The sequence below is a fragment of the Micromonospora sp. NPDC005979 genome, assembly GCF_040614415.1.
Taxonomy (GTDB): domain Bacteria; phylum Actinomycetota; class Actinomycetes; order Mycobacteriales; family Micromonosporaceae; genus Micromonospora.
The window spans coordinates 55752-112428 of record NZ_JBEXUR010000014.1 but is presented as its reverse complement, the minus strand read 5'-3'; the positions used below and the strand labels follow the sequence as shown (position 1 = coordinate 112428).

At 70.3% G+C, this 56677-nt stretch carries 51 protein-coding genes and 2 pseudogenes (2 of these 53 only partly in view); 31 read left to right on the top strand and 22 right to left on the bottom strand.

The window, feature by feature from the left end; genetic code table 11:
• The 5 genes in view from ABZ272_RS23085 to ABZ272_RS23065 are tightly spaced (at most 1 nt apart) and all read right to left on the bottom strand, a layout consistent with a single transcriptional unit that may run on beyond the window.
• Positions 1 to 961, bottom strand: the 5' portion of a protein-coding gene (locus ABZ272_RS23085; protein WP_355051993.1) for a cation:proton antiporter. Its footprint begins 299 nt before the window's first position; the window shows 961 of its 1260 coding nt (coding positions 1–961); the start codon lies at positions 959 to 961; its stop codon lies beyond the left edge, outside the window.
• The gene (locus tag ABZ272_RS23080) at positions 958 to 2211 is read right to left on the bottom strand and encodes a cytochrome P450 (RefSeq protein ID WP_355051992.1); all 1254 of its coding nucleotides are present in this window, start codon (positions 2209 to 2211) and stop codon (positions 958 to 960) included. The genes ABZ272_RS23085 and ABZ272_RS23080 overlap by 4 nt, the downstream gene beginning before the upstream one ends.
• On the bottom strand, positions 2208 to 3197 hold the full coding sequence (locus ABZ272_RS23075) for an alpha-hydroxy acid oxidase (RefSeq protein ID WP_355051991.1): 990 nt from the start codon (positions 3195 to 3197) through the stop codon (positions 2208 to 2210). The genes ABZ272_RS23080 and ABZ272_RS23075 overlap by 4 nt, the downstream gene beginning before the upstream one ends.
• Position 3198: 1 nt before the next feature.
• Positions 3199 to 4761, bottom strand: coding sequence for an FAD-dependent oxidoreductase (locus ABZ272_RS23070; RefSeq protein WP_355052040.1), 1563 nt, complete (start codon positions 4759 to 4761; stop codon positions 3199 to 3201).
• The gene (locus tag ABZ272_RS23065; protein ID WP_355051990.1) at positions 4754 to 6271 is read right to left on the bottom strand and encodes an aromatic amino acid ammonia-lyase; all 1518 of its coding nucleotides are present in this window, start codon (positions 6269 to 6271) and stop codon (positions 4754 to 4756) included. The genes ABZ272_RS23070 and ABZ272_RS23065 overlap by 8 nt, the downstream gene beginning before the upstream one ends.
• Before the next feature lie 63 nt (positions 6272 to 6334).
• Here ABZ272_RS23065 and ABZ272_RS23060 point away from each other — a divergent pair, with 63 nt between their 5' ends.
• Positions 6335 to 7873 carry an NAD(P)-binding domain-containing protein gene (locus ABZ272_RS23060; RefSeq protein WP_355051989.1) on the top strand — a complete coding sequence of 513 codons (1539 nt, stop codon included), beginning with the start codon at positions 6335 to 6337 and terminating at the stop codon, positions 7871 to 7873.
• Positions 7863 to 9245 carry a fatty acid--CoA ligase family protein gene (locus tag ABZ272_RS23055; protein WP_355051988.1) on the top strand — a complete coding sequence of 461 codons (1383 nt, stop codon included), beginning with the start codon at positions 7863 to 7865 and terminating at the stop codon, positions 9243 to 9245. Before ABZ272_RS23060 ends, ABZ272_RS23055 begins: the two co-directional genes overlap by 11 nt.
• A 56-nt stretch (positions 9246 to 9301) precedes the next feature.
• Here the strand turns inward: ABZ272_RS23055 and ABZ272_RS23050 are convergent, their stop codons facing one another.
• Entirely contained in the window at positions 9302 to 10468 is a 1167-nt protein-coding gene (locus ABZ272_RS23050) for a hypothetical protein (protein ID WP_355051987.1), read from the bottom strand.
• Between the two features lie 282 nt (positions 10469 to 10750).
• Positions 10751 to 10873 carry a 50S ribosomal protein L36 gene (locus ABZ272_RS23045; protein ID WP_030490864.1) on the bottom strand — a complete coding sequence of 41 codons (123 nt, stop codon included), beginning with the start codon at positions 10871 to 10873 and terminating at the stop codon, positions 10751 to 10753.
• 138 nt (positions 10874 to 11011) lie between these two features.
• Between ABZ272_RS23045 and ABZ272_RS23040 the strand changes: the two genes are divergently transcribed.
• The gene (locus tag ABZ272_RS23040) at positions 11012 to 11917 is read left to right on the top strand and encodes a lytic polysaccharide monooxygenase (RefSeq protein WP_355051986.1); all 906 of its coding nucleotides are present in this window, start codon (positions 11012 to 11014) and stop codon (positions 11915 to 11917) included.
• A 24-nt stretch (positions 11918 to 11941) separates the two neighbouring features.
• Here the strand turns inward: ABZ272_RS23040 and mgrA are convergent, their stop codons facing one another.
• A complete protein-coding gene (mgrA, locus tag ABZ272_RS23035) occupies positions 11942 to 12937 on the bottom strand; it encodes an L-glyceraldehyde 3-phosphate reductase (protein WP_355051985.1) in 996 nt (331 codons plus the stop codon).
• A gap of 104 nt (positions 12938 to 13041) precedes the next feature.
• Between mgrA and ABZ272_RS23030 the strand changes: the two genes are divergently transcribed.
• The 9 genes and pseudogenes from ABZ272_RS23030 to ABZ272_RS22990 all read left to right on the top strand — a co-directional run bounded on the left by ABZ272_RS23030 (position 13042) and on the right by ABZ272_RS22990 (position 22810).
• On the top strand, positions 13042 to 13539 hold the full coding sequence (locus ABZ272_RS23030) for a hemerythrin domain-containing protein (protein ID WP_355051984.1): 498 nt from the start codon (positions 13042 to 13044) through the stop codon (positions 13537 to 13539).
• Positions 13540 to 13594: 55 nt separating this feature from the next.
• Entirely contained in the window at positions 13595 to 14839 is a 1245-nt protein-coding gene (locus ABZ272_RS23025) for a histidine kinase (protein ID WP_355051983.1), read from the top strand.
• Positions 14836 to 15486, top strand: coding sequence for a response regulator transcription factor (locus ABZ272_RS23020; RefSeq protein WP_355051982.1), 651 nt, complete (start codon positions 14836 to 14838; stop codon positions 15484 to 15486). Before ABZ272_RS23025 ends, ABZ272_RS23020 begins: the two co-directional genes overlap by 4 nt.
• A 124-nt stretch (positions 15487 to 15610) precedes the next feature.
• On the top strand, positions 15611 to 16687 hold the full coding sequence (locus ABZ272_RS23015; RefSeq protein WP_355051981.1) for a hypothetical protein: 1077 nt from the start codon (positions 15611 to 15613) through the stop codon (positions 16685 to 16687).
• Positions 16688 to 16762: 75 nt separating this feature from the next.
• A pseudogene (locus ABZ272_RS23010) lies at positions 16763 to 17340 on the top strand (IS607 family transposase).
• On the top strand, positions 17337 to 18716 hold the full coding sequence (gene tnpB / locus ABZ272_RS23005) for an IS607 family element RNA-guided endonuclease TnpB (protein ID WP_355051980.1): 1380 nt from the start codon (positions 17337 to 17339) through the stop codon (positions 18714 to 18716). The pseudogene ABZ272_RS23010 and the gene tnpB overlap by 4 nt, the downstream one beginning before the upstream one ends.
• Before the next feature lie 61 nt (positions 18717 to 18777).
• A complete protein-coding gene (locus ABZ272_RS23000) occupies positions 18778 to 20271 on the top strand; it encodes a sigma 54-interacting transcriptional regulator (RefSeq protein ID WP_355051979.1) in 1494 nt (497 codons plus the stop codon).
• Positions 20272 to 20273: 2 nt separating this feature from the next.
• Positions 20274 to 22226 (top strand): VWA domain-containing protein, encoded by a 1953-nt coding sequence (locus ABZ272_RS22995; RefSeq protein ID WP_355051978.1) that lies wholly within the window; start codon positions 20274 to 20276, stop codon positions 22224 to 22226.
• A gap of 80 nt (positions 22227 to 22306) precedes the next feature.
• Positions 22307 to 22810, top strand: coding sequence for a hypothetical protein (locus ABZ272_RS22990; RefSeq protein ID WP_355051977.1), 504 nt, complete (start codon positions 22307 to 22309; stop codon positions 22808 to 22810).
• A 98-nt stretch (positions 22811 to 22908) separates the two neighbouring features.
• Here ABZ272_RS22990 and ABZ272_RS22985 read toward each other — a convergent pair whose 3' ends face one another.
• Positions 22909 to 23898: a DJ-1/PfpI family protein gene (locus ABZ272_RS22985; protein ID WP_355051976.1), complete on the bottom strand. Its 990-nt coding sequence runs from the start codon at positions 23896 to 23898 to the stop codon at positions 22909 to 22911.
• A 19-nt stretch (positions 23899 to 23917) separates the two neighbouring features.
• Here ABZ272_RS22985 and ABZ272_RS22980 point away from each other — a divergent pair, with 19 nt between their 5' ends.
• Positions 23918 to 25273, top strand: coding sequence for an MFS transporter (locus ABZ272_RS22980; protein ID WP_355051975.1), 1356 nt, complete (start codon positions 23918 to 23920; stop codon positions 25271 to 25273).
• Here ABZ272_RS22980 and ABZ272_RS22975 read toward each other — a convergent pair.
• Both ABZ272_RS22975 and ABZ272_RS22970 read right to left on the bottom strand, forming a co-directional pair.
• The gene (locus ABZ272_RS22975) at positions 25270 to 25980 is read right to left on the bottom strand and encodes an RICIN domain-containing protein (RefSeq protein ID WP_355051974.1); all 711 of its coding nucleotides are present in this window, start codon (positions 25978 to 25980) and stop codon (positions 25270 to 25272) included. The two genes, ABZ272_RS22980 and ABZ272_RS22975, sit on opposite strands and share 4 nt — an antisense overlap.
• A 61-nt stretch (positions 25981 to 26041) precedes the next feature.
• Positions 26042 to 26512, bottom strand: coding sequence for a YbaK/EbsC family protein (locus tag ABZ272_RS22970; protein ID WP_355051973.1), 471 nt, complete (start codon positions 26510 to 26512; stop codon positions 26042 to 26044).
• A gap of 93 nt (positions 26513 to 26605) precedes the next feature.
• Here ABZ272_RS22970 and ABZ272_RS22965 point away from each other — a divergent pair, with 93 nt between their 5' ends.
• The 4 genes from ABZ272_RS22965 to ABZ272_RS22950 all read left to right on the top strand — a co-directional run bounded on the left by ABZ272_RS22965 (position 26606) and on the right by ABZ272_RS22950 (position 30897).
• A complete protein-coding gene (locus ABZ272_RS22965) occupies positions 26606 to 28003 on the top strand; it encodes an FAD-binding oxidoreductase (RefSeq protein ID WP_355051972.1) in 1398 nt (465 codons plus the stop codon).
• The gene (locus ABZ272_RS22960; RefSeq protein ID WP_355051971.1) at positions 28000 to 29343 is read left to right on the top strand and encodes a class I SAM-dependent methyltransferase; all 1344 of its coding nucleotides are present in this window, start codon (positions 28000 to 28002) and stop codon (positions 29341 to 29343) included. Before ABZ272_RS22965 ends, ABZ272_RS22960 begins: the two co-directional genes overlap by 4 nt.
• A 134-nt stretch (positions 29344 to 29477) precedes the next feature.
• Positions 29478 to 30035, top strand: a complete 558-nt coding sequence (locus ABZ272_RS22955) for a helix-turn-helix domain-containing protein (RefSeq protein ID WP_355051970.1) — start codon at positions 29478 to 29480, stop codon at positions 30033 to 30035.
• Positions 30028 to 30897, top strand: a complete 870-nt coding sequence (locus ABZ272_RS22950; RefSeq protein ID WP_355051969.1) for an SRPBCC domain-containing protein — start codon at positions 30028 to 30030, stop codon at positions 30895 to 30897. Before ABZ272_RS22955 ends, ABZ272_RS22950 begins: the two co-directional genes overlap by 8 nt.
• A 119-nt stretch (positions 30898 to 31016) precedes the next feature.
• On the opposite strand, the gene ABZ272_RS22945 is transcribed toward ABZ272_RS22950, so the two are convergent.
• Complete coding sequence (locus tag ABZ272_RS22945; RefSeq protein WP_355051968.1) at positions 31017 to 31334, bottom strand: helix-turn-helix transcriptional regulator; 318 nt, start codon at positions 31332 to 31334, stop codon at positions 31017 to 31019.
• A gap of 10 nt (positions 31335 to 31344) precedes the next feature.
• Positions 31345 to 31695 (bottom strand): annotated as a pseudogene (locus tag ABZ272_RS22940) (type II toxin-antitoxin system RelE/ParE family toxin); the annotation flags it as partial.
• Between the two features lie 102 nt (positions 31696 to 31797).
• Here ABZ272_RS22940 and ABZ272_RS22935 point away from each other — a divergent pair.
• The 3 genes from ABZ272_RS22935 to ABZ272_RS22925 all read left to right on the top strand — a co-directional run bounded on the left by ABZ272_RS22935 (position 31798) and on the right by ABZ272_RS22925 (position 35520).
• Entirely contained in the window at positions 31798 to 32031 is a 234-nt protein-coding gene (locus ABZ272_RS22935) for a zinc-ribbon domain-containing protein (protein ID WP_355051967.1), read from the top strand.
• A gap of 424 nt (positions 32032 to 32455) precedes the next feature.
• A complete protein-coding gene (locus tag ABZ272_RS22930; RefSeq protein WP_355051966.1) occupies positions 32456 to 34711 on the top strand; it encodes an EAL domain-containing protein in 2256 nt (751 codons plus the stop codon).
• Positions 34712 to 34761: 50 nt separating this feature from the next.
• Positions 34762 to 35520: a MerR family transcriptional regulator gene (locus ABZ272_RS22925; RefSeq protein WP_355051965.1), complete on the top strand. Its 759-nt coding sequence runs from the start codon at positions 34762 to 34764 to the stop codon at positions 35518 to 35520.
• Positions 35521 to 35527: 7 nt separating this feature from the next.
• Here ABZ272_RS22925 and ABZ272_RS22920 read toward each other — a convergent pair whose 3' ends face one another.
• Together ABZ272_RS22920 and ABZ272_RS22915 are read right to left on the bottom strand one after the other, a co-directional pair.
• Positions 35528 to 36997, bottom strand: coding sequence for a serine hydrolase (locus tag ABZ272_RS22920; RefSeq protein WP_355051964.1), 1470 nt, complete (start codon positions 36995 to 36997; stop codon positions 35528 to 35530).
• Positions 36998 to 37302: 305 nt separating this feature from the next.
• A complete protein-coding gene (locus ABZ272_RS22915) occupies positions 37303 to 38853 on the bottom strand; it encodes a gluconokinase (RefSeq protein WP_355051963.1) in 1551 nt (516 codons plus the stop codon).
• Between the two features lie 138 nt (positions 38854 to 38991).
• Here ABZ272_RS22915 and ABZ272_RS22910 point away from each other — a divergent pair, with 138 nt between their 5' ends.
• From ABZ272_RS22910 to ABZ272_RS22895, 4 genes are all read left to right on the top strand, one after another.
• Positions 38992 to 40128: a hypothetical protein gene (locus ABZ272_RS22910; protein ID WP_355051962.1), complete on the top strand. Its 1137-nt coding sequence runs from the start codon at positions 38992 to 38994 to the stop codon at positions 40126 to 40128.
• Between the two features lie 45 nt (positions 40129 to 40173).
• Positions 40174 to 40719, top strand: coding sequence for a hypothetical protein (locus ABZ272_RS22905; RefSeq protein WP_355051961.1), 546 nt, complete (start codon positions 40174 to 40176; stop codon positions 40717 to 40719).
• A 252-nt stretch (positions 40720 to 40971) separates the two neighbouring features.
• Positions 40972 to 42108, top strand: coding sequence for an epoxide hydrolase family protein (locus ABZ272_RS22900; RefSeq protein ID WP_355051960.1), 1137 nt, complete (start codon positions 40972 to 40974; stop codon positions 42106 to 42108).
• A gap of 156 nt (positions 42109 to 42264) precedes the next feature.
• Positions 42265 to 43479 (top strand): hypothetical protein, encoded by a 1215-nt coding sequence (locus tag ABZ272_RS22895; RefSeq protein WP_355051959.1) that lies wholly within the window; start codon positions 42265 to 42267, stop codon positions 43477 to 43479.
• A 30-nt stretch (positions 43480 to 43509) separates the two neighbouring features.
• Here ABZ272_RS22895 and ABZ272_RS22890 read toward each other — a convergent pair whose 3' ends face one another.
• A complete protein-coding gene (locus ABZ272_RS22890) occupies positions 43510 to 43947 on the bottom strand; it encodes a VOC family protein (RefSeq protein ID WP_355051958.1) in 438 nt (145 codons plus the stop codon).
• 241 nt (positions 43948 to 44188) lie between these two features.
• Between ABZ272_RS22890 and ABZ272_RS22885 the strand changes: the two genes are divergently transcribed.
• The 4 genes from ABZ272_RS22885 to ABZ272_RS22870 all read left to right on the top strand — a co-directional run bounded on the left by ABZ272_RS22885 (position 44189) and on the right by ABZ272_RS22870 (position 47226).
• Positions 44189 to 44533 carry a helix-turn-helix transcriptional regulator gene (locus ABZ272_RS22885; protein WP_355051957.1) on the top strand — a complete coding sequence of 115 codons (345 nt, stop codon included), beginning with the start codon at positions 44189 to 44191 and terminating at the stop codon, positions 44531 to 44533.
• Between the two features lie 64 nt (positions 44534 to 44597).
• The gene (dcm, locus tag ABZ272_RS22880) at positions 44598 to 45752 is read left to right on the top strand and encodes a DNA (cytosine-5-)-methyltransferase (RefSeq protein ID WP_355051956.1); all 1155 of its coding nucleotides are present in this window, start codon (positions 44598 to 44600) and stop codon (positions 45750 to 45752) included.
• A gap of 11 nt (positions 45753 to 45763) precedes the next feature.
• Entirely contained in the window at positions 45764 to 46243 is a 480-nt protein-coding gene (locus tag ABZ272_RS22875; RefSeq protein ID WP_355051955.1) for a very short patch repair endonuclease, read from the top strand.
• Positions 46244 to 46449: 206 nt separating this feature from the next.
• Positions 46450 to 47226: a GIY-YIG nuclease family protein gene (locus ABZ272_RS22870; RefSeq protein WP_355051954.1), complete on the top strand. Its 777-nt coding sequence runs from the start codon at positions 46450 to 46452 to the stop codon at positions 47224 to 47226.
• Between the two features lie 42 nt (positions 47227 to 47268).
• Here the strand turns inward: ABZ272_RS22870 and ABZ272_RS22865 are convergent, their stop codons facing one another.
• The 3 genes from ABZ272_RS22865 to ABZ272_RS22855 form a co-directional block, all read right to left on the bottom strand.
• Positions 47269 to 47844 (bottom strand): GNAT family N-acetyltransferase, encoded by a 576-nt coding sequence (locus tag ABZ272_RS22865; protein ID WP_355051953.1) that lies wholly within the window; start codon positions 47842 to 47844, stop codon positions 47269 to 47271.
• Positions 47844 to 49400 carry a helix-turn-helix transcriptional regulator gene (locus tag ABZ272_RS22860; protein WP_355051952.1) on the bottom strand — a complete coding sequence of 519 codons (1557 nt, stop codon included), beginning with the start codon at positions 49398 to 49400 and terminating at the stop codon, positions 47844 to 47846. Before ABZ272_RS22860 ends, ABZ272_RS22865 begins: the two co-directional genes overlap by 1 nt.
• A gap of 62 nt (positions 49401 to 49462) precedes the next feature.
• A complete protein-coding gene (locus ABZ272_RS22855) occupies positions 49463 to 49981 on the bottom strand; it encodes a flavoprotein (protein ID WP_355051951.1) in 519 nt (172 codons plus the stop codon).
• Between the two features lie 215 nt (positions 49982 to 50196).
• Between ABZ272_RS22855 and ABZ272_RS22850 the strand changes: the two genes are divergently transcribed.
• Complete coding sequence (locus ABZ272_RS22850) at positions 50197 to 51303, top strand: FAD-binding oxidoreductase (protein ID WP_355051950.1); 1107 nt, start codon at positions 50197 to 50199, stop codon at positions 51301 to 51303.
• Between the two features lie 85 nt (positions 51304 to 51388).
• Here ABZ272_RS22850 and ABZ272_RS22845 read toward each other — a convergent pair whose 3' ends face one another.
• Positions 51389 to 53749, bottom strand: coding sequence for a UvrD-helicase domain-containing protein (locus ABZ272_RS22845; protein ID WP_355051949.1), 2361 nt, complete (start codon positions 53747 to 53749; stop codon positions 51389 to 51391).
• Positions 53750 to 54078: 329 nt separating this feature from the next.
• Entirely contained in the window at positions 54079 to 54705 is a 627-nt protein-coding gene (locus tag ABZ272_RS22840) for a hypothetical protein (protein WP_355051948.1), read from the bottom strand.
• A gap of 186 nt (positions 54706 to 54891) precedes the next feature.
• Here ABZ272_RS22840 and ABZ272_RS22835 point away from each other — a divergent pair, with 186 nt between their 5' ends.
• Positions 54892 to 55284 carry a hypothetical protein gene (locus ABZ272_RS22835; protein WP_355051947.1) on the top strand — a complete coding sequence of 131 codons (393 nt, stop codon included), beginning with the start codon at positions 54892 to 54894 and terminating at the stop codon, positions 55282 to 55284.
• A 152-nt stretch (positions 55285 to 55436) separates the two neighbouring features.
• Here the strand turns inward: ABZ272_RS22835 and ABZ272_RS22830 are convergent, their stop codons facing one another.
• On the bottom strand, positions 55437 to 56315 hold the full coding sequence (locus tag ABZ272_RS22830; RefSeq protein ID WP_355051946.1) for a cellulose binding domain-containing protein: 879 nt from the start codon (positions 56313 to 56315) through the stop codon (positions 55437 to 55439).
• Positions 56316 to 56445: 130 nt separating this feature from the next.
• Between ABZ272_RS22830 and ABZ272_RS22825 the strand changes: the two genes are divergently transcribed.
• A protein-coding gene (locus ABZ272_RS22825) for a beta/gamma crystallin domain-containing protein (RefSeq protein ID WP_355051945.1) crosses the window boundary here: on the top strand, positions 56446 to 56677 show its 5' portion. The gene runs 116 nt beyond the window's last position; the window shows 232 of its 348 coding nt (coding positions 1–232); its start codon is at positions 56446 to 56448; its stop codon lies off the right edge, out of view.

Sequence of the window (56677 nt, the reverse complement as noted above, 5' to 3'; positions counted from 1 at the left end):
CACACGCGGCGGCGAATCCGAGGACGGCGGGATTGCCCAGCAGCGCGAACTCGGTGCGCAGCCCGGAGTAGGTGAAGAACAGCGGCAGGAACACCGTCGCGGCGATCGGCGACAGCGTGTCGACCACCTTGTCGGTCTGCTCGGAGCGCGGCATCACCACCCCGACCGCGAAGGCGCCGAAGACCGCGTAGAGCCCGATCTCGTCGGTGTACCAGGCGACCAGGAAGAGCAGCGCCACCGTGCCGAGCAGCCGCGCGCGGTCGCTCGGGAACCCCATCAGGTAGCCGGTCACCCGCCGCCCACCCAGCCACAGCGCCACCCCGAACAGCACCGCGCCACCCGCGGTGACCACGGCCGGGCCGGCTTCGCCCGAGGCGAACGCCAGCACCACCGCCAGCATGATCCACGCGACCATGTCGTCGATCGCGCCGCTCGCCAGGGCGACCATCCCATGCCGGGTACCGGTCTGGCCGCGCTCGGTGATTATCCGGGCAAGCATCGGAAAGGCCGTGATCGCCAGGGCCACGCCGACGAACGCCGCGGACACACCGAGCGACACGTCGTCCGCGCGGATCGGTACGGAGCCCGCCACGCCCAGGACCAGCAGGATGCCCAACACCAGCGGTGCCGTGACACCCGCGAGCGACACCGCGCCCGCCGTGCCGGCGAGATTGTTCAGCCGGTGGGAGGTGAAGGCGTACCCGGCCTGGAACATGAACAGCACCAGCCCGACCTGGCCGACCACGTACAGGATCGGCAGCAGCGGCGCGGGAAAGAGCGTGGCCTGCGCGCCCGGCCAGAGCAGGCCGAGCAGCGACGGGCCGAGCAGCACCCCGGCGAGCATCTCGCTCACGACGGCGGGCTGGCCCACCTTGCCGAGGAGCCAGGCGACCAGCTTGCAGAAGAGCAAGATGACCGCGACCGCGATGAAGAACCGCGGGGCGAGTTGAGTGGGCGTCACGAGCCGACCTCCTCGAAGAACCGGGTGCACAACTTCTGTCGTCGGGCGTCGACGACCATCCATGTCCCGCAGGCCAGCTGCTTGACCGAGCGGCCCACGTCGAAGAGTCGGTCGCGCTCCCGCATCAGAGCGAGCCGGTTGCGGCCGGGCCCGGCAAGGCCCCGGGGCGTCAGGTACGCCGGACCACGACTGGGCAGCGAACGGGTGTGCGCTGCCGACGACGCGACCGAGAAGCGCCGCAGCACCTCCCGGGTCGCCGCGCGGAGCTGGACCGGTGCCGAGCCGCGCGCTGGACAGGCCCGGTTGGCGTTCACGCCGTACGGGATGAAGTGCGCGTCCTGCCGACGCAACGACAGCCAACGGTCGGGGTCGAACTTGTCGTCGGCGGCGGGACCGGTGCGCTGGTAGGCCCGGTAGTTGAAGAGCAGCACCGATCCGGTGGGGAGAGCGTGATCTCCCACGGTGATGGGTCCGGAGGTGATCCGGTGTGCGATACCGAACAGCGGGTACACGCGGAGCGTCTCGTCGATGATCCGATCGAGGGAGTCGTCCGAGGTGTCCTCGACGGACCGGGCGCACAGCAGGATGTGTGTCATGGCCTCCGACATCTGCACCACGGCCGTGTTGAAGAAGGCGCCCTGGAGGTACCAGGCGGTCTCCAGAGCGGTGAAGGGCGGCGGCAACACGACCGGGCACGTCCCCGCGTCGATCCGGTCCAGCAGGTAGCGCGTCACGCGGTCCCGCCGGGACATGTGCCGCAGACTCATCCCCTTCAGCGCCGTGACCACGTCGTCCGCGTTCGCCACGATGAGGTCCCGCACCTCGCGCGGGCAGGATGCGCCGAACACCAGCTCGTACGAGACCTCGGCCCAGATGGGCATCATCAGGTCCCGTAGCCGTACGTGACTGGTCCGGGCGGTCGGGAGTTCGTCGAGGATCCGCCGGGTCGCGGCCGTCGCCAGCTCGTCGGAGCGCGCGTGGGGGACGGCCAGCACCTGACGCGTCGTCCGCGCGACCGTCTTGTACGCCTCGCCGGGCTCCAGGTGCTCCTGATGCATGTGTGGACCGGGCGCGAGCCAGTACCAGAAGAGGTCCGACAGGGCCGCCCCGCGGCTGCGCCCGTCGGCGGCCGGGTGGCTGTAGACCCGCTCGAAGTCCTCCGGCCCCACGAGCGGCCCGGGCACCGCGATGCCCTCGCTCCCGTTGATCCGCTGGAAGATCCACTCCCGGAGGTCGACCACGGCCTTCACCGGGTCACCACCTGATCGGGCGTCAGGTCGGCCGGTCGCCGCGCTCCGGCCAGGGCGAGGGCATGATCCAGCTCACCGGTGATTCGTTCGAGCACGTCCCGTACGCCCACCGACCCGGCCGCCGCGAGCCCGCGCACCACCGGACGCCCCACCAGTACCGCCCGCGCCCCGAGCGCCAGCGCGATCACCACGTCGGTGCCGCCGCGCACACCCCCGTCGAGCAGCACCGGAAGCTGCCCTCGCACGGCATCCACCACCGCGGGCAGAGCGTCGAGCGTGGGAACCGTCCCGTCGAGCTGTCGTCCGCCGTGGTTGGACACGATCACACCGGCGGCACCGTGCTGGACCGCGAGGCGGGCATCCGCGGGATGCAGGATTCCTTTGAGCAGGATCGGTAGTCCCGTGACACCGCGCAGCCACCCGATCCGGTTCCACCCCGCCGTCGCGTCCATCGCGATCGAACGCACCCGGCCCGTCGCGTCGCGCATGTTCTCGCAGGCGTAGCCGGGCGGCAGGTCCGTGAAGCCGTTGCGCAGGTCACGCTCGTGTCGCCCGAACACCGGGGAGTCCACGGTCACCACCAGCGCCTGGCAGCCCGCCGATTCGGCGCGCTTGACCACGTACTCCGTGAAGTCGAGGTCGGGTTGCGGGTACAGCTGGAACCACAGCGTCCCGCCCGCCGCCGCGATCTCCTTGACCGGCTGGGTGGCGGCCATGCTCACCACCATCGCCGTGCCGGCCGCCGCAGCCCCCCGCGCGGTGGCCACCTCGCCCTCGGGATGCGCGAGTCGATGGAAGGCCGTCGGAGCGACAAGCACCGGTGCGGCCAGCGACGTACCGGCCACCGTGGTCCGCAGGTCGCGCTCGCCGGTCGCCCGGAGCACCCGTGGCACGAGCCACCGTCGCGCGAAGGCCTCCTCGTTGGCGGCCAGGGTGCGCTCCCGCCCGGCGCCGCCCTCGAAGAAGTCCTGGTGGACGGGGTCCATCTCAGCCCTCGGCACCGGACAGGCAACGCCGGAGGAACTCCTCGAGCGGCCGAACGTGGACGTCGGGCCGATCCCACCGGTTCTCCAGGTTCTCGGCGAGGTGGTGGGTGCTGATCAACTGGCCCTCGCGGCGGTAACGGACCACCGGGTGCAGGTACGCCGCGTCGTGCGCCTGCCCGATGGAATCCTGGGCGATGCGGGACACGGTGATGTCGAACGGGTCCACCTGGTCGTGGTCGGGCCCGTACTCGAGCGTGACGACGAACGCCTGGTCGTACTCGTGGTCGGCGGTGTGCAGGCCCGTCGACACGAGGTAGTCCACCGGCACCTCCTCGTGGTACCGGGCCTCGTCTCCGGCGACGGTGAGTACGTCGGCGAGGAACCCGAACTGCTGCCACAGGGCCGAGCTGCGGTTGACTCTCTCGATGACGGCCGCGGTCATGGCCGCCGGCTCCGCGGTGAGCTGGTCCGACGGCCACTCCGTGGCGTCGTACCGGCGGGCGAGGATCCGGTGCAGAGCGCGCACGGCGTAGCGGAAGCCGTGTACGAAGCCGCTCGTGGACTTTTTGAAGTCGCGTACCTGCGAGATCGTTCCGGCGAAGAACAGCCCCGGCACGTTCACCGACTCCCACGCTTCGGTCTGTGCCGGGAACCGGTCGGAGATGGCGAGCTGGGGTCGGGCCGAGGAATCGAAGATCGAGTCGTCGAATCGGAATCCCGTACACGCCAGCACCCGGTCGTAGTGCAGCTCCTTCACGACCTCGTTGACCCGGGAGAAGCTGAACGTGACCTTGTAGCCCGTACCGTCGCGCTCGATGCTCTTGATCGTGCCGTCGAGGATCGCGTTCGCCGACTTGAGCTGATAGGTGTCCAGGAAGTTGTTGTTGACCGCGCGCAGATGCCCGACGTAGTGGGTACGCCACGCCATCCGGACCGGGCTGGGCCCCGCGACGTGGATCAGTGTCGTGGTCTCCATGAGGCTGTCGGCGGTCTCGAAGGCGGAGTTGCCCTTGCCGATGATCAGGACCTTCTGGTCGAGATAGTCACGCGGCTCGACGCTCATCACGTCGTACCCCTCGGCCAGCTCGAATCCGGCGATGTCCGGCTCGTAGGTCTTCGAGACGCCGGTGGCGACGATCACCGCGCGGGCCTCCCAGCGCCGGTCGCCGGCCTCGACCGTGAAGACGTCGTCGTGCTTGGACACGCGGGTCACCCGGGTGCCGTACCTGACCTTGACGCCCGTCTTCGCCGCGAAGTCGGCGAGGTACCGCACCATCACGTCGGCGTCCGGGAAGTACCGCTCGGTGTACTGCGTGAACAGCAGCGCCGGATCGTCGGTGAGGAGGGAGTTCCAGTCGAGCCGCAGGTTCAGTTCGGGATCGTCCGTGCCGGTGTGCGGCTTGTTGATCGAGATGAGTGTCCGGTGCCGCGGATAGGTGGCGAAGAAGGCCCCCGGCCCGTCGGCGCCCTCCAGCACCAGATAGTCGCGCTTGCCGTCGGACTCGAGCAGGGCCGCGAGCTGAAGACCGGCCGGCCCAGCCCCGATGATCAGGTAATCAAGCATCACGGCGCTCACCGTACGAGCGGGAAATCAGAGATTTTTCAAGCTTTTCCAGAATCGCGACCACTGTTCGCACGTCACCGTCGAGTGGTCGATCCGGATCGATCGGGGCGATTGCCTCCTCCAGGGCCCGGAGAGCGCGGTCGCAGCCCGCCGCAGTGGGACGGCGTGCCCCCACGTGCACCGCCTGGCGCAGCCCCAGCCCCAGCGAACCGGTGATCAGACGCAGGAGTTCAGCCTGGTCCAGGGCGCGGAGCGCGGCCTGCGTGCCGAGCGGGATGACATCCTGGTTGTGCAGGTTGGTGGGGAGGCTCTGCGCGCTCGCGGGCACGGTGTCCCGCCTGATCTCGGTGATGAGCGCCGTCGACGCGAGCTGGACGCCCTGTAGCCCGTGCTGCTGACCCGGCCCCGCCGCGAGCATCGGCGGCAGTCCGCCGTTGCGACCCGGATCCACCAGCAGGTCGAGCTGGCGTTCGGCGAGGTTGCCGATCTGGGCGATCACCATGGACAGGACGTCGGCGGCGAAGGCGGCGGGCTGGCCGAAGAAGTTGCCGCCGTGCACGACCTTGTCGTCGTCCGGAAAGAACAGCGGGTTGTCGCTCACCCCGCCGAGGTCGGCCGCCACGACGCCGTCCACATAGCGTAGGGCGTCCTCGGCCGCTCCGAGCAACTGCGGCGCGCAGCGGATGCTGTACGGCTCCTGGAGGGGTCTGCTGCCGGACGGCCGCAGCCCGGCGCAGGTCGCCCGCATCGCGGCGCCGACGTCGATGGCGCCGGAGTGACCGTAGGCGGCCAGTAGGGCGGGGTCGAGGAACTGCGGGTCGCTGCCGAGCAGGTCGGCGAGGAGGCACGTCAGCATCTGCACCACGCGGTGCGCGGCGCGGACCCGGTCCAGGGCGAGGGTCAGCGCCGCGGTGGTCAGCGACGTGCCGTTGACGAGCGCGAGCGCGTCCCGGCCGTCGAGCGGCAGCGGCTCCAGCCCGGCCTTCGTCAGTGCGTCCCCGGCGGGCATCCGTACGCCGTCCACATAGGCGTGTCCACGGCCGCGCAGCGCCTGGGCGGCGGCACCGAGCGGGATCAGATCGCCGCTGGCGCCCACCGAGCCGAGCCGGGGCATCGCCGGCGTGAACGTCGTGCCGAGCATGGCCGCGAGCGCGTCGATCACGTGCGGCGAGACCCCGGACGCGCCCCGGGCCAGGGACCAGGCGCGCACCAGCAGCGTCGCGCGTACGACATCCGGGGCGAGGTCGGGTCCCTGACCCGCGCCGAGGTGGGCGAGGGTGTTGTCGGCCTGGTCGCGTTGGTCGGCTCGGCCCGCGTACCCCACGAGCGCCCCGAAGCCGGTGGTGGCGCCATAGATCGCCCGGTCGTCACCGAGTGCCTTGCCGAGGAATGTGCGGCCGGTCGTCACCCGGTTGCGTACCTCGTCACTGATCACGAGCGTGACCGGGCCGGCCGCGAGGCGCAGGTCGGCGGGGTGCAGCGGTGCTGCCAGATCCACCTGAATCGTCATGCAAGCGGATGCTAGAAACAGTTTCTCAGAGCGCTCTGAAATCGCCTCAGTACATTTCGCCGCATGACGCACGATTGCCTGATCATCGGAGCCGGGCCGGCGGGTTTGCAGCTCGCGGCCCTGCTCGAGCGCGACGGTCACGACTACGTGGTGCTGGAGGGCGGCCCCCGTCCGGGCATGTTCTTCGAGACCTATCCCCGGCACCGCCAGTTGATCTCGATCAACAAGGTGTGGACCGGCTCGGAGGACCCCGAGTTCAATCTACGGTCGGACTGGAACTCGCTGCTGTCCGACGATCCGGCGCTGTTGTTCAAGAACTACAGCACGCGTTACTTCCCCGCCGCTGACGATCTGGTGCGTTATCTCGCCGACTTCGCGCAGGGTCTGCGCGTCAGTTACGACACCCGGGTGACGGCGGTGTCGAAGACCGGTGACGTGTTCACGGTGCGGGCCGGCGACCAGGTCTTCGAGGCCCGCAGAGTCGTCGTCGCCACCGGCGTCTCCCAGCTCTACGTGCCGCCGATCGAGGGCGTGGAGTTGGCCGAGCGCTACGACACCGTCTCCGTCGACCCCGCCGACTTCGTCAACCAGCGGGTGTTGATCGTCGGTAAGGGCAACTCGGCGTTCGAGACCGCCGACGCGCTGATCGAGACCGCCGCGACGATTCACGTCGCCGGACCGCACTCCATCAGGCTGGCCTGGCAGACCCATTACGTCGGACACCTGCGCGCGGTGAACAACAACTTCCTGGACACCTATCAGTTGAAGTCGCAGAACGCCGTCCTGGACGGCACCGTGGAGCGGATCAGTCCACGGGAGGGCGGCGGGTACCGGGTGCTCTTCCGGTACGCCCGGACGGTCGAGAATCTGCGCGAACTCGAGTACGACCGGATCATCCTCTGCACCGGGTTCCGCTTCGACGCGTCGCTGTTCGCCGAGTCGGCCCGGCCGGAGCTGGTCATCAACGATCGGTTCCCGGCGCAGACCCCGGCCTTCGAGTCGGTGAACGTTCCCGGGCTCTACTTCGCCGGCACCCTCAGCCAGCAGCGTGACTTCAAGAAGTCGACGAACGGCTTCATCCACGGCTTCCGCTACGCCACCCGGGCACTGCACCACATCATCCGCGAGCGGCACCACGGTGAGCCCTGGCCGTCCCGGCAGATCGCGCTGACGCCGGAGGCGATCGCCGCCTCGATCATCACCCGGATCAACGTGACCTCGGCGCTGTGGCAGCAGTTCTCGGTGCTCGGCGACGTCATCACCGTGCAGGGCGAGGCCGCCCGCTACCGGGAGGAGGTGCCGGTCGCCTATCTGCGGGACGCGGAGCCGGACGTGTTCGCGTTCGTGATCACCCTCGAGTACGGCCCCGACCACGACCACGTCGACCCGTTCGACATCACCGTGCCGCGCCCGGCCGAGAACGACGCGACAGCCGCCCAGGACGCCACCTACCTCCACCCGGTGGTGCGGGTGTGGCGCGACGGGCAGGTCGTCGCCGAGCACCACCTGGCGGAGAACCTGGAGAACACCTGGAACCTGCCGACCGTGCATCAGCAACCCCTCGAGGTCTTCGTCAAGGGTGTCCTCGCCGATGCCCGCTGACGTCTGGCCGCAGCCCGTCCTGGACCTCCTGAGCGCCGGCGGGGACCGGCCGGTCTTCGAGGACGGGCCGGTCGTCACGACCGCGTCGGAGATGGCGGGTCTGATCCGGCGCGTCGCGGCCGGGCTGCGCTCGTGCGGCGCGGGACCCGGGGTGGGGGTCACGCTCGACCTGCCGGTCACCGCCGTGGCCTTCGCCGCCACGGTTGCCGCCTTCGCCGTGGGCGCGCGGGTGTCCGGCTGGCGTGCCGACCTGAGCCCCGCACAACTGTCCGGTTCCCTCGTGGTCGACCCGACCCGGTTGGCCTCGTTCGCCGAGTATCCCGACGACGGGCTGCCACTCGTCGCGGCGGGACGCCCCGAGGATCCCGCACGGATCATCTGGACCAGTGGGAGCACGGGAACACCGAAGGGTGTGGTGCAGACCTACGCCGCCATGTCGGCGTCCTGGGTCCCGTACCCGGACCGGTGGCCCCCGGCCATCGCCGAACTGGCCACCCGGATGCAGCGCTACCTGGTCTTCGGATCGCTGGCCAGTCAGGTGATGCTGGAGTACGGCATCCTCGCCCTCGTGGCGGGTGGCACCCTCGTCGTGGCCCCCCGGCCGGTCTTCCCGGACGCCCTGGTCGAGCACCGGGCCTCGGCGAGCGTGATCACGGTCGGCAAGCTGCACCAGCTGATCCGGGACCAGCGCGCCCACCCGGTGGACCTGCGTCACCTGCGGGCGCTGATGGTCTCCGGGTCGCCCCTCGCGCCGGGCCGACTGGCGGAGGCGCTCGACGTGCTGGGTCCGGTGCTCTTCCACGGCTACGGCCAGACCGAGACGTCGATGATCGCGATGGCGACCCCTGCCGAGATGCTCACCGACCCCGCCATCCTCGCCACGGTCGGCCGCCCGGCCGTGGAGGTCGCTCTTCGCGACGGGGAGATCTACGTCCGCACACCGGCGCAGGCATCGTCGTACTGGCAGGACCCGGCCGAGTCGGCCGAGGTGTTCGTGGACGGCTGGGTACGGACCCGTGACCTGGGGGAGTTCGACGCCGACGGTTACCTGCGGCTGCTCGGACGCACCCGGGACGTGATCATCGTCAACGCGCAGCTGGTCCACGCCGGAGTGGTGGAGCGGGTGCTCGCCGCCGACCCCACGATCGCCGAGGCGTACGTCGTCGGCGATTCGGACGAGACGACCGGCGAGGCGGTGCACGCGTTCGTGGTGCCGGCGGCCGGGAGGACACCCGATCCGGACCTGTTGCGCAAGCTCGTGGCCGCACAGGTGGGCGACCTCGCGGTGCCGCGCACCGTCAGGGTCATCGACCGGGTTCCGCTCGCCGGCAGCGGCAAACCCGACAAGAGCCAACTCCGACAGCTCCGGTAGCGGGGTTGCGCGAGACGCCCTGACCGAGGCGGCGGTCAGGGCGTCTCTTCGCCGGGCTACTGGCCGAAGCGCGCGCGGATGTCGTACACGTAGGACGCCTTCTGCCAGATCACCGAGAAGCGACCCGTCGGGCTGGACGCCGGCTGCGCGTAGCGCCCGTCGGGCGCGATGATCTCGTCCGCCCCGAACGTGCCGTCCGAGCCGATCGTCCGGGCGTGCACCTGGGTGGTGGAGACGTCCGGACCCCATGCCTGCCAGGTGACCAGGCCGTCGCCGTCGTCGTCCAGGGCGACCTTCGGCCAGTCGCCGACGCCGAGCCGGGTGACCGTGCCGAGGGCTCCGGTGCTGGAGATCGAGCGGGCGAAGACCTGCCGACCCTCGGGAGTCCAGCGGCCCCAGGTCAGCACCGCGTCGCCGTCCAGATCGCCGGCGAGTTCGTCGAAGAGGCTCAGCTCGTGGGCGGCCGGCGAGACGCTGAGGACGCTGCCCAACGTGTCGGTGTGGCTGTAATGCCGTGCCCGCAGGCGGGGCGGCTCACCCGCTTTCGACCATCGGTAGCTGACCACCGCGTCCCCGTCCCGGTCCACGGCGAGCGAGACGCTGGCGTACCGCACGTCGGTGGCCCGCCCGGCGATGACGCGCAGCGGCGCGACCCCCTCCGGGCGCACGCGGCGTGCGACGACCCGCTCATAGCTCTCCGTCCAGGCGACGACGGCGGTCCCGGCGCGGTCGATGCCCACGACCGGCTGGTCCGCACCGACACCGAGGGTCAGCTCCGGGCCGAGGGAGCTGTCCGCGCCGAAGTAGCGGGCCTTCGTCGTGTACGCGCCGTCGCGGATCTCCGTCCAGGTGACCAGCGCCAGCCCCGACGGGTCGACCGCGACGGCCGGACTGACCCCGTGCCACGTGGCGATCATCTGGAGCGGACCCAGCTCGCCGGTGGCGGACACCCGCCGGCCGGCCACGAGGCCGTCCTGTATCCACACCACCGCGGAGTCGCCGTCGTCGTCGGACGCCACCTTCGGCCAGAGCGCGGACGGGCCGAGTGGCGAGAGCGTCTGGATCGGGCCCAGTACGCCGTCCGCCGACACGGTCTGCGCCTTCACCTGGTCGTAGCAGCCGCTCGCGTTGCTGTCGCAGCCGGACCAGGCCAGCAGTGAGTCACCCTGCCGGTCGACCGCCACGAAGGGTTGGTCCTGCCCGCTCCAACCGGGCTCCGACACGACCTGGATCGGCGACCACGTGGCCGCCCACGCGGGTGCCGGAACGGCCGCCAGGGCCGCCAAGACGCCGATCACAGCGGCGGTGAACTGTCGCGTACGCCGTCGGTTGGCTGTTCTGTCTGCTCCGTGCACCGTCGCCCCCTCGATCGATGAACATGCTTGATCAAGGGGCATGATGCCATCGACCGGGCCGCACCGCGCGGCGAGAACCGAGACGCGAAACGCCCCGACCGGATGATCCCGGTCGGGGCGTTGTCGACGATCTGTCCGTTAAGAGGCTTATCAGCCCTGGCGGCTCTTCCACTGCGGATTCGCGCGGTTCACCACGACCACCCGGCCGCGACGGCGGACCACCACCGAACCGGGCTTCTGCTTGAGCGCACGCAACGAGCTACGTACCTTCATGTCTGCCTCCTCGGCCTGGGGGTCTGGCCTGTATCGGTACCGGTTATCGGAACGCTGGGGACCGCCGCGCGATTCCCGGCCCCCGGGCGTCGAACCTTTGACCTCCCGCGCCCGTACCAGTGGCGGGAGGTTCAAGCCATGAGGGTGCGTCGGATGCTCGTCGTGGTGCTCGTCGTCGTGGCGGCGGCACCGCTGGGCTCGGTGCCCGGCTGGGCGCACGGCGCCCCCACCGATCCCGTCAGCCGGGCGGCGGCCTGCGGGCCCGAGGGCCGGTACGCGTCCACCAGCGCCTGCCAGGCGGCCGTGGCGGCCGGCGCGGCGGTGCGCGAATGGGACAACGTACGCGTGGCGGCCATCAACGGTCGGGACCGGGAACGGATCCCGGACGGGGAGCTGTGCAGCGGCGGGCTCTCCGCGTACCGGGGGCTGGACCTGCCCCGCACCGACTGGCCGAGCACCCGGTTGACCACCGGAGCGACGTTCACCTTCCGGTACCGGACCACCATCGAGCACCGGGGCACCTTCCGGCTCTACGTCACCACGCCCGACTACGACCCGCGTAAACGGCTCACCTGGGCAGATCTGGAGCCGCGTCCGTTCCTGACGCGGACCGACCCGCCGGTGCGGGCCGGCGCCTACCAACTGGCCGGCCGGCTGCCCACGGGCCGTACCGGCCGTCACCTGATCTACACGATCTGGCAGAACTCCAACACCCCGGACACCTACTACTCCTGCTCCGACGTGGTCTTCGCGGCCCCGCCCGGCACCGAGAAGCGGGCCGCCACGACGAAGGCCTCCGCGCGTACCCCCGCGAGCCGGCCGGAAGCCAGCGAGTCGGCGGTGGCGGCGGCGGCCGACCCGGGCGTGCCGGTGGCGTCGGTGCGCGACCTCGACGGCCGGTGGCCGGTGCTGGCCGGCGCGGCCGTCGTGCTGGTCCTGGCGGTACTTGTCGGAGTGGGTCGGCGGCGGCGCGACACCGTCGCCCCGACGGGACCACGGTGCGAGGTGCGCAACCACCGGGCCGGGCGGCGCCGGATCTGGTGACCCGGCCCGCCCGTGATCCGGCGGTCAGCCCAGCAGGCGGTCGATCTCGGCCAGGTCGTCGGCGTCGAGGTCGAGGTGGTGTACGGCGGCGATGTTGGTCTCCAACTGCTCGACGCTGCTCGCCCCGATGATGAGGCTGGTCATCCGCGGATCGCGCAGCGCCCAGGCCAGCGCGAGCTGGGCCAGGGACTGACCGCGCCGCTCGGCGACCGCGCCGAGCCCCCGGATGGTCGCCATCTTCTCGTCGCCGAGGTCGCTCTCGTTGAGGAAGACGCTGGTCCGCACCCGCGAGTCGGCCGGGATGCCCTTGAGGTACCGGTCCGTCAGCAGGCCCTGCGCGAGCGGGCTGTACGCGATGCAGCCGGCGCCGACCTGCTCCAACGTGTCGAGCAGGCCGTCGTCCTCGGTCCAGCGGTTGAGCATCGAGTACGACGGCTGGTTGATCAGCAGCGGCGTGCCCAGGTCGCGCAGGATCGCCGCGGCCCTCGTGGTCTGCTCCGAGTTGTAGTTGGAGATGCCCACGTAGAGGGCCTTGCCGGAGCGGACGATGGCGTCCAGCGCGCCCATCGTCTCCTCCAGCGGCGTGTCCGGGTCGAACCGGTGCGAGTAGAAGATGTCGACGTAGTCGAGGCCCATCCGGCCCAGCGACTGGTCCAACGACGAGATCAGGTTCTTACGCGAGCCCCACTCGCCGTACGGGCCGGGCCACATGAGGTAGCCGGCCTTGCTGGAGATGACCAGCTCGTCCCGGTACGGCTTCAGGTCGGTGGCGAGCATCCGGCCGAAGTTCTCCTCCGCCGAGCCGGGCGGCGGGCCGTAGTTGTTGGCCAGGTCGAAGTGGGTGACGCCGAGGTCGAACGCGCGCCGGACGATGTCGCGCTGGCGCTCGTACGGGCGGTCCGGGCCGAAGTTGTGCCACAGGCCGAGAGAGACGGCGGGCAGCCGCAGGCCACTGCGTCCGCTGCGCCGGTAGGTCATGGTGTCGTAGCGGTCTTCCGCGGCGAGGTAGGTCACGATCATGAGCCTAGCCCCGGTCCGGCGTGCCCGAGATCGGGCGTGGAAAGCCGGACATCGGGGTAGTTTCGACCCGACCGACCGGCACAGCACCGCGGAAAGTGAGCGACGTGGACGACATCACCGCACTGATCCTGGACGACCACGCCGCCTTCCGGCGCGGCTTCGCCCGCCTCGACGACGCCCGCGACGAGCAGGAACTGCTGGCCATCTGGGACGCCCTCGCCCTGCACCTGGACATCCACGCCGAGGCGGAGGAGGCGATCCTCTACCCGCACCTGGTCAAGCACGGCGACGACGGCGAGGACGAGACGGAAGACGCGATCGGCGACCACAACAAGATCCGAGACGCCATCGCCGAGTCCAAACTGCACCCCGTCGGCTCGAAGCCCTGGTGGGAGGCGGTCGGTACGGCCCGCCGGGAGAACAGTGAACACCTGGCCGAGGAGGAGGACGAGGCGCTGCCCGACTTCCGCCGGCACGCCAGCTTCGAACTGCGCGCCGAGCTGGGCCAGCGCTGGCTGACCTTCTACGGCGAGCACAAGAACGGCCGCGACCTGCCGTTCCGCGACAAGGACCCGCAGGGGTACGTGGCCGACCACCGCTGAGATCTCCCCGCTGCGGGGGAGTCGCGCACCCGGTCCACGCCAGCAGAATGACCGGATGACCCTCCGCGCGGCGCTGGCCCCGCTGGTCGCCGGCAGCACCTGGCGACGCGGCGTGTTCCTGCTGCTCGGCGGCGTGCTGGCCCTGCCGTACGGGGTCCTCGCGGTGACCTTCGCGCAGATGCTCACCGACTCGGAGATCCCCCGCCCGCTGGTGTACGTCCTGTTGGTGGTCGCGGGGCTGATCGCCGTGGTGCCGCTGCTGCTGGACGGCAGCCGGGCGCTGGAGATCGCCGCCGTACGGGCGCTGCTCGGCGTCGACCTGCCCGACCCGGCCCCGGGACACCGGGGCGACCGGGAGAGCCGCCTGCGCAGCGCGCTCTGGATCGCCACACACCTCATCGTCGGCGCCCTGGTGATGACCGCGCTGTTCAGCGCCCTGCCGATGGCGCTCGCGTTCATCGCGCAGCAGTTCGGTGTGGGCGACGAGCTGACCAGCCGCGAACGGTTCGGGCCGCTGGACGGGCGGGACAGCGGCTGGCTCACCCTCGCTGGGGTCGCCCTGCTGGTCGGCCTCGGCTACGCCGTGGCCGGGCTCGGCGCGCTCGCCGTGTCGATGGCCCCGGTGCTGCTCGGCCCCGCCCAGGCCGAGCGGATCGCCGCCCTGGAGGCGCGGGCCACCCGGCTCGCCGAACGCAACCGGCTGGCCCGCGAACTGCACGACTCCGTCGGTCACGCGTTGACCGTGGCGACCCTCCAGGCCGGCGCCGCCCGTGAGGTGTTGGACTCCGACCCGGAGTTCGTCCGGCGCGCGCTGACCGCCATCGAGGACGCCGGCCGGACCGCGATGGACGAGTTGGACCACGTGCTGGGGCTGCTCCGCGAGACCGGCGAGGGCCGGCCCTCGGTGGCGCCACAGCGTACGCTCGCCGACCTCGACCGGCTGGTCACCGACGCCCGGGCGGCCGGGCTGACGGTCCACGACAGCCGCGCCGGCGATCCCACGGCGGTGCCCGCGGTCGTCTCCCGGGAGGGTTACCGCATCGTCCAGGAGGGACTGACCAACGCCGCCCGTCACGGCCACGGGCCGGTGACGCTGCGGCTGGACCTGCACCCCGATGCCCTGGAGTTGGAGATGGAAAATGCCCTCGGCCGACAGCGCCGCTCCGATCCGGGTCGGGGCGGGCGCGGCCTGGACGGCATCCGGGAACGGGTGCTGCTGCTCGGCGGCCGGCTCACCGTCGGCCCGGACGGCGACCGGTGGCTCGTCCGAGCCCGCCTGCCGTACGAGGACGCGCGATGAGCACCGGCGTGCTGATCGTCGACGACGACGAGCTGATCCGGGTCGGGCTGCGGGCCATCATCGACGCGCAACCCGACCTGCGGGTGCTCGCCGAGGCCGCCGACGGCGCCGAGGTGCCGCCCCTGGTCGCCCGGCACCGCCCGGACGTGGTGCTGATGGACGTGCGGATGCCCGGCATCGACGGCATCCAGGCCACCCGCCACCTGCTCGCCACCTCCGCCGACCCGCCCCGGGTGCTGGTGGTCACCACGTTCGCCAACGACGAGTACGTCTACGAGGCGCTGCGCGCCGGCGCGTCCGGCTTCCTGCTCAAGCGGGCCCGCCCGGCGGAGGTCGTCGAGGCGGTCCGGGTCGTCGCGGCCGGGGAGTCGCTGCTGTTCCCGGCGGCGATCCGCCAGCTCGTCGGGGCGTACGGGCCGGTGGGCGGGGACCGCCTGCAAGCCGCACGCCTCACCGAGCGGGAGGCCGAGGTGCTGCGGCTGATGGCGACCGGCCGGTCCAACCCGGAGATCGCCGCGCACCTGGTCGTCGGGGTGGAGACGGTCAAGACGCACGTCGGCAACGTGCTGGCCAAGCTGGGCGTCCGCGACCGTACCCAGGCGGTCATCGCCGCGTACGAGTCCGGCTTCGTCACCCCGTCCGGCTGATCCCTCGGCCGGCCCCTCCCGGCCGTTCCCTCGGCCGGGGGCTCCCGGCTGTTCCCTCGGCCGGGGGAGTGGGTTCACCGCCGCCCGGGAGGGGATCGGTCGCCGATCGGTCGAGGCTGGGAGCATGACGACGATCAATGACCTTCGAGCCCGTACCGACTCCCGCTGGCCCGACCGGCTCGCCCCGCTCGCCGCCGGTTGGCTCGGCCTGTGGGGCGTACTCGCCCTGCTCGGCACGCTCACCGGCGCCGGCTACCCGTTCGGCCCGAACGACCCCCACGGCGGTGACGTCAGCCTGCTGCGCCTGGTGCCGGTGGACGTGGCCACCCCGCTCTTCGCCGGAGTCCTGCTGACCGCGGCCGTGGCCGCCCTCGCCATGAGCCGCCCGGCGGTCCGCCCACCCGGCCCGCTGCGGGCACTGCTCGCCGGCTACGGCTGGGCGGTCGCGTTCCTGCTCGCCGTGGTCGTGCCGGACGTGCGCGTGCTGGTCATCCTCGGCTACCTGCCGATCCTGATCGTCGGCGCGCCGTTCGGCTGGCCGCCGGTCGACTACGCCGACATCTTCAACTGGGCCCTGTTCGGCCGCTTCGCCGCGCTGCTCGGCGGGCTGCTGCTGGCCGGCGCGGTGCTCGCCTGGCAACGCCGTACCGCCGCAAGCTGCGTCTCCTGCGGGCGGGACGGCACCGACCGTGGCTGGACCACCCCGGCCGCCGCCGCCCGCTGGGGTCGGTGGGCCACCGGAATCGCGGCGATCATCCCGGTGACGTACGCGGCGATCCGGTTCGCCTGGGCCGCCGGCATCCCGCTGGGCATCTCCCGGGAGTTCCTGACCGAGATGCAGGACAGCGGGCTGGTCTGGGCCGGGTTCGGGCTGGCCGCCTTCGCCACCGCGGGCGCGATCCTCACCCTCGGCCTGGTACAGCGCTGGGGTGAGCGGTTCCCCCGCTGGATGGTCGGGCTCGCCGGTCGTCGGGTGCCGGTGAAGCTGGCCGTGGTGCCGGCGACCCTGGTCGCCATCTCCGTCACCGCGGCGAGCCTCGGCCTGCTCAGCAACCCTCAGTTCTGGGAGCTCACCGGCGGGACCAGCCTGACCGGGGCGCCGATGCTGCTCTGGCCGGTGTGGGGAGTTGCGCTCGGCGCGGCCGCGTACGCGTACCACCTGCGCCGTCGGGGCGCCTGCGCGCGCTGCGGCAAGGGCTGAGGGTGGCCGTGAGGGCTGACAACTGTCGGCGTGTCGGTCGTCAATAGTGCTCATAAGTCGGCCATAGTCGGGTTCGTGAACTTGAAGGAATGGGCAGCGGCCACAGGGATCTCGTACGCGACAGCACGTCGGCGTTACGAGTCCGGGACACTGCCCATTCCCACCTACCGGATCGGCCGCCTCATCATGGTCGGGGATCCGGTCACCGGAACGGCGGCCGAGGCCGGGCAGACCGTGGTGTACGCCGGGGTGTCGTCAGCCGATCTGAAGCGGATCTGGACCGTCAGGTCGCCCGGGTGACCATGTGGGCCACCGGCCAGAAGCTCGGCGTGGACCGGGTGGTCACCGAGGTCGGGTCCGCGTTGAACGGGCACCGTAAGAAGTTCATCACCCTGCTGCGCGACCCGGATGTGTCAACCATCGTGGTCGAGCGCCGCGACCAGTTCGCCCGCTTCGGTGCCGAGTACGTTGAAGCCGCCCTGGCCGCGCAAGGCCGGCGTCTGCTGGTAGTCGACCCGGCTGAGGTCGATGACGACCTGGTCCGCGACGTCACCGAGATCCTGACCTCGCTGTGCGCCCGCCTGTATGGTCGTCGCGCTGCCGCGGACCGCGCCCGCCGCGCAGTCGAAGCCGCCACCGAGGCTCCGGTGTGAAGACGATCCAGGCGTACCGGTTCGCCCTCGACCTCAGCCCGGGCCGGGAACGTGACGTGCTCGCGCATGCCGGGGCGGCCCGGGTCGCGCATAACTGGGCACTCGCGAAGGTCAAGGCGGTCATGGACCAGCGGACCGCGGAGCGATCCTACGGCGTGCCGGACGAGGCGTTGACGCCGTCGCTGTCATGGTCCCTCGCTGGGTTGCGCAAGGCGTGGAACGCCGCTAAGCCCGGGGTTGCGCCGTGGTGGGGCGAGGTGTCGAAGGAGGCGTTCAACACCGGCTTGGACGCCCTCGCGCGCGGCTTGAAGAATTGGGCGGACTCCCGCAAGGGCGCACGGGCCGGGCGGCCGGTCGGGTTTCCCCGGTTCAAGTCCCGCCGCCGCACGACAGCATCCGTGCGGTTCACCACCGGGGCGATCCGGGTCGAACCCGACCGGATGCACGTGGTGCTGCCCCGACTGGGCCGGTTGAAGCTGCACGAGTCGGCCCGCAAACTCGCCCGCCGCTTGGACAACGGCACCGCCCGGATCATGTCCGCGACCGTGCGGCGCGACGGCGGACACTGGCACGTGTCGTTCACCGTCGAAGTCGAACGGGCCGAACGCGCCCCTGCCCGGCCGCAGTCGGTCGTCGGCGTGGACGTCGGGATCAAGCACCTTGCGGTGCTGTCCACTGGCGAGCTGGTCGACAACCCGCGCCACCTGAACTGTGCGCAGCAACGCGTGCGCTCGTGGGGCCGGGCGCTGTCCCGCAAGACTGGCCCGGACCGGCGTACCGCAAGACGAGCCTCGAAGCGGTGGGAACGGGCAGCCGCCCGGCTCGGCCGCGCCCACGCCCGCGTGGCGAACCTACGCCGCGACGGCCTGCACAAGCTCACCACCCGCCTAGCCCGCGAGCACAGCACGATCGTGGTCGAACACCTCAACGTGGCCGGCATGCTGCGCAACCGCAGGCTGGCCCGGCACATCGCCGACGCCGGTTTCGCGGAGATCCGCCGCCAGTTGGCGTACAAGACCGGATGGAACAATGGTCGGCTACTGCTGGCCGACCGCTGGTATCCGTCCTCCAAGATCTGCTCGGGCTGCGGCACGGTGAAAACCAAGCTGGCCTTGTCCGAGCGCGAATACACCTGCGAGGCGTGCGGTCTGGTCATCGACCGGGACCGTAACGCCTCCTTGAACCTGGCCGCTCTCGCGGCCGAGTTCGATACCGCCGGGAGTGGCCCGGTGGCAGCACGTGGAGCCGACCAGAAGACCCGCATACGCGGGCAGGTGGCGACGAAGCGTGAACCCGGCACGGCATCCGCTGGTCAGACCGGGACCGTTCCGCCGCAAGGCAGGACTACCAACCGTGTGCTTGCTAAAGCGCACTGAGAGGTAACGGTGCCACCCGAAGCCGGAGGCGCCCCCGAAAATGTGAGCTAGCGTTACTCGGGTGACTGCGCCTACCCCGGTAATCCCGGTTCCACCGGCCGACCTGCCCGGCACGCTCGGCGCGCTACGGGCGGCCGGTCACCAGTACCGCACCGTCAAGCAGGAACTCCGCGACAACCTCCTCGCCCGGATGCGCTCCGGCGAGACCCGTTTCCCCGGCATCGTCGGCTACGACGACACCGTCCTGCCCGAGGTCGAGCGGGCTCTGCTCGCCGGGCACGACATGGTGCTGCTCGGCGAGCGCGGCCAGGGCAAGACCCGGCTGATCCGCGCCCTGGGCTCGCTGCTCGACGAGTGGACGCCGGTCATCGCGGGCTCGGTCCTCAACGAGCACCCGATGCGCCCGCTCACTCCCGCCTCGGTCGCCCAGGTCGCCGAGGCCGGCGACGACCTGCCGATCGGCTGGCTGCACCGCTCGATGCGCTACGGCGAGAAGCTCGCCACTCCGGACACCAGCGTCGGCGATCTGATCGGTGACGTCGACCCGATCCGCATCGCCCAGGGCCGCACCCTCGGTGACCCGGAGACCATCCACTTCGGGCTGGTACCGCGTACCAACCGGGGCATCTTCGCCGTCAACGAGCTGCCCGACCTGGCCGAGCGCATCCAGGTGGCGCTGCTCAACGTGTTGGAGGAGCGGGACATCCAGGTGCGCGGCTACCAGCTCCGGCTTCCGCTGGACCTGCTCCTGGTGGCCAGCGCCAACCCCGAGGACTACACCAACCGGGGCCGGATCATCACCCCGCTCAAGGACCGGTTCGGCGCGGAGATCCGTACCCACTACCCGGTCGACCTGGAGTTGGAGCTGGCGCTGATCCGCCAGGAGGCGGACCTGGTCGCCGCCGTCCCGGAGCACGTGCTGGAGGTGCTGGCCCGCTTCGCCCGGGCCGTACGGGAATCCCCGTCGGTGGACCCGCGCTCCGGCGTCTCCGCCCGGTTCGCGATCGCCGCCGCCGAGACGGTCGCCGGCGCCGCGCTGCGTCGCGCCGGCCTGCTCGCCGCCGACAAGGTGTTAGGAGGGGCCCCCTCTACGACGAAAAGCGATAACAAGGGGCCCTTCCTTGCATCGGAGGCTGCGGTGGCCCGGGTCGGTGACGCGGTGTCGGTGACCAGCACGCTGCGCGGCAAGGTGGAGTTCGAGAGTGGCGAGGAGGGACGGGAGATCGAGATCCTGGCCCACCTGCTGCGGACCGCGACCGCCGAGACGTTCCGCGCCCACCTGGCCGGCCTCGACCTGTCCGGGTTCACCGCGCTCGTCGAGGACGGGACGGCGATCGAGACCGGCGAGCTGGTCGGTTCCGCCGAGCTGCTGCGGCAGGTGGGCACCGTGCCCGGTCTGGCCAAGGTGCTCGACCGGCTCGGCCTGGGCGACGCGCCCACCCCGGAGGAGGCCGCCGCGGCCGTCGAGTTCGTGTTGGAGGGGCTGCACCTGACCCGCCGGCTCGGCAAGGACGTCACCGAGTCCGGGCGCACCGTCTACGGCGGCCGGGGCTGACCGTGGCCGGCAACCGGTTCCGGTACGGCCAGTGGAACGGCGGGCCCGACCCGCTGGCACCCCCGTACGACGTGCGCGAGGCGGTGGACGCGGTCGGCGCCGAGGTGCTGGCCGGCGGCAGCCTGCGGCAGGCGCTGCGCGATCTGCTGCGTCGTGGACCGCAGGGGCGCGGCGGGTTGGACGACCTGGCCGCCCGGGCGCGACGGCTGCGTCGTGAGGCGCTTCGTCGCGGCGATCTCGACGGCGCGGTGACCCGCGCACAGGCCCTACTCGACCAGGCTCTCGCCGCCGAACGTGACGAGCTGCGGAGCCGCGACGACGACGACGCGCGGTTCGCCGAGTCGGTGCTGGACAATCTGCCCCGCTCCACGGCCCGTGCGGTCGAGGAGCTGTCCGGCTACCAGTGGGCCAGCGAGGACGCCCGTCGTTCGTACCAGCAGATCCTCGACCAGCTCCGGGACGACGTGCTCGGTCAGCGGTTCGCGGGCCTGCGGGACGCGGTGCGCGCGTCCGCCGATCCGGCCGCGCAGCAGCGGCTCGCCGAGATGATGCGGGACCTGAACGACCTGCTGGCCCGGCACGGCCGCGCGGAGGACACCACCGACGCGTTCGCCGAGTTCATGCGCCGGCACGGCGACTTCTTCCCCGAGCAGCCGGAGACGGTCGACGAGCTGATCGACGTGCTGGCCCGCCGTTCGGCGGCCGGTGAGCGGCTGATGAACTCGCTGTCCGAGCGGCAGCGCGCCGAGCTGGCCGGTCTGATGCAGCAGTCCCTCGGCGACCGGCTCGCCGGTGAGCTGTCGGCGCTCGACGCGAACCTGCGGGCGCTGCGGCCGGATCTGCGCTGGGGGCGCGGCGAGCGGGTCCGGGGCGACCAGCCGTTGGACTACGCCGACGCGGCCGGCGCGCTCGGTGAGATCGGCGAGCTGGACGACCTGCTGGACCAGCTCGACCAGGAGCACCCCGGGGCCACGCTTGACGACGTGGACGTCGACGCGGTGGCCCGGACGCTGGGCCGGGACGCGGCCGACGACGTACGCCGGCTTCGCGAGCTGGAACGCGAGCTGCGCCGGCAGGGCTGGGTGGGCCGGGACGCGGACGGGCTCACGCTCAGCCCGAAGGCCCTGCGCCGGCTCGGCGGTACGGCGCTGCGGCGGGTCTTCGCCGACCTGACGGCCGGTCCGCGCGGTCAGCACGACCTGCGTTCGGCGGGTGCGGCCGGCGAGGTCAGCGGTGCGTCCCGCCCCTGGGAGTACGGCGACGAGCAACCGCTGGACGTGGTCCGCACGCTCACCCGGGCGGTACGGCGGGCCGGGCCGAGGGTTCCGCTGCAACTCGAAGCGGACGACTTCGAGGTGGTGGAGACCGAGAAGCGTGCCTCGGCGGCGGTGGTGCTCTGCGTCGACCTGTCGTACTCGATGATCTCGCAGGGTCGTTGGGGGCCGATGAAGCAGACGGCGCTGGCGTTGGCGCACCTGATGGAGACCCGTTTTCCACAGGACGCCCTGCAGATCGTGGGCTTCGGTCGGGAGGCGACGACGCTCACCCAGCAGGAGTTGGCGGCCGTGGAGCCGGACCTGCAACAGGGGACGAACCTGCAACACGCGCTGCGGTTGGCCGCTCGGCACCTGCGCCGCCATCCGGATGCCGAGCCGGTGGTGCTGGTGGTCACCGACGGAGAGCCGACCGCCCACCTCGATCCGGACGACGGGGAGGCGCTGTTCCACTGGCCGCCGCTGCCGGAGACGATCGAGGCGACGGTCCGCGAGGTGGACCGGCTCAGCCGCTACGGCGCCACGCTCAACCTGTTCATGCTCGGCGACGACGAGGGCCTGCGCCGTTTCATCGACGCGGTGGCGAGACGCAGCCGTGGCCGAATGTTCACGCCCGACACCGACGACCTGGGCGAGTACGTGGTCTCGGACTACCTCCGCTCCCGCCAGTCCCGCCGCTGACCTGACCACCACCGTCGATCATGGAGTTGTGCTGGGTGGCAAATGCCGCCTCGTCCGGGTGAATCGGGCACCACAACGCCATGATCGACGGGGTGGGGCGGTGGGGTGGGGGTGTGGCGGCGGCGAGTGGCGGGTTGCGGCGGGCTTATGACTCGGTGTTTCGGGAGATTGACGGGGTCTCTTTTGGGCCTGCCCCTCGGGAGCAGTTGAGCGCCGAGCAGATCGTGGCGCACCTGGTGGCCAACGACGAGCTGATGATCCAGGCCAGCGAGGCGTTGCTCGCGGGGTCGCCGTTCGCCTACTACGAGCTGGAGGAGGACATCCACCGTCCGCAGCTCGACGCGTTGGCCGCCGAGCAGGGTGGTCTGCGCGGCCTGGCGGCACTGCTGCACAGCACCAGCGAACGGCTGTGCGGGCTGGTCGACCAACTCGGCCTGGCGGCGGAGGCGCCGGTGGAGACCCACCTACGCGAGGGCTTCGACCTGATCGTCGACGAGCCGCTGCCCTGGTCCCGCACGTTGGACCTGCACGCCAGGGTCCACCTCCCCAAACACCAGGCCCAGCTCCACCTGCTCCGAACCTGACCCCCACCCCGGGGGACCTCGTCGATCTTGCGCTTTCTGCGGCGACAAAGGCGCGCGTAAGGGGCATCTCGACGACAGTAAGTGCAAGATCGCGGGGGTCAGGCGCGGGTCAGCTCTTCGCGGGGGTGGAAGGTGCGGCGGTAGGTGGACGGGGCGACGCCGATGCGTTGGTGGAGTTGTTGGCGCAGGGCGGCCGTCGTGCCGAAGCCGCAGCGGCGGGCGATCTGGTCGACGGTGAGGTCGGTCGTCTCCAGCAGCAGTCGGGCGTGGTCGGTGCGCTGCCGCAGCAGCCACTGCGCGGGGCTCAGTCCCGTCTCCAGCCGGAAACGTCGGGTGAAGGTGCGGACGCTCATCCGGGCCTGCTCGGCGAGGTCGCGCAGGGCGATCGGCTCGTGCAGGCGCTGCCGGGCCCACTCGCGGGCGCTGGTGGTGCTCGCATCGGTCGCCCGGGGCACCGGCTGTTCGATGTACTGCGCCTGCCCACCGTCGCGCCACGGCGGCATCACGCAGCGTCGGGCCGCCCGGTTGGCGATCTCGCTGCCGTGGTCGAGACGGATGACATGCAGGCAGAGATCGATGCCGGCGGCCACTCCGGCCGAGGTGAGCACCCGGTCGTCGACGATGAAGAGCACGTCCGGGTCGAGGTCCACCCGGGGGTGCAGGCGGCGGAACCGCTCGGCGTACGCCCAGTGGGTCGTCGCCCGGCGTCCGTCCAGCAGGCCGGCCGCGGCCAGCACGAACGCGCCGGTGCAGATCGACATGATCCGGGCGCCCCGCTGGTACGCCGACCGCAGCGCCTCGGCGACCTCCGGCTCGATGGCGCCCGAGGTGAGCGCCGCGCCGTCGTGGATGCCCGGGACGATCACCGTGTCGGCGGTGTCGAGCAGCTCCAACCCGTGGTCCGGGAGCACCTGGAAGCCGGCGGTGCTGCGGACCGGCCGGCCGCCCGGGGTGCACACCCGTACGTCGTAGCGGTACGCGTCGTCGGCGCCCCGGGCGGTGCTGAAGACCTGGGACGGGGTGCCGAGGTCGAGGCCGACGACCTGGTCGAGGGCGAGGACGGCGATCCGGTGCGGGCCACTGCTCATGGCCCGATTATTGCGCACGATGGCTTTCCGGCCACTCGTCGCAGAAGGAGGCGCGGCCCAGACTGGTCGCGTGAGCAAGAATCGTCGCCTGCACCCCGCCTGGCTCGTGGCCGGTGTCGCCTTCGTGGCGCTCGTCGGCGCGGCCGGGTTCCGCGCCACCCCGTCGGTGCTGCTGCACCCGCTGCACGCGGAGTTCGGCTGGCCGCTCGCCACCATCTCTGCGGCCGTCTCGGTCAACCTGCTCCTCTACGGGCTCACCGCGCCGTTCGCCGCCGCGCTGATGGACCGGTTCGGCATCCGCCGGGTCGTCTCGGTGGCGCTGCTGCTGGTCGCCGCCGGCAGCGGGCTGACGGTGTTCATGACCGCGAGCTGGCAGTTGCTGCTGTGCTGGGGCGTCCTCGTCGGTCTGGGCACCGGCTCGATGGCGCTCGCCTTCGTGGCGACCGTCACCGGGCGCTGGTTCGTCCGTCGTCGGGGCCTGGTCACCGGCGTGCTCACCGCGGGCGGGGCCGCCGGGCAACTGATCTTCCTGCCGCTGATCGCCGTGCTGGTACGCGACCACGGTTGGCGCACGGCGGCACTCGTCGTGGCCGGCGCCGCCCTGGCTGTCGTACCCCTGGTGGTGTGGCTGCTGCGCGAGCACCCGGCGGATCTCGACCTGCCCGCCTACGGCGCGACCGAGGTCGTCGCGGCGCCGCCGCCGACCGGCGGCGCGGCGACCCGGGCGCTCGGCGCGCTGGCCGCCGCCGCCCGGACGCGGCCGTTCTGGCTGCTGGCCGGCGGGTTCGCGATCTGCGGCGCGACCACGAACGGCCTCGTCGGTACGCACTTCGTGCCGGCCGCACACGACCACGGCATGGCCGAGACCACGGCGGCGGGACTGCTCGCGCTGGTGGGGCTCTTCGACATCGTCGGCACGATCGCCTCCGGCTGGCTGACCGACCGGGTGGACAGCCGACTGCTGCTCGGCGCCTACTACGCGCTGCGCGGGCTGTCGCTGCTGGTGCTGCCCAGCCTGTTCACGGGTACCGCCGAGCCGAGCATGCTGGTGTTCATCGTCTTCTACGGCCTGGACTGGGTGGCCACGGTGCCGCCGACCGTGGCGCTGTGCCGGGAGTACTTCGGTGGCGCGGGCGCGGTGGTGTTCGGCTGGGTGTTCGCCGCCCACCAGTTCGGGGCGGCGCTCGCGGCCACCGGCGCGGGGCTCGTCCGCGATCAGCTCGGCGACTACGCGGTGGCCTGGTACGTGGCCGGCGCGCTGTCGATCGGAGCGGCGGGGCTGTCGCTGCTGCTGCGCCGACGGCCGGGTCGACCGGTGCCGGAGGCCGTCCTCGTCGCCGCGACCGCACCCCGCGCGTGGAGCTTCCGGGGTTAGCCCACCGTCCACTGTTGGGCGGGCCGGCCGTCGCAGGGGCGCTGCCGGATGTCGTTGCCGGCCTCGACGCCGTCGTCGTCGGCCTGCGCGCACTTACCGCTGTGCACCGCGACCAGCAGGAGGGGGCCGGCGCCGGTGGGGGTCAGCCGCCACTGCTGGTTGGCCTGACCGTGGCACGGGAACTGTTGCAGCCGCGCGCCGTCGTCACCGCTGCCGCCCTCGACATCGAGGCACTGACCGTGGGCGGCGTTGGTCAGCGTCACCGCTCCCGTCGCGACCGGGTTGACCACCCACTGCTGCTCCGGGCCGCCGGTGCAGGCGGCGAGTTCGGCCTCGGCCTTCTCGTCGTCGCCGTCGAGCCCGAGGCAGAGCCCGGAGGGCGACCGCAGCACGTGGGCGCCGCTGGTGGGAACGGCCGGGGTGGCCGACGGGGTCGGCGACGGCTCGACCGAGGGCGTCGGGGTCGGCTCGGGCGCCGGGGCGGTCGGCTCGGCCGCGCTGGACGGCGTGCCGACGGCCGCCGGCACCACCGGCTCGTCGTCACCGTCGAGCAGGCCGGTGGCGAAGACCACACCGAGGAGTACGCCCACCAGCCCGACCGCCACCGCCACCCGCAGCAGCGGGTCGGCCAGCGGGCCCGAGCTGGCGCGGCGTCGCCCGCCGTAGACGGTGCCGACGGGGTCGGGGCGTTCCTCGGGGGCGGGCATAGCCGCCATCCTCACCCACGGCGGCGGGCCGGAGCCAGTCGGACGACGGCAGCGGCGGAGTTCAGCGGGTGGGCTGCGGGTCGGTGACATCGGCCACAGTGGCGTCGAGGACGGCGATCGCGGCGTCGGCGTCGACCGCCACGGCGAGACCCCGCTCGCCCGCGCCCAGGGTGATCTGCCGGCCTCGTAGCCGCTCGTCGGCGATCACCGGCCAGGCCGTGCTCGCCCCGAACGGGGTGATGGTGCCGCGCTCGTACCCGGTGGCGGCCAGCGCGCCCGCCGCGTCCGGCATGGAGATCCGCTGCACCCCGAGCAGGGCGCGCAGCTTGGGCCAGGAGACGACCCGGTCACCGGGGGTGAGCACGAACAGGTGGTCGTCCGCGCCCCGGCGGACGACGATCGTCTTGACCACGTCCGGGATGGCCACACCACGGGCGGCGGCGGCCTCCGCGAGGCTGCCGACCGCGCCGTGACTGACCAACCGGTACGGCAGTCCGGCGGAGTCCAGGGCGGCGATCGCGGGCGACGGCATGACCGCCACGGTAACCGCCGGGCCTGCTGTCGGACGGGAAACGGCAGGCGAGGACATCCCACGATTTTCCGGGGGCAGGCGTAAGGTGATCACATGCGCGCTGAGCGTGTGGATCACCCAATTGACCATGATCAAGCGGTGGACACGCTGCGGCGGTCGTACGCCGCGGTGCCCACGGGCGAGCCTGTCCGGCTGGCCAAACGCACCTCCAACCTCTTCCGCCCCCGATCCGCTCCCCGCACCCCGGGCCTCGACGTGAGTGGCCTGAACGGGGTGCTCTCGGTCGATCCGACCGGGCGTACGGCCGACGTGCAGGGCATGTGCACGTACGAGGACCTCATCGACGCGACGCTGCCGCACGGGCTGATGCCGCTGGTGGTGCCGCAACTGCGCACCATCACCCTGGGCGGCGCGGTGACCGGCCTCGGGATCGAGTCGACGTCCTTCCGCAACGGCCTGCCCCACGAGTCCGTCCGCGAGATGGACATCCTCACCGGCTCCGGCGCGATCGTCACCGCCCGCCCGGACTCCGAGCACGCCGACCTGTTCCGCGCGTTCCCCAACTCGCTGGGCAGCCTCGGCTACGCGACGAGGCTGCGCATCGAGTTGCAGCCGATCGGCCGGTACGTGGCGTTGCGCAACATCCGGTTCACCCAACTGGAGGCGCTCACCGACGCGATCGCCGAGGTGAGCGCCACCCGGTCGTGGGCCGGCCAGCCGGTCGACGTGCTGGACGGCGTCATGTTCAGCCCCGGTGAGGCGTACCTGGTGCTGGGGACCTTCACCGACACCGCCGATCCGCCCAGCGACTACACCGGCCAGGCGATCTACTACCGGTCGCTGCGCCAGCGCACCCGCGACGTGCTGACCGCGTACGACTATCTGTGGCGCTGGGACACCGACTGGTTCTGGTGCTCGGCGGCGTTCGGCGCGCAGCACCCGGTCGTCCGCCGGCTCTGGCCGGCGCGGTACCGGCGCAGCGACGTCTACCACCGACTGGTCCGCCTAGAACACCGGCACCAGGTGGCGGCCCGGATCGACCGGCTGCGGGGCCAGCCGGCCCGGGAGCGGGTCGTGCAGGACGTGGAGATCCCGCTGGACCGCATGGCCGACTTCCTGCGCTGGTTCGCGGCCGACGTGGGGATGACCCCGGTGTGGCTCTGCCCGCTGCGGTTGCGCGAGCCGCACGGGCCCGGTTCCGCGCAGACGTGGCCGCTGTATCCGCTCCACGCGGGGCAGGACTACGTCAACATTGGTTTCTGGGGGAGCGTGCCGATCGCGTCCGGCGCCGCCGACGGCGACGTCAACCGCACGATCGAACGCAGGGTGTCGGAGCTGGGTGGGCACAAGTCGCTCTACTCCGACGCGTACTACGACCGGGACGCCTTCGATCGCCTCTACGGCGGCGAGACCTGGCGCGCGGTGAAAGACCGCTACGACCCGGACCACCGGCTGACGGGACTGTACGAAAAGGCGGTAGCACGAGCATGAGCCTGACCGACCGAGACCAGGGGGCGGCGAGCGTCCCCGCCACCCCGCCGGCGGGGGGCCGGCGCACCGGTCCGACCGTCGCGGACGTCGTCCGCGCGGTCACCGCCGGGCCGTTGCCGATCCGCATCACCGGGTACGACGGCAGCGCCGTCGGCCCGGCCGATGCCGGCATCACCCTGTCGATCCGTACCGAGCGGGGACTGTCGTACCTGCTCACCGCCCCCGGTGACCTGGGCATGGCCCGGGCGTACGTGAGCGGCGACCTGGCGTTGCAGGGGGTGCACCCGGGTGACCCGTACGAGGCGTTGCGGGTGCTCAAGGACGAACTGCGGCTGCGCCCGCCGTCGGTGGCCGACGGGGTCGCGCTGGTGCGGGGGCTGGGTTGGGAGCGGCTGCTGCCGCCACCGGCGCCTCCGCAGGAGGCCCAGCCGCGCTGGAAGCGGGTGATGAACGGGCTGCGGCACTCCCGGGTCCGTGACAGCACGGCGATCTCGCACCACTACGACGTCTCGAACGCCTTCTACGAGAAGGTGCTCGGCCCGTCCATGACGTACACCTGTGCGGTCTTCCGGTCCCCGACCGACACGCTGGAGCAGGCCCAGGCGGCGAAGTACGACCTGGTCGCCGGCAAGCTGGCGCTCAAGAAGGGCATGCGGCTGCTGGATGTGGGCTGCGGTTGGGGCGGCATGGTCCGGCACGCCGCGCGCGAGTACGGGGTCAAGGCGCTCGGGGTGACCCTGTCGAAGGCGCAGGCGCAGTGGGCGCAGGCCGCGATCGAGCGGGAGGGGCTGACCGAGTTGGCCGAGGTGCGACACCTCGACTACCGGGACGCGCCCGCGGAGCAGTTCGACGCCATCTCCTCGATCGGGCTGACCGAGCACATCGGCGTGCGCAACTACCCGTCGTACTTCGGGGCGCTGCGGTCGCGCCTGCGGACGGGTGGACGGCTGCTCAACCACACCATCACGCGCGCCGACAACCGGGCGCCGCACCGCTCGGGCGCGTTCATCGACAGGTACGTCTTCCCGGACGGCGAGCTGGCCGGACCGGGTCGGCTGATCAGCGAGGTGCACGACGCCGGGTTGGAGGTGCACCACGAGGAGAACCTGCGCCAGCACTACGCGCTGACCCTCGCCGCCTGGTGCCGCAACCTGGTGGAGCACTGGGACTTCTGTGTCTCGGAGGTCGGCGCGGGCACCGCCCGGGTGTGGGGTCTCTACATGGCTGGTTCGCGGATGGCGTTCGAGCGCAACGGCATCCAACTGCACCAGGTGCTGGCCACCCACAACGGCCCGGACGGTGTGAACGGCTACCCGCTGCGACCGGACTGGTTGCCCTGATCATCCGCTGAGAGTCGCCTGAGGCTGAGCGTCGCCTGAGGCTGAGCGTCGCCGGAAGCCGCGTCGAGAAAGTCGGCGCGGCTTCTCGCGAAGCGATTGACAAACAAGTTTTGTACGTACAAACTGATTTTGCCATGAGAGACGTCCTGTACCTGGAGCAGATCGAGCAGGCCGAGGTCCTGCTCAAGCCGCAGCGCGTGGAGGTGCTGCGGCAGCTGGCCGAACCGCGCACCTGCACCGAGGTCGCGGCCCGACTCGACCAGACGCCACAGCGCGTCTACTACCACGTCAAGCAGCTCGTCGCGGCCGGCCTGGTCGAGCTGGTCAACGAGCGCAAGGTTCGCGGGATCACCGAGGGCATCTACCAGGCCGCCGCCCGGTCCTACTGGCTCTCGCCACGATTGGTCGGCCGCATCGGGCTGCGCCGGGCCCGCGACGAGCTGAGCCTGGGCTACCTGCTCGACCTGATGGAGGAGGTGCAGGCCGATATCGCCGCCCTGGACCGGGCGGCGCCCGAGCTGCCCTCGATCGGGGTCTCCGGCGAGATCCGGGTGCCCGCCGAGCAGCGCCAGGAGTTCCTGCACGACCTGCAAACCGCACTTCAGGACCTGTTCACCCGCTACGGCGGCAGCGAGGGCGACGCCTTCAAGCTGGCCGTCGCCTGCTATCCGAAAGGGAACGACAATGAGTGAACCGTTGAAGGTGCAAGCCCGCCTCGCCGCGCCCGTGGCGCGCGTCCGCCAGGCCCTGACCGACCCGGCCGAGCTGCGCCTCTGGCTGGCCGAGCACGCCGAGGTCGAGCTGCCCGAGCGGTACGAGTTCTGGGGCCGCTACACGCCCGAGGGTGACGCTCCGCACCAGCGGCTGCTGCACGCCGACGACGACTCGCTGCGCTTCGGCTGGCTGCTCGACGGGGTCGAGACCACCACCGGGTTCCAGCTCGCCGCCGACGGCCCGGACGCCACGGTGCTCACGCTGACCCAGAGCCACTTCGACTTCGCCGAGGCGATGGACGGCTCCAGCATCCGGGGCGTGCTCCAGACGTACTGGGCCCTGTCCATCGCGAACCTGGCCTCCCACCTGGAGGGCAAGCCGCTGCTGCCGCGCACCGACTTCACCTCCGCAGACCTGCGCGGCGAGCTGGTCATCGCCGTCCCCGCCGACAAGGTCTGGGAGTCCCTGACCGACTCCGAGCAGGCCAGCGCCTGGTTCGGCTACCCCATCGGGATCGAGCCGTGGGTCGGCGGCCGGTACGCCATGGGCGGCTTCGAGCAGGGGTACGCCGCCAAGATCGTCGACCTGGAGCCCGGCCGGCGCATGTCCGTCGACTGGGGACCGACCGGCGTCACCAGCTGGGAGCTGGCCGAATCCGGTGGCCGCACCACGCTGACCTTCGTGCAGAGCGGCTTCGACGAGACCAACCCGCCGTACGCCGCCTGGTCCGGGTCGGTGGCCGGTCTGTTCGAGCTGCGCCGCTTCCACGAGATGGCGGCCTGGCAGCCGATCTGGCTCGCCGAGGAGGTCCCCGGCCTGGAGCCCCAGCCCACCCTCTGACCGTCCCGCCCGTGATCGTGCTCGATCAGGGATGTAGTGGCCTCGTTTGCGCCGGAGTCCACTACATCCCGGATCGAGCACGATCTTGTTTACGGGGAGGGGGCTGCCGGCAGGGCGGCTCACGCGATGGCGGCGATGTCACCGTCGTCGAAATAAATGGCCTGGTGGAGTCGACCGCCGAGGGCGATAGCGTACCGGGCCACCACCTCCTGGCCGGAAATCCGGCCCTGTTCGATCTGGGAGACTCGCCCCTTGGTCACCCCCATCCGCTCGGCCACCTGCTGCTGAGTGAGGCCGCGTGCTCGTCGTACCTCGGCGAGGCGGTGCCCGACGACCTGCGCGAGCAGTTCCTGCTTTCCCGCTGCGACGGCCTCCTCGCCGCCGGCCCGCTGTACGTACTCCGACCGAATGTCCGACCACCGCACATGTCCACTCATCGCCGGCCCCCTCCTGCTGCGCGCGTTCCTTCAAGTAGATCTCGTAGCGTTGTTCGGCGAGCGGGATGGCCTGCTGATACCAGCTCTGCCACTGGCCCGCCTTGTCGCCCGCGACCAGCAGAATGCTTGCGCGCCACGGGTCGAAGACGAAGAGGATGCGGACGGTGCCAGGTCGCAGCTCCTTGAGGTTTGCCAGTGCCGACCCGCGGATCGTGTCGACCAGAGGGCGGCCCAGTCCGGGTCCTGCCTCGGCGAGCGCGTCGATCGCCTGGACGACCCGGACGAAATTCGCCTCGTCCAGGCTGTCGATCCAAGCGCGGACCTCGTCGACGACGAAGACCTCCCACTCATCCTGCGGCATCCGGGGAGTATATCAATCGCTATACCGCATTGGTTCGGCTGTCGTACCGATCCGTGGGGCGGGGTCGGTGACTTTTCGGGGTGGAGTGGGTACTGCCGGGCGATGTTCTTCATCTTTGGTCTGCGTACCAAGGTCGACCGGTCCGGTGTCGTGCAGGAGGTCTGCCGTCACTGCGGCAACCACGCCGCGCAGGTGATCACCCGTCGGTCGACGAAATTCACCCTCTTCTTCATCCCACTCATCCCGATCCGCACCCGGTACGCGCAGCAGTGCACGTTCTGCGGGGCGGAGTACGAGATCGCCAAGTCCGACGCCCAGCGTCTCCCGGTCGGCTGAGCCGCAGATGGCCCGCTTCCTGTGCTGGCTGATCGGCCGACCGTCGTCCGCCGGACCTGACGTGCACACCGCCGCACGCCCGCCCTGCACCCCCGGGCGGCGTCGACGTCGACCCGTCCGTCGCCCGCTGGCCGGCACCGCGCTGCCCCGCTCACCCTGGAACCGCTCCGCCGGCCGCTGACCTGACCCGTCGGCGGGCAGCGGACACCGGCTGCTGACCTGACCTGGCGGCCGGCAGCGGACACCGACTGCGGACCTGACCTGTCGGCCTGCAGCGGACACCGACCGCCAGGACAGACCGGGGAGACCGCATCGGCCTGGATGTTCGGCCCTGGCGGCGTTCCCGGGCGCTGGCTAGGCTTTCGAGGTTTGCCGTGGACCGGTCCGCCCGACTGTGCACACCCGACGAAGAGCCGGAGCGACCGTGTCGCGACAGGACGTGAAGCAGGCCGCGGGGCAGCTCAAGCCCATCGGCCCGATCGTCGCGATCGCGGTCCTGGTCGTGGAGGCCGGCTGGTTGGCCGCCGCGCTGCCCGGCGCCGCGCTGGTCAGCGACGTGGGCGCGCTCCTGGTTGCCGGCTGGGCGACAGTCGCCTGTGCCGGCGTGGCCCGTCGACACCCGGCCCCGCTGCGCAGGTTCTGGACGCTGCTCGCCGTCACCATGGCCCTCGCCGCGCTGGGTCGGGGAATCTGGACGGCGCAGCGTCTCGTCGGTGGCGACCTGCCGCACAACGCGCTGATCGGGGTGGTCTTCAGCGCCGGCATCCTCACCGGCACCGCCGCGCTGCTCAGCTCCCCGTCCGGACCGCGGACGGCCGTCGGGCGGGCCCGGACGCTGCTGGACGGCGTGATCGTCGCGCTGGCGCTGGTGCCGGTCGGCTGGGTGCTGGTGTTCCGTGGGGTCGCCTCCGCCGAGCTGGCCGATCCGGCGCGCACGCTGGGGCTGCTCTACCCGATGTTCGACCTGATGCAGCTCACCATCCTGGTGGCGGTGGCCGGCCCGGCGCGACCGCTGTGGCGGCCGATGCGCCTGCTCGCGGCGAGCCTCACCCTCCGGGTGGTGGCCGACGTGGTGTACGTCTCGCTGGTCGCCCGTGGTGACTACACCGCCGGTCACCCCGTCGACCTGTGCTGGCCGCTGAGCTACCTCCTGATCGGCCTGGCCACCGGCAGCCGGCCGCCGCCGGACTGCGACGGCACCGACGAGACCGCCGAGTCCCCGCTGCCGCCGTGGTGGCGGGTGGCGCTGCCGTACCTGCCGGTCGGCGGGGCGATCATCGCGGTGCTGCTGGCCCGCCGGCCGACCGGCCAGACTCCACCGCTGGTCTTCGTGACCATGATGGCCCTGCTCGCGGCCCTCGCCGTCCGTCAGGGGCTGGCCGCCAACGAGAACCTGCGCCTGGTGGCGCGACTGCGTCGGCTCGCGTACGGCGACCAGCTCACCGGGCTGCCGAACCGGCTGCTGTTCAACCGACTGCTGCGGCTGGCCCTGCGGGACGGTCGGCCGGTGGCTGTCCTGCTGCTCGACCTCGACGGGTTCAAACAGGTCAACGACCGGTTCGGGCACGCCAGCGGCGACGCCCTGCTGACCGGGCTGGCGGCCCGGATGCGGGCGGCCGTGGACAGCGACGGCACGATCGCCCGCCTCGGCGGCGACGAGTTCGCGGTGCTGGTCGAGGGGGACCGGCCGGTGTCACCGGAGCACCTGGCCGAACGCCTGCTGGACGCCCTGCGCCCGTCCGAGGGGGAGGAGGACGTGGGTGTGCACCCGTCGGCGAGCATCGGCATCGCCGAGTACGGGCCGCAACACGCCTCCCACTCCGACCTGCTGCGCGACGCCGACATCGCCATGTACGCGGCGAAGGCCTCCGGCAAGTCCGCGTACCGGACCTGCACCCCGGCGCTGCGCGAGTCGGCCGTGTCCCGGGCGGAGCTGATCGCGGACCTGCGCCGGGCCGTCGACGAGGAGCAACTGCACCTGGAGTTCCAGCCGATCGTCGACCTCGCCACCGGCGCGGTCCGCAGCGCCGAGGCGCTGGTGCGCTGGCGGCACCCCCGACTGGGGATGTTGCCCCCGGCGCGGTTCCTGCCACTGGCCGAGGAGACCGGCCTGATCCTCCCGATCGACCGTTGGGTGATCCACGAGGCGTGCCGGGCGGCGGCGACCTGGCGGGCCCGCGCGCCGGAGGCGACGGTCGCGGTGAACATCGCCGCCGCCCACCTGCGCCGGCCCGACCTCATCGCCACGGTCACGGCGGCCACCGCCGGCGCCGGGCTGGCGCCCCGGGCGTTGACGCTCGAGTTGACCGAGTCGGCGTTGATCGAGGGGACCGACGCCGTGCTGGAACGCCTGCACCAGCTCCGGGAACTGGGCATCCAGATCGCCATCGACGACTTTGGCACGGGCTATTCGTCCCTGAGCTACCTGCACCGCATCCCGGCCACCGAACTGAAGATCGACCGCTCGTTCGTGGCCCGCCTCGGCACGGACGACCGGGCGTACGCCACGGTGGAGATGGTCACCCGGCTGGCCGGCGCGTACGACCTGGCGGTGATCGCCGAGGGGGTGGAGACCGAGCGCCAGCACGACGCGGTCACCGCCATCGGCTGCCCGCGCGGCCAGGGCTATCTGTACGGGCGCCCGGACAGCCCCGCCACGGTGGGTCAGAATCGAGCTTGACCCTGACGTAGCGGCAGGTAGGAGCCTGGTTTCCGGAAGGGAGGGGAACCATGGCGTACACGGTGGGTCAGGTGGCGAGGATCGCCGGCGTGACGGTACGGACGCTGCACCACTACGACGAGATCGGTCTGCTCTCGCCGAGCGGCCGGACGTCGACCGGTTACCGCCGCTACGACGACACGGACCTGCAACGGTTGCAGCTCGTCCTGTACTACCGCGAGCTGGGTTTCCCGCTTGAGGAGATCACCGCGATCATCGACGACCCGGCGGCCGATCCGGCCGCGCACCTGCGCCGTCAGCACGAACTGCTGACGGTACGCATCAAGCGGTTGCAGGAGATGGTCACGGCGATCGAGTTCGCGATGGAGGCGAGCAAGTTGAACATCCAGCTGACACCCGAGGAGCGGTTCGAGGTCTTCGGTGACTTCCGGCCGGAGGAGTACGAGGCCGAGGCGGAGCAGCGCTGGGGCGACACCGACGCGTACCGGGAGTCGAACCGGCGGGTCGCCCGGTACAGCAAGGAGGACTGGCTCCGGAACAAGGCGGAGAACGAGGACTGGGGACGGCGGATCGTCGCGCTGCTGACCTCGGGCGTACCGGCGGACAGCCCGGAGGCGATGGACCTGGCCGAGGAGCACCGACAGCTCATCAGCCGCTGGTTCTACGAGTGCCCGTACGAGATGCACACCGGGCTGGCCGACATGTACCTGGCCGACGAGCGGTTCACCGCGTACTTCGAGAACATCGCCCCCGGCCTGGCCGCCTACCTGAACGAGGCGATCCACGCCAACGCGATCAGCCGGGCCTGACCGGGGCTCACTCCTCGACCGCGCCGCCGGATGGCGGGACCAGGAAGTCGTAGACCGTCCTGGCCATCCGGCGGACGGTCTCGTCCCCGGTCGCCATCGGCCCGGCGGTGAGGAACGCGACGGCGGTCTCCGTGCCGGGGATCAGGTAGTAGCCGACGTCGTGGGAGGCGTCCGGCAGGTCACCGGTCTTGTGGGCCACCGGTACGCCGGGTGGCAGCGCCGCTGGGATCTTGGTGTTCAGCGTCTGCTCGCGCATGAAGCCGATCATCAGGTCCCGGGAGGCCGGGGTGAGAACCTCGCCGTCCCAGACCGCGCCGAGCAGCGAGACGACGTCGTCCGGGCTGGTGTAGTTCTCCTCGCCGCGCTGCGCCGCCGCGCTGTCGAGCATCCGCCGGGCCAGGATGGTGGAGCGCTGGTTCATCGAGTCGATCAGCGCGTTGACCGGGGCGAACCCACCCAGGTAGGTGATCAGCACGTTGGCCGCGACGTTGTCGCTGTACTTGATCAGATAGCGGGCGAGCCGGTACAGCGTGACCACCTGCGGGAACGTCTCGAACTGGAGCTGGCCGGTGCCGCCCACCACGTCGGCCGGCGTGACCAGCACGCCGTCGTCGAGAGACACCTGTCCACAGTCGACCCGGCGCAGGAGTTCGACCAGGATCCAGAGCTTGATGACGCTTGCGGCCTTCGGGCGCAACGACCCGTTGACCGACACCTGCTGGTCCCCGTACCGGCCGGAGAGGTCCCGGACGGTGGCGCCAGCCGGGTTGAGGCTGGCGTCGGCGACCACCCGGGCGAGCTGCCCGCTGAGCGGGAACAGCCGGGCGCCCGCGACCGGGTCGGTGGGCGGCTGCGGGCTGGTGACCACGACGCCGGTGAGCGTCGCCGGCGGGCGGTGCCGCTGGATCACCTCAAGCGTGCCCTCGCTGCGCCCGACCAGCGGCACCCGGTAGCGGTATGCGGTGCCTCCGACGACGACCGCCCCACTGGCCACCCCGGCGGCGACCCGCATGTCCGGGTCGGCGACCCGACCGGTGTCGCCGTCGCACGCCCGGTACCGCACGGTGTGCCCGAGGGAGTCCACCGCGAACGCCCCGCCGGGGAACGACAGCCAGGACACCTCGCTGGTCGGCGCCCGCTCCGGGGCCGGCTCCACGCCCGGCTCGTCGCTTCGCCCGCCCTCGTCGTTCGGCCCGTCCGTGTCGTTCGGCCCGCCTTCGTTGTTCGGTCCGTCGTCGGCGGTCGGGCCGTCCGTGGCGTTCGGCCCGTCCGTGTCGTTCGGCCCGTCCGTGTCGTTCGGCCCGTTCGCGTCGTTCGGCCCGTCGGCGGCGGCGAGCCCGTGGGCCGCGTACCCCAGGGTCGTTCGGTGGTTCGGGCCGGGACCGTCGGCGGTGGCCGGGCCGGTTGTCGCCGCGACGACCAGGGCGATCGCCGCCGCGAGCAGGGAAGATGAGCGCTTCTTGTCCCTTTTCCTCACGTTTGTACGATAAGAAGCGTCGGCGGCAGATGGGGCTGCCGGGGCGTGAGTCACCCGTCCGGGAGGCCGCGCCCGCAAGAGCGTGATGCCTCAGTGGCATCAAGATGACTCACCGGCATCACGCTCAACAGCGCGCGGCCAGCCCCTGCGCCGAACCCGCATGATCTCCGCCGCGCCCGCGCCGTCCACCGCCGCCGCTGACCGAGCCCGCCGCCGATCGAGCCCGCCGCTGACCGAGCCCGCCGCCGATCGAGCGGCCGCTGATCGAGCCGGCGGCCGAGCGCGCCGGCCGCCGAGCGAGCTGGCTACATCGGCGGTCCGGGGGTGGGCGGCTCAGCGGGCAGGCCGGGCGCCAGGCGGCGCATCGACGTGAAGGTCGGCACCAGCGCCTCGTACAGCTCGGCGAAGAGCGGCAGCAGCGCCGCGTAGGTGGCGGCGGCGGCCGGGTCGGGACGGATGGTCTCCTCCATCTGGACCAGGTCGGCGGCGACGTCGATGCTGGGGATCAGGCCCAGCGCCTGCATGCCGAGCAGCGCCGCGCCGAAGCTCGACCCCTCGCGGCCGGCGGGGAAGCTCACCGGCATGCCGAGCACGTCGGCGAGCATCTGTCGCCACAGGCCACTACGGGCGAAGCCGCCACCGGCCCGGATCTCGCGCACCTCGTTGCCGGCGGCGCGGACCGAGGTGAGGACCAGTGCGAGCTGCTGGCAGACCCCCTCCATGGCGGCCCGGACGAGGTGTTCGCGGCGGTGCCCGTGGGTCAGCCCGACGTACGCGCCGCGGGGCAGGGCGCTCCAGTGTGGAGCGCGTTCGCTATGCAGGTAGGGCAGCATGATGAGCCCGCCCGAGCCGACGGGCGCCCGGGCCGCCAGGGCGACCAGGTCCTCCTCGGGGTGCTCGCCCAAGTCCGGCGCGAGCGCGGCGCCCGCCCACTTGAGGACGATGCCGCCGTTGTTGATCGCGCCACCGACCGCCCAGCGGTTCTCGGTCAGCGCGTAGCAGAACACTCCGCCCAGCGGGTCGACGCCGGGGCGCTCGACCATGACCCGCATCGCGCCGCTGGTGCCGATCGAGCAGGCGACCATGCCGGGGTGCACCGCGCCCAGGCCCAGGTTGGCCAACGGCCCGTCGCCCGCCCCGACCACCACGGGCGTGCGCTGCGGCACGCCGATGGCGTCGGCGGCCCGCGCGGTGAGGCCGGGCAGGACGGCGGTGGTGGCGACCAGTCGGGGCAACCGCTCCTCGGTGACGCCGGCGATGGTCAGCGCCTCGGCGTCCCACTCGAGGGTATGGACGTCCATCAGGCCGGTGGCCGAGGCTATCGAGTGGTCGGTGACCAGTTCTCCACAGAGTCGTAGCAGCACCCAGTCCTTGATACCGACCCAGTGCGTGACGCGTTCGAAGAGCTTGGGTTCCTGCTCGGCGAACCAGAGCAGCTTGGGCAGCGGCGACATCGGGTGCATGGGCGTACCCGTGCGCCGGTGCAACGCCAGCCCGGACGGCACCGCCCGCAGCCGCTCGGCCTGCCGGGTGGCCCGGGAGTCGGCCCAGGTCACCGACGGCGTGAGCGGGTTGCCGGCCGCGTCCAGGCCGATGAGGCTGTGCATGGCGGAGCAGAACGCGAGGCCGGAGATCGGCGCGGCCAACTCGGCCACCACGGTCCGGAGCGACTCGACGACGGCGGCGAGGATCACCTCCGGGTTCTGCTCGGCGTACCCGGGGTGCGGGTCGTCCAGGGGATAGCCGACGGAGTGGCTGGCGATCAGCCGCCCGTCGGTGTCGTACGCCATGCTCTTGGTGCTCGTGGTGCCGATGTCGATCCCGATCACCACACCGGGCGGGGTGTCTGGCGGCATGACCGTCAGTATCGCCCTATCGTCCGGGTTGGTCCGCCGTTCGGGTAGTTCGCCCGTCCTGGCGTGTCCCGGCCGGCCGTCACAACTGTTAATCCGAGTGCACCCCAGATTGGTGGCCTACGCGGCGAAGGAGTCGGCGTGGCAAAGACTGATTCGACGGGTTCCACATGGCGGTACCGCTGGGCGCAGCGGCAGAACGTGCGGCGGGTCAGCACCTACCGCGGCGCGGAGACGGCCTGGCGGCGACGCGACGACGAGTTACGGCGGCTGCGCGCCCTGGCTGCCGACTTCCACGGTTCCGCCGCGGCCGGCGCGGGCCTTCCACTGGAACTCCTCGACGACGAGGTGGTGCTGTGGGCGCTGCCCGCCGCGCAACTGGTCGAGGTGCGTCACACGGCCGTGCTGCCCGCGCCGGACCTGACGGTCGCCGTGCCGGCCGCGCCGCTGCGGCCGCGCCGACCCGACGGCGTCCGCGTCACCGACGCCGGCATGGCCGTCATCACCAGCCGTCGGTTGGTGCTGCTGGGCGGGCGCGGTCGGCGCGACTGGGCGTACGGCCGGATCACCGGGCTGGCCCACGACCCGGTGGGGCCGGTCACCCTGATCCAGGTGCTGGACCGACGGCGTACCTCCGGACTGTTGCTCCCCACCGACGCGGCGGCGGACTTCCGGTTCAAGCTGACGCTGGCCTTCGCCGACTCGATCGAGCAGCGCGCTGCGGTGCTCGCCCAGCTCGACGAGCTGATCGCGGAGCATCACCAGCTCAAGCCGTTCCGGCCAGCGGTGGCCACCCCGGCGCAGGCCCGGCTCTCCGCGCTCGTGCCCGGCGGTCGCCGGTCGATCGCGGTGGCGGCGGCGGTCGCGCTGCTCGTACCGGCGGCGCTCTTCGAATCGAACCCGTCGGACCCGACCGGGGGCGCGGAGGTCGCCGTTGCGGCCACGCCGGCACCGGCCGGCAGCGCGCCTCCCGTGCTGCTGCGGCCGGCGGTCCCGCCGCCCGCGCCCAAGCGGAAGCCGTCGCCACGCCCGTCGCCGAGCGCGACGTCCGGGCCGCGCTGCGGGGCGCCGGAGAACCCCCTGGGGTACGACTTCTGCGGCGGTACGCGCATTCGCCGGCCGGCCGTCGAGGTGTGCGACTGGTTCGACTGCGTGCCGCAGTTCTGGGCGGGCCGGGGCTACCTCGTGCAGTGCCGGGACGGCTCGGTCAGCCTCGCGGGTGGCCGGGCGGGCGCGTGTGCCGAGCACCGGGGCGTCCGGCGGACCGTCACGAAGTAGCGCGTTTTGACCCGAACGCTCGTTCAGGTCAGTCAGACTGATCGAGTGGAGATCCGTTCCGACGACGGTGCCCGGGTGCGGATCCGCCCGGTCGGCTACCAGCCCGGCATCGACCCGCCCGACGACCCCGAGCTGGCGGCGCCGGGCTGGCAGGACTGGCTGCTCATCGAGGTGGACGCCCGCACCGCCGACGGTCAGCTCTGGTCGCACCACTACCCGAGCCTGCTCGTCGAGGAGGCCCGCGCGCTGGGCAGTTGGCTGCACGGCCAGGCGGCGGCGGCCGGCGGTCCGAACCCGCCACCGGCGATGGTCCGCTTCACCGAACCGAACCTGGCGCTGCGTACCCGGGTGATCCGTCGACGTCGGCTGGAACTGATCGTCGAGTTCTCCGCCGAGTCGCTGCCCCCGTGGATGCGCCGGCCGGCCACCGCCATCTACCCGCTGGTCCTCACCGTCTCCGCCGACGCCCTCGCCGTCGCCGCCGCCCAGTGGGTCGGGCACTGCGAGGCGTACCCGCCGCGGACGCGATCGCGGTTCCCGGCCGACGACCCGCTGCTCGGCTCCCTGTCGCGTCGGCGGCGAGCGGGCTGATCCCCGGCTTCCGTCGACGTCCGCAAGGTCTTCGAGATGCCGGAAGTGGGCATGCCGCAAGCCTGAGCCGACCAAGCCGCGCCGCCACCTCAGCGTTCAGGTGGCGGCGCGGGCTTGTGTAGGGTGATCGTCGTCAGCCATGAGAGGAGGTGAGCCCGGTGACCAACCATCGTCATTCCTGGGCGCTCCTTTCGGCCGTCCCCCTCAGCTGACCTCTCGCGTCGGGGAGCGCCCTCCTTCACCGGAGGACAAATGTCTGTCTCCTCGTTCCGCATCGACGTCCCCGCTGCGGTTTTCGACGACCTGCGGGCTCGACTGGCCCGTACCCGCTTCACCGACCGCAGCGGTACCCGACCGTGGCAGGGCGGCGTCGATCCCGACTACCTGCGGGACCTGGTGTCCTACTGGCACGACGGGTTCGACTGGTCAGCTCGCCAAGCCGAGCTCAACGCGTACCCCCAGCACCTGGCCGTCGTCGGCGGCCGCAAGCTGCACTTCCTGCATGTCCGGGGCGCGCGCCCGGCCGGCGCGCCCGCGCCGTTGCCGCTGATCCTCAGCCACGGCTGGCCCAGCAGCTTCGTCGAGATGCTGCCGCTGGTCGACCGGCTGACCGACCCCCACCGGCGCGGCGGCGCGTTCGACGTGGTGGTGCCCTCCCTGCCCGGCTTCGGCTTCTCGGAGACACCGGACGAGCCGGTGACCCGGGCGCTGCTGGCCCGGAGGCTGCACGAGCTGATGACCGACGTGCTCGGCTACGAACGCTACGGCGCCTTCGGCGGTGACGTCGGGGGAGTGGTCACCGGCTGGCTCGGCGCCCTCTACCCGCAGCAGGTGGCCGGCATCCACATGATTCATCCACCGTTCCCGGCCAGCTTCGACGCCCACCCGCTGTCGCCGGCCGAGCAGGCGTTCCTGGACGCCGAGGCCGCCTACGACGAGACCGACGGCGGCTACAGCGCCATCATGGGTACCCGCCCGGACACCCTGGCAGCGGCGCTCGCCGACTCACCCGCCGGGCTGGCCGCGTGGCTCGTCGACAAGTACCGGGACTGGAGCGACAACCACGGTGACCTGGCGAACAGCATCGACCGGGACACCCTGCTCACCATCATCACGCTGTACTGGGTGACGGGCACGATCGGCTCTTCGTTCCGGCAGTACGCCGACTTCGACCACAACACGCCACGACCCGACATCACCGTGCCCGCCGCGTTTACGGTGAGCACCGAACCCTCGCAGGCGAACCTTCCCCGCTCGATCGCCGAGCGGGCCTGCACCGACATCCGGCATTGGAGCGAACCGGGCCGGGGCGGACACTTCATGCCGCTGGAGGAGCCCGATCTGCTGGCCGGTGAACTGACGCAGTTCTTCACCTCGCTGCGTTCGTAGTGCTGTCTCGGCGGCTGCTCCGGCTCACCCTGAGCGGCCGCCGGCAGCGGGCTACGCCCTGCGCCCCGTCAATACTCTCCTTTCGGGCGCAACGGGATGCATCGATCCCGGTCGCGTTGCCTGTCACGTACGTGAGCGGTTGTACCGCGTGTGACCGTGACCTCTGTGGCCCACTCCCCCTGGCGGACCGCCTGGGCCGAGCGCGAGAACGAGCGCCGGCAGCGCGCGTACCGGCACGCCACCGACGCCTGGCAGCGCCGCGAGGACCACCTGGTCCGGCTCCGCATCGAAGCCGCCAGCTTCCTCGGGTGTACGCAGCCCCGCACCGGCCTACCGGTGGAGCTCGACGACGACGAACTCGTCTTCCGCGTCCTTCCCGTCGCCACGCTTGTCGAGGCCGAGGCGCGACACGTCCCCGGGCTGCCCACGCCGGGCCCATGTTCCTTCGCTGAGCCGTCTTCCGAGGCACTGCCGCCAGGCCTGCGGGTCGTTGACACCGGCATGGCCGTGGTGACCAGTCGACGGGTGGCCTTCGGCGGTCGGGAGCACCGGCGTGAGTGGCGGTACGACGACCTGATCGGCACCGCCCACCACCCCGACGTCCCGATCACCCTGCTGCCCGACCGCAGTCGACTTGACGGGCTGCTGGTCCCGGCCGGTACCGTCGTGAACTTCCGCTTCTATCTCACCCTCGCGACCAGCGAGGATCGCGCCGCCGCCGTCGCCCAGATCGACGCTCTGCTGGCCGCCCACCGGGCCGCCCCGCCCGCGCCTCCTCTGGTGGTGGGGCCCGACGACGCGCCGCCGACGGCGGTACGCCCCGACCGGCGCGCGGTCGGTGCCGCCGCCGTCGCCGCTGTGGTGTTCGTGACGCTCGGACCGGGCGCTCTGGGCCCTGGCGCGTCAGGGTCCGTCGGCCCGGTGCCCTCGGCGGAGACCGTCGCGTTGGACCTGCCGAGGGCCGGGGCGTCCCTCGTGCCGCTCGGGCTCGTCGGGCCGGTGCCACCCAGGACGCGGATCGGCTCGGCCGTGAGCGCCGTATCGACCGCCCCTCCGGCCTCGACTGTCCGGCCGGCGGCCCCGACAGATGTCTCTACGGTGGTGCCCCCTGTCGTAGCGGTGGCGCTGCCACCGGCCGCCGCGCCGACCGTCGTTCCGACCCCCTCGGCGAGTGCGGTGCCGACGCCCGTCCCGCCCACGGATCCGCCCGCGTCAGCCCTGCCGACGTCGCCCGTCGCGTCGGCCTCCCCAACGCCGACTGCAACGGCTACGCCTACGCCTTCGCCGGAACCGGAGGTGCTGGCTATCTGTCTGGACGCTCTTCAGCTGCCGGTGCTGGACCCGCTGCTCTGCCCGTCCCCGGCGCCGTGATCGGCGTCATCGCTGTTTGCTGCCGCTTGCTCAGTTCATGGCGCTGAAGTCGGGGACGGTGAGGGAGCCGTCCTCCGCGAGGGTGAAGCCCGGGTTCCAGGCGATCTCCCACAGGTGACCGTCCGGGTCGGCGAAGTAGCCGGCATAGCCGCCGTAGAAGGTCTCCTCGGCCGGCTTGGTTACCGTCGCGCCAGCCTTGGTCGCGGTGGCGATCACCTCGTCGACTTCGGCTTGGGAGCGGACGTTCTGGGCGAGGGTCACCCCGCCGAAGCCGTCGGTGCCCGGGTCATCGATGTTGGCGTCGGCGGCGAGCTTGTCGCGGCTCCAGAGGACGAGGGCCAGGCCGCCGGCCTGGATGAAGACCGTCCCCTCGACCTCCTGGCCCCGCCAGCCGAGCTGCTCGTAGAACGTCTTCGCGCGAGCCACGTCCGCGACTCCCAGGGTGATGAGGCTGATCCGCTGTTCCATGGTTCGTAACCTAACCCGCTCTCCCCGAAGACGCGGAAGGCCGCAGCCCGGGTTGTGGCTGGGCAGCGGACGACCACGACTGAGGGAGCTGTGCCGAGGTTGAGTTCATAGACGAAACGCGGCCAACGGGCTTCCCCGAGAGCAATCCAAGCCATAGCATCGACGCTATAAGTCGGTTCTGGCTCGCGGTGTTCCAGGGTGAGCAAGCCGTGTCGGCGCATCGTAGACGAGGAGCAGAGCGGTGAGTGATCGCTTGGATTGGAGTGACCTCCGCGAACGCCGGATGTCCGATCCGAGGACGGCAAGAACCTACGAGGCCACGCGCATCGCCTTCGAGCTTGGTCGGGAAGTGCGTCAACTGCGTGAGGGGCACGGCTGGAGCCAGAGTCAACTGGCCCGAGCTGCAGGCATGACCCAGTCCGCAGTGGCCCGCTTCGAAGCGGGGGGCACCGTGCCGACCCTGCCGGTCCTGCTGCGCCTCGCCGGGGCGCTGGAACACAGGCTGGACGTCAGGTTCATGCCGAGTTCGGGCGTTGCGCACAACGACTTTCGGCATGCGAGCGGTCACAAGGAGTCGAACAGGTGATCGAATCATCACAGATGAGTGTCGCGCCTCGGGGTTACGTCCCGGGCGCCTATAGGCTGCAGCGATGATGGGCGAGGGGGGAAACATGGACAGCGCGCCCGTCCGGGCAGCAGAATTTTTTGCTGGGATTGGACTCGTCCGAACCGCTCTTGAGCGCGTGAAGGGCGCTCAGGTGCAGGTTGTGTGGGCGAACGACATCAAGCAGGCTAAGTACAACGCGTACGCCGCCAACTTTCCTGATGCTGAAGATCACTTCATTGTTCGGGATATCCGGCAAGTCGAAGCTATGGACCTGCCGCAAGGGATTGAGCTGGCAACAAGCAGCTTCCCATGCATCGACCTTTCTTTGGCCGGCAACAGGCGTGGCTTGGTTGGCGAGCAGTCGGGGATGTTCTGGGAGTTTGCCAAGATCGTCGAAGGCATGTCGCCCCGACCTTCAGTGGTTCTCCTTGAGAACGTTCACGGTTTCGCTACAAGTCATGGTGGTAATGACCTCGCCGCCGCTCTAGCTAGGTTGTCGAAGCTCGGCTACTCACTCGATGTGCTCGCGATCGACGCTCGGCACTTTGTGCCGCAGTCTCGACCGCGGATGTTCATCGTCGGTATTCAGAAAGACAAGCTGCCGGCCTCTGCGCCCCAGGAGCTTCCGCCGATCAGCGATGTGCGACCTGCATGGGTGCAAGCCATCCACAAGAAGCACCGTGAGACGCTGGATATGCATTACATGCGCCTCCCGGCTCTGCCGGAGGGGCCGCAGGACTTGGACGGCTTTGTCGAAACAGAAGTCGCTGGCAACCTATGGTGGACCGAGGACCGCGTAGCAGCTTTCATCGGTTCTCTTAGCGAACTTCAAAAGGCTCGTTTCGACGCTCTCGTAGGGGCGGACGCGATCAGCTACAGAACTGCCTACCGCCGCACGCGGCAAGGGGTCGCAGTGTGGGAACTGCGCAAGGACAGCATCGCCGGGTGTCTCAGGACTACGGGGGGTGGATCAAGCAAACAAGCGCTGATCCGGTTGGGTAACGGCAGTAGAGCGATCCGATGGATGACGCCGCGGGAGTACGCCAATCTCATGGGTGCCCACGACTACAAGCTTCTTGCCGGCACCCCAAACCAACAGCTATTCGGATTTGGTGACGCTGTCGTCGTAGACGTCGTTGAGTGGCTTGGCAACAATTACCTGCTGCCAGTTCTGCGTCCGAACAACGGGAGTGAGTAGCGGTCGTCGACGTGAAGGGCAGCGAAGAGCGGTTACCCCCTACGCCACCGCCGTCATCGGCCTCGCGTGCCATGAAGTCCAACAAGAGTACCAACACAAAGCCTGAGTTGGCACTCCGCCGGCAGCTCTTTCGTAGAGGATTGCGCTACCGAGTCGGCTACCGAGTCGTATTGCCGGAGCGCGCGGTCCGGCCGGATATCGTTTTCACCCGTCACAAGCTGGCGGTTTTTGTCGACGGCTGCTTCTGGCACGGCTGCCCGCAGCATTGCAGGATGCCGTCCGATCCCAGCGGGTACTGGCATCAAAAAATCGACCGTAACCGTAAGCGGGACGTAACGGTAACTGAGGTGCTAGGCACCGCTGGCTGGACCGTCTTTCGGGTATGGGAGCACGAGTCGGCGGAAGCGGTGGCCGAGGCTATTCATGCTGCTCTGGTCTCCAGCGCCTCAGCGAAGCGTCGAAGCGCCACCACGCCCCGCCAAGTTCGTTAGTGGATCTTGTTCCCAGGTTGAAAATCTCACGCACTGATGTGGGATGCGGGCGCAGCGATCGGTGGTGTCGCTAATCCGACAACGGCTGCCACCAGGGCAAACGGTCATGCATGGCTGTCGCGCCACGTCTGTCTTTAAGTGTTGAGACGCTAGCTCGTAGACTGCTGCCTCGCTTCACGAATCCCGAAGAAATCGAGGTATGCCAAGTGGCAAGTCGCGGCGTCGCATCGTATAACGAGCCGGATCACCAGCCGCCCGTGAAAAGCTCTCTGCCGACTAAGTTCGTCCAAGGCTTCCGGCAGCTACTTAAAGATGCGCTCGGGTCGACGGATGCCGCTAGCGGCAGGCAGTTGCGTAAGTGCATCGGCGTGTATGGTTTCTACGACTACGATGGTGAGCCGATCTACGTCGGTCAGACGTTGGAGAGCTTCGGAATTCGTATCGGCAGGCATATGACCGGCCAGCGAAGCGACACCCTGGCCTACAGAATTCTGGACCCCTTCGAGGTGGCTGAGGTGGAGTTCTGGCCAACCGAGGACTTGCGCAACGATGGTAGCAGAAAAGCCAAAATCGACGCTGTGGAATATTCGGCATATAGATGGGCTATCGATCACTCAAAATATGGAGCGATCCTGAATGAAAAGATTCCGCCGGTCTCCGCGATCGTGGGACTACCGCGTTCCTATCGCTTCAACCTGGTGCCTGAGAACATGCGGGAGGAGCGCGAGCACCCAGACGTTCGTATTGCTCGCCGCGCCGAAACCTTAGCCAGGGTTTCAGCCGTTGCCCACGAGCGCGGTGAGGTCTCGCCCGGTCTGCGGCGAGTCATCGTGATTCAGGCTGTCCGCCTTGCCGATCTAGCGGCTGCGCGAATGGCTTACGCGGAAGGCCGAGTGAGGCCGTCTCCTAGCGCCATCAACGTGAATGCTCTAGTCGGTAACGTCCTTGAAGAGTCAAGTGTCGACGATGCGTCTGACGAGTAAGTCCTCTGCAAGAGTGCCTATTTCGGCAGATCTTCGGTGCACTTAGGGCGTTCTGTTTTTTCGCAAGGGCGGGGGGTGGGAGGAGTTGACGTCGAGAACGAGCACATCGAAGGTCGGCGCGTTCTCCCACCCCGGCCGAAGTCTGGTTACCTTGGCATAGCCCCAGGAGCGGTACGCGGTCTGAGCGGCGACATTGTCCGGCCGGACCAGCAGCGTGTTTCGTTGCTCCGTGCGGGCCGCGATCAACTCGTCGTGCAGCCTCCCAGCGATGCCCCAACGTCGCCAAGCAGGGTGGACCATCAGCTCGCTTATTGCGAACGTGCGTGTCCCGTCCTCGTCGGTGAAACCAGGCGTTACCGGGCCGTGGATGCCCTCCCACCACCGCGTCTCGGTGGGTAGCGGAAATCCGTAGATGTAGCCAACCAGACTCCCGTCCACCTCGGCGGTGACCAGCTCCCACGCCATTCGCTGCATGTGCAGGTCGAGCTGACGCCGGTAGCGGTCCTCGCTGTGGAGCTCGCCTCCGACCGCGTAGACCTCCAGATAGAGACTCACGAGCTGGTCAAGGATGTTTGTGGCCTCTTCGGCGTCGCGATGGCGGAGCTGCACACCCTCCATCACACGGTCACTGCTCGGTCGTATGCGTCGACGAATTCGCGGGTCGTCGCGGTGGCATCCTGTGGTGCCGCAAGCTTCGCCCGCACCTGCGCAAGATTCCGGCTCACTCGCCCCGAATTCATCTGGCTCACCGCCGGCAGGACATCCAGGGCGATGCGCGCCGCCTCGTTGGTGTCACCCTGCTGGTACGCCGCGTCGGCGAGGTCGATCGTGTAGAGGACCTGGTTGCGCCGATAGCCCGGCGATGGGTTAACAGTGATCGCGCGGAACGACGCAGCGGCGCGTTCGGGTCTACCCAGGGCGAGGTAGGAAAGTCCCTGGATGCCGTTCAACTCCTGCTCGTCCACGAATTCGACAAACCCTGGGTCGTCGTCGTGCGGCCCGCGATCCAGCTCGCGACGAGCCTTTGTCATCTCCCGACTGAACCCGTTTGCGTCCCTAAGCACGGCGTAAGCGTGTGCCTTCCGCAGGTGCAGCAACGTGCTGAGTCGAGGCGTGCCCCATCCGGCAGAGACGCGCATCGCCGCCTCGGCGCAGTGCAATGACTCGCCCGGTTGGCTCTCGCGTAGTAACAGAGACAGCAGTGCCATTGCTCTCACCTCCACCCGTGGATCGTCGGCGATGCGGGCGCGTGTGATGGCCTCGTTGAGGAAAGGGCGGGCTTCCGGACGGCGTTCGGCGTCAATGGCGAGCCATGCCGCCTGGATGCCGAGGTCAGCCAGGGCGCCTTGCAGGGCGTCCCCGACCTCTCGGCTGTAGTTCGCCTTGGCGGCCCAGGCCGACAGCCGGGCGTGCACCTGGATGGCGACGTCGCAGAGTTGGTCGGCTCCTACTGCGGCATCTGCCTGCCGGAGGTCGTTGACCAGTGAGCCGGCCAGCCGCACCTGTTCCATGCCGATGTTCCCAGGTGCGTCGGTAGGGCTTGTGAGCAAGTAGGGATGGCCCGCCGCGGCGAGTCCGGTGAGCGCGGCCAGGATGTTGAAGCGTCGGCGGTCCGTGACGCCACCCCCTTGGCTTGATGCCTGCTCCACGTTAACCGCCACGGCTGCTGGATCGTCTCGTTCGATCACCTGATCGTCGCCATGTGCGCTATTTGCTTCGCCACCGAAGGGGCTCGCATCGGTCCAGCAATGCTGGCCGGGAAGGCGAAACCAGAGAGTGCCCGCCGGTATCCCGAGGAGCTTCGCCCAGTGCGCCAACCGGTCCAGGTGGACCATCGGCGGGCCGTTCTCCACCCGACTCAACTGCGCCTGCGTGATTCCCAACCATCCCGCCACCACGCTCTGCGGCAACGCGACCCGCCCGTGGTACGGATGGCAGCGGTACGCCCGGATCACCCGCCCCAGATGCCGCTCGGCCAGCGCGAGTCGCACCGGTTCGTGGTCCCAGAAGCTCGCCGGTACCACCGGCGGCGCGCTCAGCCGGTCCCGCTCGGCGGCCTGGCACGGCGTACACCGTCCGGTGTCGTTGTCCCGGGCCAGCCGTCCGCCGCATCGAGGGCAGTTCGCGTGTGTCACCGGCGGCTCCGTCCGCTTCGCCTCATCGAGCGTATCCATTGAACACGCTGCGTGGAGCGCTGGTATACGCCCGACGCATATAGCCAATGGACGGCACCCTTTCAGGACGGGCGCGCCGCCCGCAGCGCCTCGACGACCACGCCCCACCGCCCCGGCCCGTTCACCGCGTTCAGCGGCTTTCCGTCCGCCACGACCACGCCGGCTGCGCGCAGCACCTCCAGGTGACCGGCATAGGCGGGGTGTGCGGCCAACTCTTCCTTGGTGTGCGGGAACGCGATGATCGGCAGCCCCGCGCCCAGCGACTCGTTGAGGACCCCGAGCGCCAGCGTGTCGTTGATGCCCAACGCCCACTTGGTCACGGTGTTGAAGGTGATCGGGGCGGCCACCACCACATCGGCGGGCGGGTGGGGCTCGGGGTCGCCGGGCATCCGCCATTCCACGCGTACCAGATAGCCGGTTTTCTCTTGCAACGCCGCCCGGTCGAGCCATGGCGCGGCGGTCGGGCTGACGATCATGCAGACCCGCCAGCCGTCGGCGATCAGGAGGTCGACCAGCTCGTCGATGTTTTCCGCCGGACCCGCGGCGCAGACGACCAGGTACAGCACCGGGCGTTCCGTCATGCCCGCAGTCTGCCCGATTCGGCAGCCGCGGCGTGGAGCGCATACCGATCGCGTATGTCGTCGACGATCACCGTGGCATGCCGTCGTGCCTGGTCAGGCGCGACAGTCGGTGCCTGGCCCGGGGCGGGTGTCCGGCCTCGGAGTTGCGCCGGCCCTCAACGGCGCAGCTCCTCCCGCCCCGGTGCCAGCCCACGATTCAACGACTTGGAGCCGGTATGCGCACCGTGATCGACGACGACCACCCGGCCCCCGCGAGTCTGGCCGCTGCCTGGGAGTCGGTCGACGTGCGGGCCGCCGCCGACTTCTGGTGCACGGTCGAAGACCGCCGGACCGGGCTGCTCCCACGCCGCGACGCGCCGCTGTTCTTCACCGCGCTGGGCCGCCTCCTGGTCGGCGGCGACGACCCGGCGAATCGGGCGGCGCTGCTGCGGGTACTCGGCCGCGCGTACCGTCACCTCGACCTGCTCCCGCACGCCACCACCATCGGCGACGCGCTGCTCGCGACCGTGGCCCGCCACGCCCAGCCAGTGTGGACGCCGCAGCTCACCGTCGTCGCCGAGCACGCCCTGTGCCGCGCCACGCACGCCATCCGCCGCGCCGCCGCGCACGCCGGCGACGGCCCGGCCTGGTGGCACGTCGAGGTCATCGGCCACGATCGGCCGTCGCCCGACATCGCCATCCTGACGGTACGCCCCATGCGGCGACTGCCGTTGCAGCCAGGTCACGCCGTGCCGGTCTGCACGCCGCGGCTGCCCGGGCACTGGCGCTGGCTGTCGCCGGCCAACGCCCCACGCGCGGACGGCACCGTCGAGCTGCACGTCCGCGCCGTACCCGCCGGCACCGTCTCCCACCACCTGGTTCATCGGGTACGCCCCGGCGAGCTGCTCTGGCTCGGCCCACCCGTCGACACCGGGCTGAGCCTCGACCCGGCGGGTACGAACGACCTGCTGCTCGTCGCCGGTGGTACCGGGCTGGCGCCGCTGCGCGCCCTGGTGGAGCAGGTCGCCGCCGCACCGAACGGTCGGCGGGTGACGCTTGTCGTCGGCGTGCGCACGTTCATCGACCTGTACGACGCGGTCGCCCTCGACAAGCTTCAGTGCGCCCACGACTGGCTGACGATTGTGCCGGCCCTCTCCGACGACCCCTGCGCCGAGCCGGACGAGCAGGGCGACGCCCTGACCATCGCCCTCGACCATCACCAGCCCGGCCAGGACATCTACGTCTGCGGCCCACCCGCGATGGTGGCCGACGCGCGGTCACGGCTGTGCGCCCTCGACATCCCCGCCGCCCGCATCCACCTGCCCAAAGGCTTCATCCGCTGACCGCCGTCTACTGTGGCCCGCTCGTGGTCGTTATGCCGGACGTTCTCGTCAGGTGAACTGCCCGCTCGACGACTGGATGCGCTGCCTAGGGCTGATCATTGAGGAGGTCGCCGACCCGGGAGATCACTGAGGCCCAGAGTTTGGGGGACACCGTATCCCGCAACAACGTCGCGACCTCTTCGGCTGCCAGATTGACGATCCGTTCAGATGCCTTGCCCTGCGGCATCGGTGCAGACGGCCGTACCTCCGGGATCGAATCGGCACTCCCGTTGGGGCTTACCTCGACGGTGGGTGCCGGCAGCTCTCCAAGAAGCTCCCTGAGGACGGGTCCCCACGGGTCGTCCGCCTCGGCTGGCTCCTGATCATCGGCGACCGATGGATCCGGAGCCAGGGGAACATTCCCGGCTGAGCCCGGGTCCTCGACCTCTGGAGAGGCGGGAAGGCCCAGAGGGCTCCTCACGCAGACGATGTCCAGGTAACGCGTTGTCCTTGTGAGCGCGACGTAAAGCAGACGGTGGCCTCGGGCATCTTCGGCGACGATGTCCTCGGGCTCGACCACGACGACCGAGTCAAACTCGAGCCCCTTGGCCTCCTGGGGGCTGACAAGGTTGATGCCCGGGCCCAACTCGCCCGCCGACGCCGCCCGCCATGCGACGTCCCTCGCCCTCAGCTCCCCCTCGACGTCGTCTCGGCACGAGGCCGGGCAGATGATCGCCACCGACCGACCGTGCGAAGCGTGTTTCATCGCGACGCTGACAGCCTGCGCGGCTCGGTCCTCCGAGTCCGTTCGGTGGATTCCGGGCTCCGCAGGTCCCTCACGTACGACCTGGGGAGCTTGCACATCGGGTGCGGCCACGGGTAGCAGCTGGGCGGCCAACTCGAAGACCTGGCGGGGCACGCGGTAGCCGTAACGCAGAGACTGGAGATCCTGAGGAAGGGAGTTTGGTATGTGGCGGACGGCCTCATGCCAGTCGTCTCGTGCCCACAGTCCAGTGGACTGGGCAATATCCCCGACGATGGTGAAGGACCCGTTCGACGATCGCCGAGCGACAGCGCGGAGTTGCATCGGGGAGAGATCCTGCGCCTCGTCCACAACGATGTGTGAAAAGCGCGCGGGTACGGCGTTGACCAGGTGTTCCACCTCGTCCAATACAGCGAGGTCTGCATCGCTCCAATGCTCCTCGGAGACCTTGTCAGCAGCACGACGATGGAGTTGGGCCACCTCACGCGCGGTGAATTCATCGCCAGCCGCCGCGATGAGGCGGTCACGAGATCCAAGAAGTTCTCGGAGGAACGCCGGGGCGGTAAGGGAGGGCCAGAGCCGGTCCATCACCGGGTCCAAAGCAGGGCGGAGCTTCTGTGGCCCTCGGCGAAGCTCATCAGCGAGCCTCTCCGACGCCGAGTCGAACACGAGTTCGGTAAGAAGCTGTCGCAACAACTGCCGACGTTCCGTATAGGTGCCGGCAGTGCTCTGGCAACGGGCGATCAGCCCGGTGATCCGATCGGCATCGAGGGCGACCTTCTGCCCTGCGAAGTCGAGCCGTACCGTCTGCTGATCGTCCGGGAGGCCGACCCGGCCGTACAGCCCTCGCAGCACCAACCCCGCCATACGCGCATCGCCCTTGAGCCGGGCCACCTCGGGTGCCTCAGATCGGCCGCGCCTCACCGGAGGGTGGAGCTGATGGATGTCGAGCTGTTCAACGCTCGTGTCACCCAAGCTCGGCAACACGAGACGGGTGTAGCGGGTGAAGGTGGGGTTCGGGCCCACGATGAGGATGTCCTGCGCCGAAAGCTGCTTCCGATGGTTGAACAGCAGCCAGGAAACCCGGTGCAGAGCTATCGCAGTCTTTCCGGTGCCTGGCCCTCCCTGAACCACAAGGAGCTGGTCCATGGGTGCTCGAATGATATCGAACTGCGCGGCCTGGATCGTGCGCACGATGTCATTCATAGAGCCAGTGCGGTTGCTCTCCAGCTCCGCAAGAAGCGCGTCACCTGGACCGTCGAACGTCTCAAGCTCAGCGATGTCGGCGGTCACCTGCGCCAGAACCAGATCATCGAAGTCGAGGATCGTGTTGCCCTCGCACTGGAACGTCCGCTTCAGGCGCAGACCGCACGGATCTTCGTGGGTGGCCTCATAGAAGCGGGTGGCTACCGGCGCCTGCCAGTTGATCACGACGAGTTCCGATTCGTCGTCGAACACCGCGTGGTGACCGATGTAAAGTCTCTCGCCGTCCTCGTCGTCCATCCGAGCGAACGCTATGGGTTCGTCAGGACTTCCGAGGCGCTCCTGCCGCGCCTGGGCGTCCTTTCGGATCCTAGCCGCCGCCCCGCTGTTCGCGGCAGCACCAGCAGCGAGGTTGAAGCTGGAGCGCATTCGCTCTCGGTGCTCCCACCCAGCATCGAAGTACTTCTGCTCGCGGCTTAGCTCGATCGGGTCGACACTCACTGCGGACCCCCGTTGGACGTGAGGCTGAAGATTGCCACCGATAGCAGCGCCACCGATTGCCGAAGCTGGCCTGGATTCCATCGACCGTAGAGTTTGGTCTGCCCGGTGTCGCTCGGCTGAATGCCCGAAGTAGCCGCCCCTTCGGACGAGACGAACTACGTAGCTGGATGCTTGCCCGGCACGAATCGTCGTTTCGGGATTGTCTTTTTAGGGCGCGATCTTCCTGTCGATGGGCGGAGATGTACGCGCTCGCGATCGGCGTTAGCGCCGGGCAGCCGGCCTCCTGCTCGCGCTGCTCGCGACACTCGCGGTCGTGGTGCCGCTGCCTGCTAGCCAAGGAGCATGCGTGCACGTTGGCTCGGCTTCAAGGTGGTGACCTTGAACGGGCAACTCTTGTCGGTCAGCAAGGTGTACGCCTTGATGGCCCGTTCGGCGGCATCTCGGGCTTGCTCGGTGGGTGCCATGCCTCTGCCGCGATTGCGGAACAGCGCTCCGTAGAACGCGGAGCAGAAGACGCCACTCTCGTGCCAGCCAATGATGGCTGACGTGCCGATGTAGGTCACTTCCCCTTGGAGGCAGTCCCGCACCGCCTTCTGCCACACGCCGGTGCCGGTCTTGCAACCATCCGCGATGATGGCGCTCGTCGAGATGCCCTGGCCTTGGCTCGCCGCAGTCTCCCCGAGCTCCTCGAGCGAAATCTCGACGTTACCGTCCGTGCTACTGAACATCGGCGTGACCGTGTGGTCGCCGTGGGCCATGACGTGCAGGACGTCGCATGACCCGGTGAAGGCCGAGAGTACGGTGGCCGGGTCGCGTGATCGGACGAAGTCGATGTCCACGACGGGCTCAATCGATCCGGCATTGATGTTCTGCAGGGTTGACTGCACGAAGGTCATCGCCGCGTCGAACGACGAGTCCAGTCCAAGGTCCAGCAGGCTTACTCTTCTAGCCCTCATCGTGCCCCCTCCCCGTGATCCGATCGCCGGCCGTCGCAGAGATCGACCGTACGGGCTGTCCCTCGCCGTGTCGTTCGGGCAAGTGCCTTTCCGAGGGAGCCCGTTCGGTATGCGTCAATCCCCAATCGGCCGACTGCTGGTTTAGGCGCTCGAGAGCTTCGGCAGATGGGTATGTAGGGTTTGACGATGACCGACGCGCAGGCGCAGGATCTGCTCGCCCATTTCACGCCTCCCTGTCCGTACACCAGGGAGGCCGCCGGGAGCGCACCTAGTGCGTCGGGGGTGCACGTGGTCCTCGAACGCGGCAGGGTCCTCTACGCCGGTTGGACGGGAGACTTGCGCCGACGTCTGCAACAGCATCTGACCGGCAACCGTAGCTCGTCCGTGCTGCACGACCAGGTCGGGCAACAACTCGACGAGCCCGGTCGAGAGGCGTCGGCGGACGAGATTGCGGATTGGTTGGGACAGCGCGAGGTCCGTTGGCAGGAAACCGATTCCCCTCAGTCGCTCAGGGACGCTCTGGTCTTGGCGTTGCGGCCTCCCTTCAACCGAAGCGTGCCAGTTCAGCCTGGCGGTTGACGTAGGCACGCGCCGCTTGTCTTGGCTGACGCGCTCCCGCGTCACCCGCCCGTTCCCCGCTCAGTGATACCTGTGAGTCATAGTTATGACTCACAGGTATATCGCTCGTCAGGACAAGGCCCGCCGGACCGGCCGCACCGGCCGGTGCGCGGTCAGGACGATGTGTCGCCGAACTCGCGTACCCCGTCGACGTCGAGCGTGATCTGCCAGTTCTCCGTCCACTGCCCGGTGGCGGCGAGCCAGCTCGGGTCGTCGCGTTCGTCGATGTCACTCCAACTGTGCCGGTGGTGCCGTAGCTGGATCGGCCCGGTCGACTGGCCCGGCGCGAGCGTACCGTCGGTGAAGGTCAGCTCCACCCAGCCGGGGACGGCAGTGCCCGGCGGGGGATTCGGCGGTGCCGGCGTCGACAGCCCGACCGGCCCGCCTGGTGGTACGAAGAACTGCACGGTTTGCCGGATCCTTTGGCAACCCAGCGCGGCCCAGTCGCAGTTCGGCACCAGCGAGGTGTTGCCGCCCTCGAAGCGCAGGTGGTAGCGCACCCGCACCGTGCTCAGGTCCAGCGGCGCGGTGCCGGTGTTGGTGACCTTCAGGAGGTGCTGGATCTGGTTGTTCGTCGGTGACCAGTCGAGGTTGAGGTAGCTGATCGTCGCGCGACCGCTGGCGGTGCGCACGGTGGTGGCGGGCGAGGTGTCGGAGTAGCCGCCGAGCGCGCGGGCGGCAACCGCGATCCGGTACGTCGTGCCGGGCGCGAGGTCGGTCAGCGTGATCGTGGTGTCCGTGGTGGAGCCGAGGAAACGGTACGTGTACGGACCCAGCGGCACCTGCACCTCGTAGTTGATCGGCTGCTCCGCCCCGGGTTCCACCCAGGCGGAGGGCGTCCAGGTGAGCGTGAGTCGATGCGGCTCGTTGACGACCACGGTCGGAGTGCCGGGGGTGCTGATCGCCGGCCCGTCGGCGCGGGCGGCGTTGACGGCGAGCAGGCTCGCCAGCGCGGCAAGGGCGACGGCGGCGGTGACGCGGCGAGCGGGCATGGCCGAATGGTAGCCCCCATCTATCAATGGCAATAAATATCTCGCTCGGAGGTGAACCACCGGGTCGTCACGGGCGTAGTGGTGGCGCGCACGACACCACTCCCACCGAAACAGAAAGGACCCCGCGTAGATGAAGACGCGCGTCAAGAAGATCGCCCTCGGTGCGGTGGCGGGCCTCGCCCTGACCATCGCGCTCCCGGTCAGCCCTGCCCTTGCCATCAACTCGGTCACCTGTGGCACCCGGACGGACTTCCTCAAGCTCGACATCACGCTCGGCACCGTCGGTATGGCCAGGTGCTTCGCCAGTCGGGGCGTCACGGCCGTGAACATCGGCGGCGTCCACCACTACACCTCCGGCAACA

Coding starts and splice junctions, on each gene's coding strand:
- ABZ272_RS23075 (WP_355051991.1), bottom strand. CDS start 3,197: ATGGACCCCGTCCACCAGGACTTCTTCGAGGGCGGCGCCGGGCGGGAG.
- ABZ272_RS23070 (WP_355052040.1), bottom strand. CDS start 4,761: ATGCTTGATTACCTGATCATCGGGGCTGGGCCGGCCGGTCTTCAGCTC.
- ABZ272_RS23065 (WP_355051990.1), bottom strand. CDS start 6,271: ATGACGATTCAGGTGGATCTGGCAGCACCGCTGCACCCCGCCGACCTG.
- ABZ272_RS23060 (WP_355051989.1), top strand. CDS start 6,335: ATGACGCACGATTGCCTGATCATCGGAGCCGGGCCGGCGGGTTTGCAG.
- ABZ272_RS23055 (WP_355051988.1), top strand. CDS start 7,863: ATGCCCGCTGACGTCTGGCCGCAGCCCGTCCTGGACCTCCTGAGCGCC.
- ABZ272_RS23045 (WP_030490864.1), bottom strand. CDS start 10,873: ATGAAGGTACGTAGCTCGTTGCGTGCGCTCAAGCAGAAGCCCGGTTCG.
- ABZ272_RS23040 (WP_355051986.1), top strand. CDS start 11,012: ATGAGGGTGCGTCGGATGCTCGTCGTGGTGCTCGTCGTCGTGGCGGCG.
- mgrA (WP_355051985.1), bottom strand. CDS start 12,937: ATGATCGTGACCTACCTCGCCGCGGAAGACCGCTACGACACCATGACC.
- ABZ272_RS23025 (WP_355051983.1), top strand. CDS start 13,595: ATGACCCTCCGCGCGGCGCTGGCCCCGCTGGTCGCCGGCAGCACCTGG.
- ABZ272_RS23020 (WP_355051982.1), top strand. CDS start 14,836: ATGAGCACCGGCGTGCTGATCGTCGACGACGACGAGCTGATCCGGGTC.
- ABZ272_RS23015 (WP_355051981.1), top strand. CDS start 15,611: ATGACGACGATCAATGACCTTCGAGCCCGTACCGACTCCCGCTGGCCC.
- ABZ272_RS22990 (WP_355051977.1), top strand. CDS start 22,307: ATGATCGACGGGGTGGGGCGGTGGGGTGGGGGTGTGGCGGCGGCGAGT.
- ABZ272_RS22985 (WP_355051976.1), bottom strand. CDS start 23,898: ATGAGCAGTGGCCCGCACCGGATCGCCGTCCTCGCCCTCGACCAGGTC.
- ABZ272_RS22980 (WP_355051975.1), top strand. CDS start 23,918: ATGGCTTTCCGGCCACTCGTCGCAGAAGGAGGCGCGGCCCAGACTGGT.
- ABZ272_RS22975 (WP_355051974.1), bottom strand. CDS start 25,980: ATGCCCGCCCCCGAGGAACGCCCCGACCCCGTCGGCACCGTCTACGGC.
- ABZ272_RS22970 (WP_355051973.1), bottom strand. CDS start 26,512: ATGCCGTCGCCCGCGATCGCCGCCCTGGACTCCGCCGGACTGCCGTAC.
- ABZ272_RS22965 (WP_355051972.1), top strand. CDS start 26,606: ATGCGCGCTGAGCGTGTGGATCACCCAATTGACCATGATCAAGCGGTG.
- ABZ272_RS22960 (WP_355051971.1), top strand. CDS start 28,000: ATGAGCCTGACCGACCGAGACCAGGGGGCGGCGAGCGTCCCCGCCACC.
- ABZ272_RS22955 (WP_355051970.1), top strand. CDS start 29,478: ATGAGAGACGTCCTGTACCTGGAGCAGATCGAGCAGGCCGAGGTCCTG.
- ABZ272_RS22950 (WP_355051969.1), top strand. CDS start 30,028: ATGAGTGAACCGTTGAAGGTGCAAGCCCGCCTCGCCGCGCCCGTGGCG.
- ABZ272_RS22945 (WP_355051968.1), bottom strand. CDS start 31,334: ATGAGTGGACATGTGCGGTGGTCGGACATTCGGTCGGAGTACGTACAG.
- ABZ272_RS22935 (WP_355051967.1), top strand. CDS start 31,798: ATGTTCTTCATCTTTGGTCTGCGTACCAAGGTCGACCGGTCCGGTGTC.
- ABZ272_RS22925 (WP_355051965.1), top strand. CDS start 34,762: ATGGCGTACACGGTGGGTCAGGTGGCGAGGATCGCCGGCGTGACGGTA.
- ABZ272_RS22915 (WP_355051963.1), bottom strand. CDS start 38,853: ATGCCGCCAGACACCCCGCCCGGTGTGGTGATCGGGATCGACATCGGC.
- ABZ272_RS22900 (WP_355051960.1), top strand. CDS start 40,972: ATGTCTGTCTCCTCGTTCCGCATCGACGTCCCCGCTGCGGTTTTCGAC.
- ABZ272_RS22890 (WP_355051958.1), bottom strand. CDS start 43,947: ATGGAACAGCGGATCAGCCTCATCACCCTGGGAGTCGCGGACGTGGCT.
- dcm (WP_355051956.1), top strand. CDS start 44,598: ATGATGGGCGAGGGGGGAAACATGGACAGCGCGCCCGTCCGGGCAGCA.
- ABZ272_RS22865 (WP_355051953.1), bottom strand. CDS start 47,844: ATGGAGGGTGTGCAGCTCCGCCATCGCGACGCCGAAGAGGCCACAAAC.
- ABZ272_RS22860 (WP_355051952.1), bottom strand. CDS start 49,400: ATGGATACGCTCGATGAGGCGAAGCGGACGGAGCCGCCGGTGACACAC.
- ABZ272_RS22855 (WP_355051951.1), bottom strand. CDS start 49,981: ATGACGGAACGCCCGGTGCTGTACCTGGTCGTCTGCGCCGCGGGTCCG.
- ABZ272_RS22850 (WP_355051950.1), top strand. CDS start 50,197: ATGCGCACCGTGATCGACGACGACCACCCGGCCCCCGCGAGTCTGGCC.
- ABZ272_RS22840 (WP_355051948.1), bottom strand. CDS start 54,705: ATGAGGGCTAGAAGAGTAAGCCTGCTGGACCTTGGACTGGACTCGTCG.
- ABZ272_RS22835 (WP_355051947.1), top strand. CDS start 54,892: ATGACCGACGCGCAGGCGCAGGATCTGCTCGCCCATTTCACGCCTCCC.
- ABZ272_RS22830 (WP_355051946.1), bottom strand. CDS start 56,315: ATGCCCGCTCGCCGCGTCACCGCCGCCGTCGCCCTTGCCGCGCTGGCG.